This window comes from Granulicatella sp. HMSC31F03 (genome assembly GCF_001807725.1).
In the GTDB taxonomy this organism is placed as follows: Bacteria; Bacillota; Bacilli; order Lactobacillales; family Aerococcaceae; genus Granulicatella; species Granulicatella adiacens.
Genome location: NZ_KV790870.1, coordinates 121974 through 177473 on the forward strand (window position 1 = coordinate 121974; position 55500 = coordinate 177473).

The window sequence follows — 55500 nt, forward strand, 5'->3', positions numbered from 1 at the left end:
AAAAATATTCGCTTTAAGCTCAAATCGTCCTTTAGCAGAAAAAATCGCTGAAGAAGTAGGTTTAGAACTTGGTAAAGTGTCTGTGACACAATTCAGTGATGGAGAAATTAAAATCAACATCGATGAAAGTGTTCGTGGATGTCATGTTTACATCGTTCAATCAACTTCTTATCCAGTAAATGATAACTTAATGGAATTATTAATTATGGTAGATGCTTTGCGCCGTGCAAGTGCAAAAACAATTAATATTGTAATTCCTTACTACGGATATGCTCGTCAAGACCGTAAAGCACAATCTCGTGAACCAATTACCGCAAAATTAGTTGCGAACATGATTACTCAAGCGGGAGCAGATCGTGTGTTAACACTTGATTTACATGCTGCTCAAATTCAAGGCTTCTTCGATATTCCAGTGGATCACTTATTAGGAGCTCCACTACTTGCAAACCATTTCTTAGAAAATAACTTTAAAGACAAAGATATCGTTGTTGTTTCTCCTGACCATGGTGGAGTAACTCGTGCTCGTAAAATGGCTGAGTTCTTACACGCTCCTATCGCGATTGTGGATAAACGTCGTCCAAAAGCAAACGTGGCAGAAGTGATGAATATCATCGGGGAAGTCAAAGGGAAAGTTGCCGTATTAATCGACGATATGATTGATACAGCTGGAACCATTACTCTTGCAGCACAAGCGATTAAAGATGCAGGTGCGGAAGAAGTATATGCTTGCTGTACGCACGCTGTATTATCTGGGCCAGCGCTAGAGCGTATTAACGACTCAGTGATTAAAGAAGTAGTTGTAACAGACTCCATCGAAGTGCCTGCAGAAAAAACAGGTGGAAAAATTGTTCAAATCAGCGTGGACCAATTAATGGCGGAAGCAATTCGTCGTATTCACGAAAACCGTTCAGTGAGTCCGTTGTTTATTGAGAAATTTACTATTTTAGATTAATAAAGAATTGTTAAAATAAATGAGCCGAGGCTAGGGTCTCGGCTCGTTTTTCTATATACTGAACCAAAGGAGGCTATAATGGAGAAAGAAAAAAGAAACCGTTCAGGATGGATATTTTTGATTTCTTTTATAGGGTTGATTCTGACGATGGTATTTTTACATGAAAAGAATCCAGATATTCCTTATTTTGAAGGGAAGAGTCTTATTGAAAATGGTATTTTGTTCTTTTTTTCATTGGGGACTCTTGGAGGATTTTTTCTAATGAGTGTAGATTATTGGAAATCAACTATAAAGAATGTAGCCATCCTCAAGGCCAAAGAAAAAACGCCCGAAGCGCTCGAAGAATATTATCAAATAAAAGCAAAGGCCATTTTTAAAGTAGGGATTTCGATAGGAATCGCATCTCTAATAGTAGGAATCTTATCACACTTTATCCCTGAGTTATTCGTTATTGCGGAAGCGACTTTATTATTTGGGTTAGTCATCTGTTTGTTGTCGCTAGTCCCTAGATCGCTAGCAAAACAAATTTTAAAACAGAGTCAAAAATAGTATCGAGGTGATAATGCATGGATAAGAAGAGAAGAAATGCTTGGAGATTGTTTTTGATAGGAATGGCACCTCAAGTGCTTACTTATATTATGGTTTTATTACCTCATTATGAGTATGGTGGAGGATATGGTGCTGCGTTCATCGTGTTCATCCTGTTCCCTATCGGATTGATGTTAGTAGGCATTAGTTTCTTACAGTTTTTAAGGATTTCAATTGCTGAAAAATCATTAAAACACACAGGTTGGATAATGTTATTTATTCTTCTCTGGACTACTTTTGTTATTTTAAATGTATCCGGCGTTATTCAATTACCGTCAAATACAATACCTATTAAGTAAGGGAAAGAAAATTATGGAAATTGAAAAATTAAAGAAGACCGCAAATAACTTGATGTGGTTTGGGTTATTAACGCAATGGATTTTGTTGTTTTCCCCTATTACGAGGAGAGTTGGCATGGGAATTGGAATGGGGCTCATTTTATTAGTCTTACCATTTTTAATTCTAAGCGTTATTCTCAGTCTTTTATTGTTCTTGTACATTTCGCATGAAGAAAAATCGTTTAAAAATACGTGGGGACAACTACTCATTATGAGCTTGTGGTTAGGGTATGAAGCATTACTTTACACACAAGCCATCGGGTAAAAACAGGAAAAATCTTTTATAATCCAACAATAGAATCATGAGAAGATGATAGGGATGTTACGTAAGTGGGCTAATGGATTTATGTGGACAGCGTGGGTGCTTGTCTTTACAACAATGTTGCTAATGGGTTCGTATATCCTACCCTCTAGTAATGAATTCAGAGTGATGACTCTGGGATTAATTATTGCGGGGATCCTCTTTTTGATTAGCTTTCTTTTGTTTTCGTGGATTACGATTCAGAAAAAAACATTTGCAAAAACAGGATGGCAATTAGCTTTGACCGGAGGATTTCTCCTCGCCTATGTACTCGTTCTAATAAAAATCATTCTCTAAGAGGAAACAAATAGCGATGACCATCGGCAGGACCTTCTGGATGGGGATGAATTATTGGAGAAAAACGCATCAGGAACTTGTGAAGTTGCAATATACATCGGTTACACCTGAAACGATTGAAGATTATTACAGAGCAACTACAAAGGCTGTTCGTAAGGTCGGTATTTCTGTCATTATTTTTGCATTCATGCTCGGTGTGTTTTCGCAGTTCAATAACGTTTTTGAAGTGATTGGGTTGGTGGTGTTCTTATTTGGAATTGCCATTTGTTTCTTGTCGCTAGCTCCAAAATCGCTTGCCAAACAAATTCAGAAACAAACTATTCGATAATGTTGGAGGTTTTGAATGAAACTAGAGAAAACAAAGAATATCGCAGAAGTCTTGATGTGGATCGGGTTAGTGCCACAATGGATTTTCATGACCAGTCGTGGCGTTCCAGGAGGGCTATTGATTGCCATCTTCATTATGCCGATTTTCATGATCATGACGTTTGTGAGTTTCTTGATGTATGTTTTAATTGCGGTAGAAGAAAAATCGGTTAAAGACACTTGGTGGCAGCTACTGCTCACAGGCGCTTGGAGTACCTTTTTGGTATTGTTATTCACGGGAGTAATTAGATTTTGATAAAAAAGGTTTAGGAGGAAGAGATTTAAGGAAGCACGACTTTTCGAAAAACAACCAGGGTTAGTAAAAATGCATAAAGTCGCTACTGTCTTGATGTGGATTTCATGGGTCCTAGTTTTCTTTGCGATGTTAGCGATGGGAAACTATTTTTTACCAGATGGTCGAATGCTCCTTTTTATACTGTATATTCTAGCAGTGGCGGCAGTGGGGTTCCTTCTCAGTTTCTCATTGTTTAGTTGGATTTCGTTTAAACTAAAAACACTGAACGAAACGGGATGGCAGTTACTCTTAACGGGTGAATTCCTCATTACGTACTTGCTGCTTTCGATGAGACTCTTTTTTTAAGAGGAAACAAATGCAAGATGGCGCGGGTTATGGTACAATAATCCGGCAAGAAATAAGTGAACATAGCGCACGAGTCGCACTCACTATGGGTGATGCAGCTCGTGTTTTTAGATGGATAGTGGTAATCGTAAGGGATGTTCTTGTTAATCAGTGGCTTTTTTACGATTATCACTATAAATACGTAACGAAGATTTGTTAAGATGCAAGTCTGATTGAAAAAGGAGAAAAAAATGAGTTTTAAAATTGGAGATATTCAAATTGACAATAGTGTAGTTGTGGCCCCGATGGCTGGGATTTCGAACTCTGCTTTCCGTGTCACTGTAAAAGAATTCGGTGCTGGTTTAGTGGTATGTGAAATGATCAGCGACAAAGGGATTCAATTTCGTAATGAGAAAACATTAAGCATGCTTCATATCGAACCAAACGAGTATCCACTCAGCGTTCAAATCATGGGCGGAAATAAAGATACTTTAGTTGAAGCGGCGAAATACGTGGCTGAAAACACAGAAGCGGCGATTATCGATATCAATATGGGATGTCCAGTAAACAAAGTCATTAAAGCCGAAGCCGGAGCGAAATGGCTGTTAGATCCAAATAAGGTATACGAAATGGTAGCAGCGGTTGTAGACGCAGTGGACAAACCTGTGACTGTGAAGATGCGTACAGGATGGGACCACGAGCATTTATATGCGGTGGAGAATGCGCTGGCTGCAGAACGTGCCGGTGCAAGTGCGGTTGCGATGCACGGTCGTACTCGTGTTCAAATGTATGATGGGAAAGCCGACTGGGAAATCCTAGGAGAAGTGAAGAAGAACTTAACGCGCATTCCTTTAATCGGGAATGGAGATGTTCGTAGCCCGGAAGATGCCAAACGCATGATTGATATCTCAGGCGTAGATGGCGTCATGATTGGACGTGCTGCCTTAGCGAACCCTTGGATGATTCGCCAAACCGTTCATTATTTAGAAACAGGCGAATTGCTTCCAGAAAATACCGTTCCAGAGAAAATTGAAATTGCGAAATTACACTTACAACGACTTGCGAACCTTAAAGGCGAGGCGGTCGCAACGAAAGAATTCCGCAAACTGGCAGGCTATTACTTAAAAGGAGTGCCACGTGCCTCAAAAACAAAAGTAGCCATCAACGAAGCTGAGAATTTACAAACAGTAGAAGCGTTATTAGACCAATTCGTGGTTGAACATTTAGAACGTGAAGAACGTCAAAAACAACGCTTGGCAGAAATTTAAGCAAAAAGCCTTGAAATACTTTCAATAAAGCCTCTTCTTTTGGTACAATAAGGAGAGTTATGAAGAACAAGGACAGTTCAAAGGAGGAACAAACGTGTCTTTCGAAGTAGAAACACAAGAAACATTAAATGACCAATTACAAGTTCGTCGTGAAAAAATGAATCAATTACGCGAAAAAGGAATCGATCCATTCGGTACTGGATTCAAACAAAAAAATACAACTGAAGAAATCCATAACCAATTTGAAGGAGCTACAAAGGAATCTCTTAGTGAACAGGAGCCTGTAACGGTTCAAATTGCTGGACGCATGATGACAAAACGTGGAAAAGGGAAAGCTGGTTTCGCCCACATTCAAGACGGCAAAGGCCAAATCCAAATTTATGTACGTAAAGATGCTGTTGGAGATGATGCGTACGAAGTCTTCACAAAAGCAGACTTAGGAGACATCGTTGGTGTTGTTGGGACTGTTATGGTCACAAACACTGGTGAGTTATCTGTTAAAGCAGAACAATTCGTTCATTTAACAAAAGCACTTCGCCCACTTCCTGATAAATATCATGGATTAACAAACGTAGAACAACAATACCGTCAACGTTACTTAGACTTAATTAGTAACCGCGACAGCTTCGACCGTTTTGTAACCCGTAGTAAAATCATCCGTGAAATCCGTCGTTATTTAGACGACCGCGATTACTTAGAAGTTGAAACTCCAGTACTACACACTTTAGCGGGTGGGGCAAATGCTCGTCCATTTATCACACACCACAATGCGTTAGACATGGAATTATACATGCGTATTGCTACAGAGTTACACTTAAAACGTTTAGTCGTTGGTGGTATGGAACGCGTATACGAAATCGGACGTGTGTTCCGTAACGAAGGAATCGACACCACTCACAACCCTGAATTTACTTCAATCGAAATCTATACAGCTTACACAGACTACAAAGATGTCATGGATTTAACAGAAGGAATCATTTCAGATGTTGCCAAGAAAGTACTAGGAACAACATTAGTTCCATATGGCGAACATGAAGTGGAATTAAAAGCTCCATGGAAGAGAATTCATATGATAGATGCGATTAAAGAAGTAACAGGTGTTGACTTCTGGCCACATATGACTGACGAAGAAGCACGCGCCATCGCGAAAGAAAAAGGCGTGAAAGTCGAAGATTCAATGACATTCGGACATGTCGTGAACGAATTCTTCGAAACATTCGTTGAAGAAACATTGATCCAACCAACCTTCATCTACGGACATCCAGTGGAAGTATCTCCACTAGCGCGTAAAAACGATGAAGACCCACGTTTCACAGATCGTTTCGAATGCTTCATCTGTACGAAAGAGTACGGAAATGGCTTCACAGAGTTAACAGACCCAATCGATCAACGTGAACGTTTCATGAAACAAGTAGAAGAAAAATCTGCTGGGAACGACGAAGCGCATCCGCACGATGAAGACTTCATCCAAGCGTTGGAATATGGTTTATCTCCAACGGGTGGGGTAGGAATCGGAATTGACCGCTTAGTCATGTTACTAACAAATAGCCAATCAATCCGTAACGTCTTATTATTCCCAACCATGAAAAACTTAGACTAATATCAAACTTAGTGCCCCGTTTAAGGTTTGCCTTAGACGGGGTATTTTTTTGTATAACTGCAATTACCATATATGATAATTTCGAAAAGTGGTTCAAGTAAACAGGTCAGATTTAGAACACTAAAAGTAACAAATGTTCACAGGGTTGTAGTTGACTTTCTAAACATTTGATTATACTATGAAAAAAAGTTGGAAGAGAGAGCTTTTCCATACTGAATGTTATAGACGAAAGAGACCTGCACGCGATTCGAGCACGGCTTGAATGGGGTGTTTTTTTACTAAAGGAGATCTAATGAAATATTTTAAACAGTTTGGATGGATCATGATTGTGACCTGTATTGGTGAAATCATGAAATATTACATCCCGCTTCCGATTCCGGCAAGCATCTATGGCCTCGTCTTAATGATGGCTGTATTAATGACCGGTGTTGTTAAAATTGAAAAAGTATATCAAGCAGGAACGTTTTTAATCGAGATTATGTCGTTAATGTTTATTCCAGCTGCTGTTGGAATTATCGAATCGTGGGATCAATTGCATCGTATTATCGTGCCAGTATCCATCATCACGATTATTACGACTTTTGCCGTGATGATTGTTTCGGGAAAAGTAACGCAATACGTCCTCGAGAAAGGAGTCCAAGATGGTGAATCAACTCGTTCTTAATACAGCAACAATTGGGCTCGTGATTAGTATTATCGGCTTTGAAGTAGGCGTGTTTTTACGTGATCGATACAAATGGCCAATCTTCAATCCGCTACTTGTAGCGATTATTTTTGTAATTATCGTATTAAATGTCTTTAACATCGACTATGATAGCTATTATGCGAGTGCGGATAACTTAAGCTATTTATTGACGCCCGCAACGGTTTGCTTAGCGATTCCGTTATATCAACAAATCGAGCAATTGAAAAAGCATAAAGGTGCCATCTTTGCAGGGATTACTGCAGGGGTGTTGACGAGCTTATGCACCGTTTGGCTATTATCTTCGCTTTTCCAATTAACGCACGAAGAGTACGTAACTTTATTGCCAAAATCAATTACCACAGCCATCGGTATGGGCTTATCTCAAGAGTCGGGTGGATATGTGACGATTACCGTAGCGGTGATTATTCTTACAGGGGTTCTAGGAAATATGTTCTGTGAAATCATCTGTAAAGTAACAGGTATCACGCATCCTGTCGCAAAAGGAATCGCAATTGGAACGTCTTCTCATGCGATTGGGACAGCACGTGCCATGCAATTAGGGGAAGTCGAAGGTGCGATGAGTGGGTTATCCATCGTGATCTCAGGGATTATTACCTTAGTAGGGGCTCAGATTTTTGCAGGATTTATTTAAATGAAAGGTTGACGGTGGTTGGCCTTTTTATTTTGGCCGGTATGACGGACAATAGATATAAATAGCATATAAATTTCACAAAAAAGAAGATATTTTGACCGAAATGGTCATTGACGAGTTATAAATGTGGGTGTACACTATGGATGTAAACGTTTAACTAAAATAAATATCAAGAAAGGAGGAAGTCTAATGGTAAGTACCATAAAAGATATTGCAAAAGCAACAGGTGTTTCTATTGCGACCGTTTCGCGTGTGATAAACGATTTGGGTGGTTACAGCCCTGAAGTTGAGAGAAAAGTTCAACAAGCAATTAAGGAACTTGGATATAGACGTAACGTGAATGCTCGGAGTCTCGTAAGTAACACATCTAAGATAATTGGAATCATTATGCCTGATGTTGCAACATCTTATTATGGCGATATTGTCAGTGGGATTGAAGACGAGGCAAGTGTTCACGGATATAATGTTATTTTGACCCATGCAGGTGTTGAAGGAAACAGGCTACACGAAAGCTTAGAAATGATGTCTGAGCGTCGTGTGGACGGAGTAATCATTTTTTCTTTGTCACTAGAAGAACATGATATTGATGTGATTGTCGATTTAAATATACCGGTATTACTGATTGCCACAGAAGTTGCAGGCAGCCAGATTCCATATATTAAGGTTGATGATTATGCAGCATCTTATGCGGCCGTTGAATATTTAATCCAGCATGGACATTCAAAAATTGCTCTAGCTGGGGTTAACAAAACTGACCCGATTGCTGGAGTTCCAAGGATTCAAGGATATAAAGATGCATTATTATCACATGGAATAACACTAGATAACCAAAGAATTCAGTATGGAGACTTTAGTTTTGATGCGGGTAAAAAAGCAATGGATGCATTCAGTCAGTTAGAAAATCCCATAACAGCAGTTTTCTGTGTTAGTGATGAAACGGCATTAGGAATTATTTCTAGATGTTACGAAATTGGGAAATCTGTACCTGATGACATCTCTGTAATTGGATATGATAATTCAAAGATTTCTTACATGTCATCACCACCAATCAGCACTATTGCTCAACCATTTTATAAGATGGGAAAATTGGGCTGTAGTCGTCTAATATTGTCGATTGGTACTAAAGAAAAAATCAGTTCAGAAATAATACCGTTCGAATTAGTTGAAAGAGCTTCTGTAAAAACGTTATAGGAGTTATTGTGAACATTACGTAAACGTTTAAGTAAAAATCCTAAACGACATGTATTGCCCATTAGAAAGCTATAGAGAACTTTTTTGTTAAGAAAATGATGAAAACAAGAGAGGATGATAATCATGAAAAATGATTGGAGCAAGAAAGTAAGAGCCGCACTCGCGTTAATAGCACCGATGGTTTTAGTGGCTTGTGGGAATAACACGACTAGCGATAAGAATAATGATGCAAAAGAAAATGAACCTATCACAATGAAGATTGGACAACAAACACAACCAAACTCGAAGTTACCAGAAGGAGATTCATATGCAAATAATGCCTATCGTCGCTTAATCAAAGATAAACTTAACATCACAATTGAAAGCGCTTTTGAAGCGAACGGGGATGATTATGATCGCCAAGTAGCGCTTGCGATTGCCTCCGGAGATTTACCAGATATTATGACGGTAGATAGAGACGAGTTAGAAGAATTAGCGAATAATGGCCTTATCGAAGATTTAACTGATGTTTTTAATAAATATGCTAGCGACAATATTAAAGCAGTTTACAAATCCTTTGATGATTTTCAATTAAAGGCAGCAACTATTGATGGACAATTAATGGCAGTTCCAGGGGTCGGAAATGATTTCGGACCAAATCTTGTATGGATTCGTCAAGATTGGTTAGATAAATTAGGAATTAAGCTCGATCCAGATGGCAACCATGCAATTACATTGGATGAACTTGAATCGACTGCCAAAGCTTTTATTGATAAAGATGCTGGTGGAAAAGGGAATACAAAAGGACTTGCTTTCACACCTTGGCTTTCTGCTGATAACCACGGTGGAACAGCGTATACAGCTAATCCAATTATGAATGCTTTTGGTGCTTATCCTAAAGTTTATTTACCAACGGATAGTGGAAAAATTGAATATGGTTCAAATACTAAAGAAATGAAAGAAGCTCTTGGATATTTGAACAAGCTTTATAAAGAAGGAATTCTAGATAATCAAGTTGGTACACGTACTTATGATGATATCAATGCGATGAATATCAATGGTGAAATTGGTATTGTTACTGGTCCATGGCATTTCCCAGATTGGACTCTTGTACAAACTCGAACAGCAAATCGTGATGCTCTATATACTCCATATGCTATTGAAGGTAAAGATGGAAAAGTTAGTGGTGTTCAAAAACCAGGTGCTGGTGGCTTTGTTGTAGTAAGAAAAGGATTTGAACATCCAGAAGCTTTAATTAAGATGTTGAATCTAATCTTTGACGAAGTGCCAAATGATAATAATATGGAACAAGATTTCCCTGAAATTTATCAATATGCTCAAAAAGCAGTTGATGGTTCAGTACGTCCTATGAATATTGAAATGTTCAAAAATCTAAGTGAAATTGATGATGCAGTGACTGCTTCTAATGCTGCTGAAGGAAAATCTAGTATTGATGATATTCATAACTTCACAGTGAAGAATAATGCTAAGCATATTAAAGCTTATTTAGATAATCCGAAAGCTTCTGACCCTACAGAATTTGCAGTATACTCTTCACGCTTATTAGCAGTTCGTGATGTAATGGGTGGGGTTCGTAATGAAGGAATTTATAAAGAAATCAAACCTGTTTCAATTGTTCAAAAAGTAAAAGCAACTGAACGTAATGGTGCTCAAATCGGCAAATTAGAAGAAGAAAACTTTATTAAATTTGTGACTGGCGAACAATCACTTGATGATTTTGATAAATACGTAAGTACATGGAATGAACAAGGTGGTTCAGCAATCATTAATGAAATGCAAGAAATTGTTAATAAACAATAAAAATAATGAGTGGAAAACACTATAACCAATATTTATTTGAAATAAGTAGGTATTGAACAAAAAGCCGAAGCAGACGGTCTCATACAGCAATAAGGATACGCAGACGAGCGCTTAGGGGAAGTCATTTTTCCTTAAGTGAATCTCCTTAAAATAGGGCTGATGCAGAGCGAATGTTTCAGGCTTTTTGTTTAGATTAAATTATGAGAAAGCGAGGGGTTGAATATGGAAATGACAACTACAAAACCTGACAATAAGAAAAAGAAACGTAAATCGTGGCTTTCTAAGGACCAATGGCTTTTCTTGGGGATGATTGTCCCTGGAATGATCTTCATTTTCATTTTCTCTTATATTCCAATGTTTGGGGTTGTAATGGCCTTCCAAGATTTTAAACCAGCAAAAGGTTTTCTTAATTCAACTTTTGTCGGATTAGATAACTTTAAATACATTTTCAATTTACCAGATATTTGGCAAGTAACTTTTAATACAATGTTTATAGCGATTGGGAAAATTATTTGGAATACTATCATCCCTATAGCATTTGCCATTTTATTAAATGAAATTCGATTAAAATGGATGAAACGTACGATGCAAACCATAGTATATCTTCCATATTTCTTATCATGGGTAATTTTGGCAAGCGTTATAGTGAACCTTTTTAGTTTAGATGGAACAGTAAATCAATTACTGCAGAGTATCGGATTGCAACCAATTAATTTTCTAGGGAAAAATAGTGTCTTTCCACATTTGCTTATTTGGACAGATGTTTGGAAAGGGTTCGGATATAATTCAATCATCTTTTTAGCTGCGATTACTTCTATCGATCCAGGATTATATGAAGCAGCTACGATGGATGGAGCTTCATGGTGGCAAAAGGTTCGACATGTAACGATTCCAGGGATGATGCCATTTATCATTTTGATTACTATTCTTGCGTTGCCAGGAATTCTTAGTGCAGGGTTTGATCAAGTATATAACTTGTATTCTCCACCAGTTTACGCCAGCGGGGATGTTCTCGATACGTATATATACCGTATTGGTTTACTTAGTCGAGATTATAGTTTGGGTGCGGCTGTCGGATTAGTGCGTTCGATTGTAGGATTAGTTTTAATCTTTGGTTCGAATAAGCTTTCCGAAAGAGTTACGAACCGCGTTATGTTTTAGGAGGGATAACCATGAAAGAAAAATTTGGAATAAGACAATTTATCATTTATGTTGTCGTTATCTTACTGACTTTATCATGCTTAATCCCATTAATGAATGTTATTTCGCTATCCTTTAGTAGTTCACAAGCGGTAGCGTCTAATAAAGTTGGGTTATGGCCAGAGGAATTTACGTTTGCTGCGTATGAAAAAATCATTAATGATGCGCAATTTTGGCGTTCGTTTGGAATTAGTGTGTTTAGGGTTGCAATGGCGCTAATCATTAATTTATTTATGATAGTGACATTGGCATATCCATTATCAAAATCTGTGAAGGTATTTCGTTCAAGGAAAGTCTTTATGAATATTATGGTGTTTGCGATGCTCTTTAGTGGTGGTATGATTCCAAGTTATTTAGTTGTTCGTTATTTAGGACTTATCAATAGTGTATGGGCACTTATTTTACCAGGCGCTGTTCCAATTGGTAGTGTTATTCTTGTAATGAACTTCTTCAGAAGTGTACCAAAATCATTAGAAGAGTCTGCACTACTGGATGGGGCTAATCCTTGGCAAATTTTAACACGAATTTATATTCCGATTTCATTGCCATCTTTAGCGACCGTATCATTATTCAGTATTGTCGGTAGTTGGAATGACTTCTTTGGAGGTTTAATTTATATCACAAAAGTCGAAAATTATCCTTTAATGACATATATTCAATCATTATCCGTAAATATTGCTGAAACGTTGCAAAAAGCGGGTGGTATGTCAACACAACAGTTACAAGCTTTACTATCCGTTTCAAACAGAAACTTGAATGCTGCCAAGATTGTGGTTGCTATCGTACCGTTATTAGTTATTTATCCATTCTTACAAAAATACTTTGTTCAAGGTATTGTTGTAGGCGCTGTGAAGGAGTAAGAGAGAAATGAATGAATTTTTTAAACTAGATAATGTTTTCTTTCGAGTGATGAATAAATGCTGGAATTATTTGGTGCTTAATTTTATGATTTTGCTAACTAGTTTACCTGTTGTAACAATTGGTGCTTCACAAATAGCTGCACATACAGTATCTATTCAATTAATTGAGTATACTGATACGAACGTGACGAGAGTGTTTTTCCGTGCTTTTAAAAGCAATTTTAAGAAAGGGACTATAGTTTGGATAATTCAATTAATGGTAGCTGTGCTTTTGTGCATCAATGGATATTATTTGATGCACATAGATGGGAATTTATTTGTTTTGATGGGGACAATCTTTTTAACCCTCATTTGGATTCAAATTTTTCAGTGGGGGTACTATTGGATTGCTCGTTATGAAGGGGATTTGAAACAACAGTTAATAGCATCTTTTAAGACAGGAATTGCTTTTCCTTTGGAGAACACGGTTGCTTTATTCTGGTTACTAATCCCAGTTTTAATAGCTGGATTATCAACTACCTTTTTCATTTTTATATTATATATGAGCCTATTTCTTGTTCTCAGCATTTGCCAAATTCAACGGACAAAGCAATTGTTAAAAGTTAGTCGAACATTAGAACAGAATACATAGCGCTAGAGTAATTAAAATTACTTAATGAATAGTATTCTGTCAAAAGAGAAAGTTTAGTATAATTAAAATGAGAATGTATTCAATCGATTGCACTGAAACTAATAATTTTAAAGTTATTAGTTAAAAAATAAGAAAAGAGAGATTATTATGGAAAAACATTGGTGGCAAGAAGTCGTCGTTTATCAAATTTATCCACGTAGTTTTAAGGATTCAAACGGAGATGGGATTGGTGATTTAAGAGGGGTTATTGAGAAGCTCGATTATTTACACTCACTTGGAATTGGAGCGATTTGGCTCTCTCCAGTTTACAAGTCTCCAAATGACGATAATGGTTATGATATTTCTGACTATGAAGACATCATGGACGAGTTTGGAACGATGGCGGATATGGAAGAATTAATCGTCGAAGCCGATAAACGTGGCATTAAAATTGTGATGGACCTTGTTGTGAATCATACGTCTGATGAACATCACTGGTTTATTGAATCAAGAAAAGGAAAAGACAATCCGTATCGTGATTACTATGTGTGGGCGGACCCTGCAGAAGATGGGGGAGCGCCAACCGATTTGCAGTCTACGTTCTTAGGAAGTGCATGGAAATACGATGAAGCAAGTGGTCAATATTTCTTGCATTTATTTAGTCAAAGACAACCAGATTTAAATTGGGAAAATGAAAAAGTTCGCTGTGAAGTCTATGACATGATGAATTTCTGGATTGATAAAGGCGTTGGTGGATTCCGTATGGACGTGATTGATTTAATCGGGAAAATTCCTTTAGAAGGGATTACTTCAAATGGTCCAAAACTTCATGAATACCTACAAGAAATGAATAAAGCGACCTTTGGAGATAAAGATTTATTGACCGTTGGGGAAACATGGGGAGCGACACCAGAAATCGCGAAACTCTATTCAAACCCAGAACGTCATGAATTATCGATGGTCTTTCAGTTTGAACATTCGCTCTTAGATAATGAACCTGGTAAAGAAAAATGGGACCTTAAACCGCTCGATGTAAGTGAATTAAAGGCGGTTCTTTCAAAATGGCAAACAGAACTTGGAGATGAAGGGTGGAACTCTCTGTTCTGGGATAACCATGATTTACCAAGAATCGTGTCCCGCTGGGGGAACGATAAGGAATATCGTGTTCGCAGTGCCAAAGCTTTTGCCATTTTATTACATATGATGAAAGGGACGCCTTATATTTACCAAGGGGAAGAATTGGGATTGACGAATACGCCAGTTTCTAGCATTGAAGAGTTGGATGATATCGAGTCGATTAATATGTACCATGATCGTATCGAAAGAGGGTTTAGCGTTGAATCCATTATGGAGTCTCTAAATGCAAAAGGCAGAGACAATGCGCGTAGACCAATTCCGTGGACTGCCGAAGCAAATGGTGGATTTACGACGGGGACACCTTGGCTAGCGCTCAATCCAAATTACAAAGAGATTAACGTAGAGGCGGAACTCCAAAATCCAGACTCTGTATTCCATACGTATCAAAAATTGATTCAGCTTAGAAAAGACCATCCAATCGTTGTTGGGGGCGATTATGAGCTACTTGAGACTCATTCTAATGTGTTTGCATATTATCGCACGCTCGGGGAAGAAAGATGGTTGACGGTCGTGAATTTATCGGATTCTGAGGAAGAAATCACTGTGAATGCCCGATTTGATAAGGTTTTAGTCGCAAATACAGAGGATGAGATTACAGATTTACACGCTTATAAGCTTTCTCCGTGGCAAGCCTTTGTGGTGGAATTGTCTGGCAATTGAAACAACTTTCATATATAATGTAAGTGCATAAAAGTATATGGAAAAATGTGAATTTTTTCAAAAGTTAAATTTTGAAAATTTAGCCCTAAGAGTATTGGAATTATCGTGATTTTTGTGATATCATACTTTTTTCATTCTACAAATATGATAAAATATGGTATAATAGTTTGAATAAAAATAAAAGGAGAAAGGGGATGGACGATGAAAGCATTTTTAGCAAAATTACAAGAAGGTTTTAAATCATTAGGCTTTGCGAGTCAATTGGGAATAGCGCTAGGCCTATCTTTAGCGATGCTTGCTGGAGTATATGCGCTATCTCAAGATTTGAGTCCCTTGCCAAAAGTAACTCAAGTTGTAGAAATGCAAACGACAGATGCCACATCGTCACATTCTCCAAATCATTCCGAGAAAGCAGAAAAAAAAGAAGTAGCTCAAAAGAGGTCTGAAGAGTCTTCGACCACATTAACGGTAGAAGCTCCAACGACAGAAGCTGTAACCACTGAGGAAAAGAAAGTCGCGCCTGAAATACCAAATCAAGAAACAAAGGCGGTTGTCGCAGCAAGTCAGGAGATGCCAACCACTGAAAAATCCTTTCCTCAAACAAAGGAATCCGCCGCGGTCACTTCAACTGAGCCAACGACTGTTCAAAGAGATGTTGTAACGTCTACGTCTACAGTTGCTACTACGGAAACGACTGAAGTGACGACTGCAGCTTATCGCTTAATTCCGTTAGGTAATAGTAATAAAGATTTTGAAACTTACCAAGAGGCTATCCAGTATATGAGAGATAAACTAGATGAGTCTTCAAAAGCCTTTGAAGAAGGTAAGCAAGATTGGGTTTACTCAGGTAGAGTTTATGGTGTTCCTTGGAGCGATAGCCGTACTACATTTACGGTAGATTTGATTCCAAAGGTGATGACACCTCAAACACCAGATACAAGTGGTATTTCTACAGAACCCACTCAGTAAACAATTCATGATGACACTTTGCAAGTTGTATTTTGCAAAGTGTTTTTTTGTGGAATGAATATATTTACTTAAAAGAGTTAGGTATGTTATACTTATATTATATTTTACTAGGAGTGAAGAATACATGGAATCAAAAGGAAGAAAATGGTTAGGAATTATCATTTCGATTATCGTGATTGTAGGTGTTGCGTACAGTCGTTATAGAAGATATGAAGCCAAACAAGAAAGAAATAGAGCACAACAACAGCAAATTGAAAATGCAAAAGCTGTACAAGAAGCAACAAAAAAAATAGATGAAGATGCGAAAAATAAACTTAGTGAACAGTTAAAAGATGCTGCGAAAAAGGCTGGAAACATTGCTAAAGGCATTGAAAAATTAAAAAATGCTGAAATGAATAAAGAAATTGAAGATGGATATAACATTGTTAAATTAGATGGCAAATATTTAATTGTGAAAGATAGCGATGTGGATCAAGCGGTTGAATTAGCAGGTGTAACAGATGCTCATGTAATTCCAACGAATGACCAAGATCGTAATCAAAACTACAATGTTTTAGTCGTGAAAAAAGATGGCGAATGGCGTGTAGTTGATGAAATTAAAAAAGGGGAAGATGTTCTTGTATTAACGGGTGAAACAATCACTGCAGATACAAAATTCCGCTTAAAAGATAAAACACTTTATATTGAATAATATGAAAAAGAGGCTGGTTTTCTGATATGTACCCCCTTTACTGGACAAACCAGTAAAGGGGGTATTTATTATGCGTTACTCATTCGAATTCAAAATGAAATGTGTCGAATTATATCGACAAGGAATATGGGCCGAAACGCCTGAAAAAGTTATGAAGAGTAGTTTTCGGAAAAAAATAGTAGAATGGGATAAAATTGAAAAAATTCACGGCCCTAAGGGGTTAGAGCGCGTTAAAAAGCAGAGAAAATGGTCACAAGAAGAAAAATTGACATTTGTTCTAAAGGTTTTAAATGGGAAAACTCTTACAGAGGTTTCTTTTCCAGCAGGAATTAATCACGGATTATTAAGTTCTTGGGTTCACAAGTATCTAACTTATGGATTTAATGGTCTAAAGAATGAGAAAAGTGGACAAGCATTATCTAAGGAGCCTGTTATGAATAAAAAACTTGTATCAGATACCCTTTCAGAATCAGAACGAGAAGAATTAATTCGTTTGCGTGAACGAAATGCATATTTAGAGGCTGAAATTGCTGTTATAAAAAAACTGAGAGCCTTGAGAGAAGAACAGGAAGCTGCGCTTCTCAAGGCGAGAAAGCAGCGATCATCAAGGAATTGCGAGAAGTAGGATACCAACTAAAATATCTTCTTAAAGCGATGAAAATGGCTAAATCTACTTATTATTTTGAATTAAATAAAGTAGATGCTGTGGCTGAGAAAAATGGTGAGTTATTATCGGAAATCCAAACCATCTTTCATGTAAATAAAGGTAGATATGGTGTTAGAAGAATTTACCAAGAACTTCGTCGTAGAGGCTACGTTGTTAATCATAAAAGAGTTCAACGTCTGATGCATATAAATGATTTATATGGAAAACGCCCTAAACAAAAATACCATTCCTATCGCGGTAGTGTTGGAAAAGTTGCTGATAATATTATTAATAGAGATTTTGTGGCCAAAAGGCCTCTTCAGAAATGGAGTACAGATGTCTCTCAATTCACTTTTTCTTGGGGGAAATGTTTCTTTTCTCCAATTTTGGATATGTCTACTAATGAAATAATCTCCTATGATCTTTCTCTAAGCCCCAACTTAGAACAGATTCAAAGGATGTTAAATAGAGCTTTCAAAAGATTCCCTGATGTTAATGGATTGGTTCTACATTCAGATCAAGGTTGGCAATATCAACACGCATTTTATCAAAGATCATTAAAAGAACGAGGCATTATACAATCAATGTCTCGAAAAGGAAATTGTTATGATAATTGCATTATAGAAACGTTTTTCGCCAGAATGAAGAACGAGATGTTCTATGGTTTTGAAATGGAATATTCTACCTTTAAGAAATTTCAAACGGCTGTGGAAGAATATATAGATTATTACAATAACAAAAGAATTCAAGAAAAAACAAAATGGATGTCCCCTGTTCAATACAGGGAAACATCCATGCGTTCAGCTTAATTTAATAATGTGTCCAGGATTCTGGGTACATATCATTTCCAGCCTCTTTTGTTTGGATTAGAATATTATTTTGGTTTTTGAGCAAGCATCGTTACAAAGCGCATCCGAATCCGATTTCCATGTTCATCCAATTTGTGTAATTGTCCAAAGTCTTCATTATGTTTATGGAAAGTCCAATCTTTGTAATACTCTTTGAGTTCACCCGCCGCAAAGGTCTTTGGAAAATTCACGGGACAAGGGGCATCTTCGGTAGACATTGCTGCGACAATGAGATTATATCCGCCAGGGGCCGTATGAGATTGCATATTTTCAATGACATCTGGAATGCTATCGGGATTTAGAAACATTAAAACCACAGTGGAAATGATGGCGTTATAGAGACCACCAGGAATATCTGCACTTTCAATATTATAAGGTTCCACGTGAATAGCTAGCCCTTCCTCTTCGGCAATTTGTTGGAGATGAGCTAAACTCATGGTTTGGATATCTAATGCGGTAACCTCAAAGCCTTTTTTGGCTAAATAGAGACTATTTCTGCCTTGACCACTACCAAGATCTAGAATCGGTCCCTTTTCAAATTTCGGAGCAGCTTCAATGACTTCCGAATGGGTTCTTGTTAAGTCGTATTTCTTAGAAAAATAATCTTCTGGAGTACAATAGAAAGTTAAATAGCATCTTAAGTCGTCGCTAGCAGGGGAGACCCGGTGCCAAGCTTGAGGTTCAACAAAAGGAATGTCGGATTCTTTTGTAAACAGATGCTCAGTAAGCACTTGTCCTTCTTCATCGAGTTCATAAAAAGTGAGGGCTCCTTCTAGAATGGTTAAGCGCGCCCAAGTTCCCACTTTTGTATTATGCATTTTTTGAAATGGTGCTGGTAAAGTACTAGCCGTCCAAATAGGCATTGTTTTATATGGGATTAAATCGAGGCTCATAAATAGTCTCCTTTCACTAATGATATAGTTATTGTACTAAAAAAAGAGGCGTTGAAAAACTAAAGAGATTCTTGTTATAGCTAACAGTTATAACCAGCAATAGAAAAGCGATAATTGACTAGAATACGAATTGTTGCTATCCTAGTTTCATGCTTATAACGCACGGTGATAAGGAGAGTAGAAGTGAATCCTTTTTAGAGAGTCTCGGTTTGGTGAAAAGAGATATTGGTTGAAACTTTGAAGATGGCCTTTGAGTGTTAATTGTCGAATCATTAGACGATTACGGGAAAGCCCGATACAGCTTCTCGTTAAACAGGTGTCCTGTTTAACAGATGGAGATAGGATTTGTGAGAATGCTATGAACAAAGGTGGTAACACGGGAATTTGACTCGTCCTTTTGCTAACTCATGTTAGTAGGAGGACGATTTTTGTTTGCTTAAAAGAAAGGAGAACACATGATTAAATTAGAGAACATTGACGTTACTTTTAAACAAGGTGTAAAAGTAGTCAATGCAGTAAAAAATGTATCTTTGCATGTGGAGCCAGGAGATATTTATGGGATTATCGGATATAGTGGTGCTGGTAAAAGTACTCTAGTGCGAACGATTAATCTTCTCCAACGGCCTACCAAAGGGAATGTGGTGGTGAACGGTGTTAATTTACTAAAGTTGAAACCAAAAGGACTACGTGCAGCTCGTAAGAAAATTGGGATGATTTTCCAACATTTCAATTTGATGAATACTTTATCGGTATTTGACAATGTGGCTTTTCCATTAAAAAAATCAGGGAAAACCAAATCAGAAATTGAACAAAAAGTACTATCCTTATTAGAATTAGTAGGTTTAGAAGATAAGGTCAATAGTTATCCTCGTCAGCTTTCTGGGGGGCAAAAACAACGTGTCGCGATTGCCAGAGCGTTAGCCAATGACCCAGATGTATTGCTCTGTGATGAAGCAACGAGTGCGCTAGATCCTAAAACAACTTATTCGATTTTGGAATTATTGCAGAAAGTAAATGTTCAATTAGGCATTACAATTGTTATTATCACGCATGAGATGCAAGTTGTAAAAGAAATTTGTAATAAAGTAGCGGTCATGGAAGAGGGCGAAGTGATTGAAAAAGGAAGCGTTCTTGAAATCTTTACAAACCCGGAACGCGACTTAACAAAAGACTTCATCGATACAGCGACTCATATTAACCAAGGAATTGAAACGGTGCTTTCACATGAACAGTTATTGAATCTACAAGAAGGCGACTACTTAGTGAAAATTTCATTTGTAGGAGCTTCAACTGGAGAGCCATTAATTACAAAACTATCGACTCAATTCCAAGTGGCAGCTAATATCTTGTTTGCCAATGTTGAGATTATTCAAGATACACCAGTAGGAACGCTATTAGTGGGACTATCTGGAGAAAAATCTGGGATTGAAAATGCACTTTCTTACATCAAAGAACAAGGTGTTTCAGTTGATGTCTTAGAAGAGTCAAAGGGAGGTGCTTAGGATGAATGTATTAGAATTGATAGATTTTAAATCTTGGTTTCCAAATATTGATGCCAGAGTTTGGGAAGAAATTATAAAAGCAACGATTGATACGTTAATAATGGTAGGAATTTCTGGTTTAATTGCTGGGGTTTTAGGGATTGCCTTAGGTGTGACATTAGTAGTGACACGTGAGGGGAATATCCTTGGAAACAAATTTGTCTATTTAATACTAGATAAAATCGTGAATATTTTCCGTTCGATACCATTTATTATTTTAGCGATGTTATTAATTCCATTTACTCGCTTTATTATCGGAACAACCATTGGTATTCCAGGGGCAATCGTCCCTCTAGTCGTCGCGACTGTACCATTCTTCTCTCGTCAGGTGCAACTAGCATTAACAGAAGTAGATAAAGGAGTTATTGAAGCGAGCGTTGCGATGGGATGTACACCACTTGAAATTATTTTCAGAGTGTACTTAAAAGAAGGACTACCAAGTCTAATTCGAGCAGGATCATTAACAATCATTAGTTTAATCGGACTAACGACTATGGCCGGAGCGTTTGGTGCCGGTGGGATTGGTAACGTAGCTATTTCCAGAGGATACAGTCGATTCCAAGGAGACGTTATCGTCGTATCGACACTTATCATGCTTATCGTAGTATTTATCACCCAAGCAATCGGTGACTATTTAGAGAAAAAAGCCACGAAATAACAGGATACGAGACATCGCGTTCAGAAATGGAACGTTGGACCGGAACAACGTAAACGGTCTATCAGACCGTGCGGATGTTTCGGGAAACGCACGCCATTTCTGCGATGGCGAGTTCAACTACACAGGATACGAGGGCGAACGATCAGGGACGAACCATTGGACTGATATGACGCAAGGGACTCGTAACGAGTCGTGCGGACATATCAGGAAATGGACGTCGGACCTGTGAGCCCGGGTTCAACTCCAGGATGCGACCAATCGCACCAAAAACAAAATAAACTAACTCAAAAGGGGAAAATAAAATGAACATTAAAAAATTATTTGTCGCTGCAGCGGCAGCATTAACTTTAGCAGCATGTGGAGCTGCTCAATCATCTAACTCAGGAAGCAATGCTTCAACAGAAGCAAAAAAAGAAGTGAAACAAGTAAAATTAGGAGTTAATGCTGGTAACCACGATGTTTGGGATGACGTTATTGCTCGCTTGAAAGAAAAAGAAGGTATTGAAGTTGAATTAGTAGAATTTACTGACTACGTACAACCAAACCAAGCACTAGAAAATGGAAATGTTGACTTGAACTCTTTCCAAACAATCATTTACTTAGAAAACTTCAACAAAGAACAAGGAACACATATCAAACCAATTGGATATACAGTAATTGCTCCAATGGGAATTTACTCTAAAAAAATTAAAGATGTAAGTGAATTAAAAGATGGGGATACAATCGCTATTCCTGAAGACACTTCAAACAACTCACGTGCATTACGTTTACTACACGCTGCTGGCGTTATTAAATTAAAAGATTCTAACAACACTTTAGCAACAAAAGATGACATCGTTGAAAATCCTAAAAACATTCAAATCAAAGAATTACCTGCTGGCCAAACAGCTCGTGCTTTAGATGATGTTGCTGCTTCATTAATCAATAATGGTTTCGCTGTAGAAGCTGGATTCCAACCAACAAAAGATTCTATCTTCATCGAACAAATTACTGATTCTTCACAACCTTACTACAACGTAATCGCTGTTAAAGAAGGTAACGAAAACAATGAAGTCTACAAAAAAATCGTAGAATACTACCAATCACCAGAAACTGCTAAGAAAATTGAAGAAGTTTCAAAAGGTGCGAACGTACCAGTTTGGGAAAAAGCTAAATTAAACAACTAGGATGTGAGACATCGCGCTCAGAAATGGAACGTTGGACTGGAACGCCGTAAGGGACTCGGAACGAGTCGTGCGGACGTTTCAGGAAACGCACGCCATTTCTGCGATGGCGAGCTCCACTACATAGGATGTGAGAAAAAGCGTTAAGAAACGAATCGCTGGAGACAAATAACGCAAAGGACTGCTTGCAGTCGTGCGGATATTTGTCGAGGTGGACGTCGTTTCTGCCTTTTCGAGCTCAACTATTAAGTTGTGAGAAAAGCAAAATGTAACTTATATGTTACATTTCGAAAAATAAAATGAGGGAGAGGCGTGCTTAGCATGCCTCTTTATTCAATATTCAATGAAAGAAGGAAAATAAAATGAGTGCTATTCAAGAAAAAGCGTCTAAATTACAAGAGTATCTCGTAAAAACGAGAAGACATCTACATGAAAATCCTGAATCAAGCTTAAAAGAATTTGAGACCGCAGCTTTCATACAAAAGGAACTTACTTCATTTGGGGTACCGTTTGAAAAAGTTGGGGAGACAGGGACTTTAGCTATTATTAAAGGTGGTAAAGGAGAAGGAAGAACAGTGTTGCTTCGTGCCGATATCGATGCTTTAGAACTTCCTGATTGCACCGGAAAACCGTATGCTTCAAAACGACCAGGATTGAACCATGCTTGTGGACATGATGCACATACGGCAATAGGACTAGGAACAGCTAAATTATTGAACGACATCAAAGACACCTTTTCTGGAACGGTGAAAATCGCCTTTCAACCTGCTGAAGAAATTGGAGCAGGAGCAAAACAATTCGTGGCGTCAGGCCAAATCGATGATATTGATGAGTCTTTTGCGATTCATGTGAATTCGAGTTTACCAGTTGGTACGTTTGCCGTTCAAGGAGGCCCTGTAAATGCTTCATGTGATATTTTTAAAATTAAAATTACTGGTAAAAGTGCTCATGTAGGACGTCCGCATTTAGGTCATGATGCTTTGGTGACGGCTAGCGAGACAGTGGTAGCACTTCAAACAATCGTTGCAAGAGAAATAAATCCAGGAGATCGTGCTGTTGTTGGAATTGGAAAACTAAACGCAGGAACTCGTTATAATATCGTCGCGAATGATGCTGAACTGGAAGGGACGATTCGTGCATTTAGTCATGAAACAAGAGCTCATTTAAAAGAGGCCGTTACACGTATTGCTCGTGGTGTGGCCGAAATGAATCGTTGCGCATTTGAAATTGATTGGTATGATGCTGCTGCACCCGTGATTAATACTCCAGAATTAGCATTGGAATTTCAAAAAGCGGTCTCAGAACTAGAAGGAATTCATCAAGTTCTGAAAGAATACGATATGTCAATGGGAGCGGATGATTTTGCAGATTATCTAGTTGATAAACCAGGTGTCTATGGTCTTTTAGGGTCTAGTTCAAGTGAAGACACCTCATTTGGACATCATCATGAAAAATTTGATATCGATGAGAGTATCCTGTCTGTAGGTGTTTCTTGTGAGGTAAATTATATTTTACAACGGTTATCCTAAGAACGATTTACAAAAGGATTGGAATATCTTGCATAAAGTAGAAGTAGTTTTCATAGAAAAAACTAACTTTCTTAAGTTCTAAGCATTGTTTTTGAAAAGTTAGTGATGTATAATGCAAAAAGACTGAAAAATAAAAGGAGTGAAATATATATGGGTAAGAAAAAATTAATTTTGGCGGGAATTGTGTCAGCAGGAGTATTGGGAACAGCTGCGGTAACGAATTTGCCTAGCATTTTTGCTGAAGCAAGTGAAGAAACTACTCAAGCTGCAGAAACGACACAAAGTGATGCCGGTGCCCAAAAAGAAAATCCGACTGCTGAAGAAAAATTAGCCCAAAAACTTGAAGAGTTGAAAAAACAAAAAGAAGAAGTTGAAGAATTAGTGGCTGAAGTGAATGCTGCCGTTGATAAAGCAACTCAAACACTAGAACAAGCAAAAGAAGAGTTAGAACAAGCAAAAGCAGAAGGAAAACCTCAAAGTGAAATCACTGCATTAGAAGAAAAAGTGAAAGAAGCTCAAACAGACTACGATGACACAGTCGCTCAAGCAGAGTCAGATTTAGCTGGTTTCCAAAAAGAAATGGAAGACATTGATAAAGAAGTTGCGAAGGTTGAAGAAGAGTTGAAGAAATTAGATCCTCAAGCTAATACAACAACACAAGCACCAACGACAGAAGCTACAACAGTTGCAACAACACAAGCGCCAACGACAGAGGCTACAACGGTTGCGACAACACAAGCGCCAACGACAGAGGCTACAACGGTTGCGGCAACACAAGCATCAACAACACAAGCTGTAACAACAGTAGCTACATCAGCTGTAACGACACAAACAAATGCAGGAAATGCACAAAGCTCTGATGCAAATGGTACGGCTAATGCACAAAATGGACAAGTAACTTCTGCCTCTGACGCTAAAGAAGCAAAAGTTCCAGGTGCTCAAGTAAAATCTGAACAAGCAGAAACACTACCAAATACAGGTACAACTTCAAATAATACTTTAGTGGCTGCAGTAGTTGCGATTGTAGCTGGATTTGGAACAATCTTTGGGTTCAAAAAAGCTAAAGAAGAAAAATAGATTTTTCATTTAACTGAATTTAATCATTCATACAAGCTCTTAGATGCCTTCGATTCAATGTGTCTAAGAGCTTGTTTTTTGAGAATAAAAGAAACGCTTTAAAATACTGTCAGGTAAGGTGTTAAGAAAAATTAAAAATCTAAAATTTTTACCCAAATTTCATATGAAAGTATATACCAGTATGCTATAATCCTTTTTGTAATGAAAACAAGGGCAATTGTTTTTCAGAAAGAGAATTTGAAAAGGTGTTCAAGGGAGAAAAAGATGGCACGTTTATTAGAACAATTAGAAAAAAATACACAACTCGATAAAGTGATTTATAAGCACGACTTAATGCCAGAAGAAGAACTGACCGCTAAACAAGTATGGGAGTACTCTGATAAGTTGGCGTTTTATTTAAATGAAACTTATAAAGAGGATAAATCTCCGATTGTGGTTTATGGTCATAAGCATCCATTTATGCTTGTGTACTTCTTAGCTTGTGTTAAAAGCGGAAGAGCGTTCTGCCCCGTGGATGTCAACACTCCAATCGATCGCGTAAGAGATATTGCTGCAACAGTAAAGAGCCCAATCGTTTTGGTGAGTGAGGCAATTGAACTAGATACGCCAATAATGACAGTAGATGAGGCTAAAAAAATCATTACCAAAACTAAAGAACGTGTTTCTAAGGAACATTATGTGAAGGATGAAGATATTTTTTATATTATTTTCACTTCCGGAAGTACAGGGAAGCCTAAAGGTGTCTCTATTACATATGCAAACTTAAACCACTTCTTAGATTGGTATACAGCTTATTATGATGGAAAAGGACCTCAAGTCTTCTTAGGGCATCCACCATTTTCTTTTGATTTGTCAGTGATGTCTTTATGGCCAGCATTGTATATGCACATTCCGCTGATTCAGATCGATAAAGAGCATTTACAAGATTTTAAAGTATTGTTCAAAACTTTAGAAGAATCAAAAGCGACTGTTTGGATTTCGACGCCATCTTTTGCAGAAATGTGTTTGGCGGATCCAAGTTTTAATGGAGACTTGCTCCCTGAACTGGAACAATTCGTTTTCTGTGGAGAAAAATTATTCAGTTCTACAGTAGAAAAATTAATGGAACGATTCCCGAAAGCAGAAGTCGTAAATACTTATGGACCGACAGAATCTACTGTAATGGTCACATGGATGCCACTTACAAAAGAATTAGTGGAACGTTATCCTGATAACTTGCCAGTAGGAGTTGTTAAACCAGGAACGACAGTTTTGATTGATGGGGAAAATAGCGGAGAGATTATTATCTACGGCAATACAGTTGCGAAAGGATACTACGAAAATCCTGAAATGAATCAGAAGCATTTCTTTGAGGTGGATGGTGAGCGTGCTTATCGAACAGGAGATGTGGGGCATTTCGAAGGAGAGTTATTATTCTGCGAAGGACGGATTGATTTCCAAATCAAATTGCATGGACATCGAATTGAATTAGAAGATATTGATAATAATCTATTGAAAAATCCAAAAATTCGTCAAGCGGCTACCGTGCCTTCTTTTGCAGATGGTAAAGTGAAGTCTATTACGTCGTTTGTAGTCTATAACGAACCGATTGAAAAACGTTTTGAAACGGTTAAATTAGTCAAAAAAGAATTAGCACAACATGTGCCGGAATATATGATTCCTAAGAAAGTCGTTTTCTTAGATGAAATGCCGTTAAACAATAACGGGAAGATTGATAAAAAACAATTAAAGGAGCTTGTGTAGTCGATGCATTATTTTGAAGGCCTATCCTTCTTTATGACACTGGGATTCATTCTTATAATAGCGTTCATAATGAATGTCTTTCAAAAATCTACTTACTATCTATCGTTAGTATTTTCTACGTTGATGGTTTATTTCGTTTTCGCAGAAAATCCTATGCATCTTGGCTCTATCATAGGTTATGTTTTAGCAGGTTATATACTGATGCATCTGAGTGTGAAGTTTAAAGAGCATAAGAAAACAATGATTCTTATGATTTTTCTTGCAGGACTACCACTTGTTTTAGTTAAAGTTCTCGCTGTATTTAAGATCTCGGGGCTTGGCTTTTTAGGTATTTCCTACATGACTTTTAAGTTAATCCAAATCATTATTGAAATTTATGATGGGTTAATCGAAAAGCCAATGGGACCACTAGATTATGTGCACTTTCTATTATTTTTCCCTGCGCTAAGTTCAGGGCCGATTGATCGCAGTCGCAGATTCTTAGAAGATTGGAAAAAGCAACGAACAAAGGATGAGTATTTAGAATTAGCGGGAACAGGTCTTTTTAGATTGGTTCTTGGACTATTTTATAAGCTTGTAATTTCTGGAATGGTGTTTCAACAAATGACATCCATTCGATATAAAGACTTTTCTTTCTTCGTTATTTATATGTATTTATACACCGCATATTTATTCTTTGATTTTGCAGGGTATAGTCTGATGGCAGTAGGAGCAAGTAATATTCTTGGAATTGAAACACCAATGAACTTTAACGTTCCATTTATTAGTGTGGATATTAAAGATTTCTGGAATCGTTGGCACATTACGCTATCTACATGGTTGAGGGATTTCGTATTCTCTCGTATTGTTATGAGATTTATGCGAAAAAAAATCTTTAAAAAACGCTTGACGACAGCTATGGTTGCCTATATGATTAACATGACTTTTATGGGATTCTGGCATGGAATTACATTGAACTATATTGCTTATGGATTCTATCATGGAATCTTAATGGCAGCATTCGAGTGGTATCAGAAAAAATCGAAGTTTTATAAGAAAAATAAGAATAAGACCTGGTATAAAGTGATTAGCTGGATAATAACGATGCACTTAGTGATGTTTGGGTTCTTGATTTTTTCAGGGAAAATGTCTGAGTGGGCCCGTAAATTGATATAAGAAAGTAGGAGAAAAATATGGAAGAAAGAATTTTAGAAATTCTAGAAGAAATTTGTGAGGATGAAGTAGTATACGAAGATAAAGACATCAACTTAAAAGAGGAAGGGTTAATGGACTCATTAGCTTTCGTTGAACTGCTTGTTCGCTTAGAAGAGTTCGGTATCGAAGTGGCTCCAACAGAAGTTACTTATGAAGAAATCGATACTCCAAATAAAATTATTAAATACGTTTCAGAACGTGTAGCTTAATATGAAATCGTGAAAGGCGCTTCCTAGAAGGTAGGAGGCGCCTTTTTGCGTATTTAGAATTTAATGTTTAAAAGTTCGTTTACTTCGGTATAAGCGGATTGAATTCTCTCAAGCGTTTCTTTGTCTACAGTATGCTCCAGAGGTCCTCCTGGCATATAGTTTTCAGCGAGAAAGACTTGATAGTCGTAAGCAGGTCCTTCCATAAAGCTGCGGCCGATTTCAGTTCGTGAAACCCATGTTGGATGAGCCTTAACGCTTGTGAGGGTTGTTTTTCCGTTTTCTTTTTCAATCGTGATATCCATAATCACACCACGCTCGGTCCAGATATTTTCCAAGGTTTCAACGCGTTGGTTGGAGAGGAGATTCCCCATCGAGTAGATGATGAATTTCTTTTCACCGTCTTTAGTGATGGTTTCGGTTGGTTCAATAACGTGTGGATGACCGCCAAAAATCACGTCCGCACCCCATTCGATCATTTGATGATACGTATCGATTTGTCCTTGTGTTGGATGAAGGTGATATTCTTCTCCCATTTGTGGCAACACAATCGTAAAGTCGGCAATTTCTTCAGCGCGTTGAATGAGTTGCTTCACTCTTTTCATATTTAAATCGTATAGGTGATTGTTGTATTCTTCATCGGTGAGGGTAGCTTCAATTCCGTTGAAACCATACGCGAATCCAAGGATGGCGACTTTAATGCCGTTGACTTCTTTTACAAGAATTCCTTCTGACGGGTCGACTTTTACCCCGAAGATATCAAGACCGTTTTTACGAAAGGCGTTGGCGGTGTATTTCAAACCTTCGATGCCTGTATCGAGAATATGATTATGCGCTAAGTCGAGGACATCGTATCCGGCGTCTTTGATGCTCTGAATGACTTCTTCAGGAGCGTTAAAAAGTGGATATCCAGCAAGAGGTTCGTTTGGATTAATGGTCCCTTCGAAATCCCCAATCGCAAGGTCTGCGTTAGATACGAGTGGCGTAATTTGTTTATAGTCATTTTTGAAATCGTATGAATTCCCGTCAAACGCGCTGCCATAAACAATATCATGATAGAGCATATCTCCACTTGCAGTGATGCGAGCGACTTGCTTATTCGTTGGTGGAGACTGAGGGTTATTTGGTGTAGCGTTAGCCTCTTGATTTTGTTCAGATGATGCCTTCGATGCTTGAACAGTCTCTAACCTTTCTTGTGAGGAAGGGCGCGTAAGAAATCCTGTCGTAATCGTAAATACAGATAAGATACAAATTCCGTAAAATTCCATTCGTTTGATTTTGTCATTCTGTGAATTGCCTCTCATAAATCCCTCTCCAATACCTGTTGTAACTGTATTATACCCCGAATTAATTCCTATTTAAATAGTAATTTTAGAATATACGGAAATAAATAATTTAATCACAATGCCCTCTAGAATTACTCGGCTGGTAGATATATAATTTAGTTGAAAGCAGTAGTTGATAGTTTTGTTGTAGGGAATCATTACAGGAAGGGTGTATGGTGATGGATAAGTCAAATAGGTGTCTGCTAAGAGCCTTCTGTTGTTTTCCAATTTTGATAAGTTTATTACTATTGCAGTTTAGATTCGCTAATGTGTATGGTGAAACGGTAACCTCGATTCAGTCTAAGGATGAAATCCTTCATCTAGAAGAAGAAATTCTCAATATGTCTCGCGATGGGGACGAACGTATAGAGGCGGTCGACTTTGATCATGCAGTCAAGATGTATTATGACGTGCCGCTGTTTAACGAGGAAAATAATCTAGATAGTGAAGAGATTGAACATATCATAATCAATAGTAACTATAAATGGGTGGTGCCGATAAAGAATCCTACGTTAGAGAAAGAGGCTCATCTTTATATTGGAGGTCCGACAAATTCATTAGAAATAAAAAACAAAGTAAAGCAGGGATATTTGACAAAAGAAGAAGGAGAAAAACTGATTCAGTCACAAGGAAAATGGACGGTTGCTTATGTGAGCACTTATGAGAAGAATGCGCATTCAATTATAAAAGTGGCTCAGGAAGTGATTGAAAAAGAATACTTAAATGTAGAAAGGATTATTTTTGCCGTTTCTAAAGAGTTACAAGTTCCGGTGGTGCTTATAAAAGTGGATGGAACTTATCAAGTGATGTTTCATGAATTTCCATTAGTAGAGGAAGGTGTCTCAAATGCAAAGGGTGAGCTTTCTCTAGATAAGTTCTATCCGTTTAATGAGGCTAAGGAAGTAGTGCGTGAGTTTGCTAGGGAACGTCATATAGGTTCAGAAAATGGTAATGCAAGGCCGAACGGAGTAGTTATTCCATGGAGAGAGTCTTCTATTACGATTGTTGGGATAGCAGTTGGTGGCTTTGTCTTGTATAAATTATTTCGAAAAAAGATAGCGCAACCAAAACGTACTAATCCTTAAGTAACTGTAACAAAACAACAAAAGGTGGAAAAATGAAAGGAAATACGCTATAATAAAACCGTTAAAAATAAATGCTGTAAGCATCAAGGAGGAACTAAAACATGAGTCGTTTAGTAAGCATGACTGAAATGTTACAAAAAGCTAAAGAAGGTAAATACGCTGTTGGTCAATTCAACATCAACAACTTAGAATGGACACAAGCCGTTTTAACTGCAGCGCAAGAAGCTAACTCACCAATTATCTTAGGTGTATCTGAAGGCGCTGGTAAATACATGGGTGGTCCTACAGTAGTTTCAGCTATGGTAAATGCATTATTAGATGCAATGAACATCACTGTTCCAGTAGCATTACACTTAGACCACGGTTCTTCAGTAGAAGTATGTAAACAATACATTGACGCTGGATTCAGCTCAGTAATGTTTGACCACTCTCACTTCCCAATCGATGAAAACATCGCATTAACTAAAGAAGTTGTAGAATATGCACATCCAAAAGGAGTTTCAGTTGAAGCTGAAGTAGGTACTGTAGGTGGTACTGAAGATGGCGTAACTGGAGGAATCAACTACGCTGACTTAAACGAATGTGTACGTATGGTTAAAGAAGCTCACATCGATGCTTTAGCAGCAGCGTTAGGTTCAGTTCACGGAACTTACTCAGGTGAACCAGTATTAGGTTTCGATGAAATGTTAGCTATCTCAGAAGCTACAGGTGCTCCATTAGTATTACACGGTGGATCAGGTATCCCAGAATACCAAATTAAAAAAGCAATCGAACGTGGACATGCTAAAATCAACGTTAACACTGAATTACAACAACAATGGACAGCAGCCGTTCGTGCTAAATTAAATGCAGACGCTGGTGTTTATGACCCACGTAAAATTATCAAACCTGGTTTCGATGCAATCGTTAAGATTACAAAAGAAACAATGGACATCTTCGGTTCAACAGGAAAAGCTTAATAATCACTATTTTGAGGCAGGCGATTTCGCCTGTCTCTTTTTAATTAGACCAATAAATATCCACTGGCTAAGCCGGTGGATATTTATTTGAGCAAAATAATACTATAAAAAAGCAAAATTATCATATGTGATAATTATCATATATGATAATTTTAAGGTGTGGAGGTGGGAGAGATGAAGCGCAAGTTTAAAATCGAAAAAGATATGGTAGATCAGCTAGATGAGTATTCATACGAAGAAAAAGTAAAGTATGCAGCCATATTAAAAATACTGCAAGAAGACGGATTAACAGAAGAAATGATTCAAAAATGGGGACGATGGTATAAAGGAAAACAGGGATTGTTAATAAATCTTTCGAAAAATGTTAAGGAGGAGATGGACGATGGAGACGTACCTAACTTCAAAACTTTGCAAGCTTTCATCAGAATATCCGACGTTTGAGTATGATTTAGAAAAGGAAATAATGAAGCAGCGAGTTGCATTACAAATGACTAAGCTACAAACAGTGACAGGACTTTCCTTAGAAGATTTTGCAAAAGAAGTCGACCTTAAAGCATCAAATCTTTCGAGATTGCAGAGCGGAGACCATAATCCAACTATTCTTACTCTGTTGGATTTAGCTTATCGATGTGGATATGATGTAGAAGTGAAAGTAAAAAAGAAAAAAATGCCTAAGTAGCATTACAAAATTACAATTGTTCACAGAAAAAATCTCTTAGAGCATAGCAATTTAACTCCTAAATTTGTTTTTATAAGTGTAAGACTTATTAGATTATGAATAGAAATGAGGAGGGAAAATTATGACACAACATACATTTGTTGAGAAGAAACTGCATTTACGATTCAAAGGGAGTGACAGAAAAACAAAGAACCTGATTATTTCACGTCCTAAGGATAAATTGAAGAAGGATTCAGCTAATATAGCAATGGAGAGTATTATAGGAGCTAAACTTTTTGAAAAAGACGGAGTACAATTGTATGAAGGCCGAAGAGATGCTTATTATAAGACGCGGAGAGTGGATGTTTTTCTTTAACAACAATAAATAATCGAATAAATATCCACCGGCTAAGCCGGTGGATATTTATTTGTGGAGTAAGTTTCTTCTATATAGATTGTACCGAATAAAAGGGAACATTTTCTCTTAAGAAAATTCTTGACGAGTTGAAGGAGAAATGATATTCTATTAGAGGTGCTTTTATACCTGATTCCTGATAAGTAATCAAATCAGTCGTGCTGACTGGTAAGAAGGCCATTTTATGAGACAGCGATGCCTTTTAATTTTTAACAAAAAATGGTCCGCCCGGAAGTGTGGACCAAGAAGAACCCGTTAGGGAAGGAGGAAGAGCTTAATGCCAACTATTAACCAATTAGTCCGTAAACCTCGTAAATCAGCAGTTGAGAAATCAGCTTCTCCAGCGTTAGGTAAAGGCTATAACAGTTTCAAAAAATCACAAACGAATACAAACTCTCCACAAAAACGTGGTGTATGTACTCGTGTAGGTACTATGACACCTAAAAAACCTAACTCAGCGTTACGTAAATATGCCCGTGTACGTTTATCTAACTTAATCGAAGTAACTGCGTACATTCCAGGTATCGGTCACAACTTACAAGAACACAGCGTTGTATTAATCCGCGGTGGACGTGTAAAAGACTTACCAGGGGTACGTTACCATATCATTCGTGGTGCTTTAGACACTGCAGGAGTTAACAACCGTATGCAAGGTCGTTCTAAATACGGTACTAAACGTCCTAAAAACAAATAATAAATAAACACTCATTAAATGAAAGGAGGATTATAAATGCCTCGTAAAGGTCCTGTCGCAAAACGTGATGTATTACCTGATCCAATTTATAATTCAAAACTAGTTACTCGTTTAATCAACCGTTTAATGGTAGATGGAAAACGTGGTAAAGCTGCAACAATCTTATATAACGCATTTGATATCGTTAAAGAAAAAACTGGAAACGATCCAATGGAAGTTTTCGAACAAGCTATGAAAAACATTATGCCTGTTCTTGAAGTTAAAGCTCGTCGTGTAGGGGGTTCTAACTACCAAGTTCCTGTGGAAGTTCGTCCAGACCGTCGTACTACATTAGGTTTACGTTGGTTAGTAAACTACTCACGTCTACGTGGTGAAGACACAATGGAAGTTCGTTTAGCTAAAGAAATTATGGATGCTGCGAACAACACTGGTGCTTCTGTTAAGAAACGTGAAGATACACATAAAATGGCTGAAGCGAACAAAGCGTTTGCTCACTATCGTTGGTAAGATTAAAAAGGTTTTTCAACCTTTTTGGTCTCACTTATTGTTAGAAATATAGAAAGAGGTGTAGAACGAAGATGGCAAAAAGAGAATTCTCTCTTGAAAATACTCGTAATATCGGTATCATGGCCCACATCGATGCAGGTAAAACTACAACGACTGAGCGTGTACTTTATTACACTGGTAAAATCCACAAAATTGGTGAAACTCACGAAGGAGCTTCACAAATGGACTGGATGGAACAAGAACAAGAACGTGGTATCACTATTACATCTGCTGCTACAACAGCACAATGGAAAGGCCACCGTATCAACATCATCGACACTCCAGGGCACGTGGACTTCACAGTTGAAGTAGAACGTTCTCTACGTGTATTAGATGGTGCGGTAGCTGTACTTGATGCTCAATCTGGGGTAGAACCTCAAACAGAAACTGTATGGCGTCAAGCTACAACATACGGAGTTCCACGTATCGTATTTGCAAACAAAATGGATAAAATCGGTGCTGACTTCTTATATTCAGTACGTACAATCCACGAACGTTTACAAGCAAATGCACACCCAATTCAATTACCAATCGGAGCTGAAGACAACTTCACTGGTATCATTGACTTAATTAAAATGAAAGCTGAAATCTATACAAATGACTTAGGTACAGATATCCAAGAAACAGATATTCCTGAAGATTTACAAGATTTAGCTGAAGAATGGCGTGAAAAATTAGTGGAAGCAGTTGCTGAAACTGATGAAGAATTAATGGAACGCTATTTAGAAGGTGATGAAATTACAGAAGCTGAATTAAAAGCAGCTATCCGTAAAGCTACATGTGCGGTAGAATTCTACCCAGTATTATGTGGTTCTGCCTTCAAAAACAAAGGGGTACAATTAATGTTAGATGCAGTAGTTGACTACTTACCATCTCCATTAGATGTTCCTTCAATTAAAGGTATCGACCCTAACACAGACCAAGAAACAGAACGTCATTCATCTGATGAAGAACCATTCTCAGCATTGGCCTTCAAAGTTATGACTGACCCATTCGTAGGTCGTTTAACATTCTTCCGTGTGTACTCTGGTACTTTACAATCAGGTTCATACGTTAAAAACTCAACGAAAGGTAAACGTGAACGTGTAGGACGTATCCTACAAATGCACGCGAACTCTCGTCAAGAAATTCCAGAAGTATTCTCAGGAGACATCGCTGCTGCAGTTGGTCTTAAAGATACAACTACAGGGGACACATTATGTGATGAAAAAGCTGAAGTTATCTTAGAATCAATGGAATTCCCTGATCCAGTTATCGAGGTTGCTATTGAACCTAAATCAAAAGCTGACCAAGATAAAATGGGTATTGCTTTACAAAAACTTGCAGAAGAAGATCCAACATTCCGTGCTTACACTAACCAAGAAACTGGTGAAACAGTTATCGCTGGTATGGGTGAGTTACACTTGGATATCATCGTTGACCGTATGCGTCGTGAGTTCAAAGTAGAAGCTAACGTAGGTGCTCCTCAAGTATCTTACCGTGAAACATTCCGTGCTTCTACACAAGCTGAAGGTAAATTCGTTCGTCAATCAGGTGGTAAAGGTCAATACGGTCACGTATGGATTGAATTTACTCCTAACGAAGAAGGCGCTGGATTCGAATTCGAAAACGCTATTGTCGGTGGGGTCGTTCCTCGTGAATACATCCCTGCAGTTGAAGCTGGATTGAAAGACGCTATGGAAAACGGGGTATTAGCTGGTTATCCATTAGTGGACATCAAAGCTAAACTTTATGATGGAAGCTACCATGATGTCGATTCATCTGAAACAGCCTTCAAAGTTGCTGCTTCTATGGCATTGAAAGCTGCTGCTAAGAAAGCTCAACCTGCTATCTTAGAACCTATGATGGCTGTTGAAATCACAGTTCCTGAAGAATACTTCGGAGATGTAATGGGACACGTTAACGCTCGTCGTGGACGTGTTGAAGGTTCTGAAGTTCGTGGTAACGCACAAATCGTTAAAGGTATGATTCCTTTATCAGAAATGTTCGGTTACGCAACTACATTACGTTCTGCAACACAAGGTCGTGGTACTTTCAGTATGACATTTGACCACTATGAAGATGTTCCTAAGAGCATTGCAGAAGAAATCATCAAGAAAAATGGTGGTAACGGAGAATAATCTCCACCCCATTTGATAACTACCAAATGAACGCTATCGACTGGTTATGTCAGTCATAACCAGTTGATTTTTAAGAGAGTTCTTTGGTATAATTACAATCGGTAGATACTGTTATAGAATCTAACAAAACTCAATTAATAGGAGGAATCATTTAAATGGCAAAAGAAAAATTTGACCGTTCAAAACCACACGTTAACATTGGTACAATCGGCCACGTTGACCACGGTAAAACAACATTAACTGCTGCTATCACAACTGTTTTAGCTAAGAAAGGTTTCGCGCAAGCTCAAGATTACGGTTCAATCGATAAAGCTCCAGAAGAACGCGAACGTGGTATCACAATCAACACTTCTCACGTTGAGTACGAAACTGACACTCGTCACTACGCTCACGTTGACTGCCCAGGACACGCGGACTACGTTAAAAACATGATCACTGGTGCTGCTCAAATGGATGGTGCTATCTTAGTAGTATCTGCAGCTGATGGTCCAATGCCACAAACACGTGAACACATCTTATTATCACGTCAAGTAGGTGTTCCTTACATCGTTGTATTCTTAAACAAAGTTGACATGGTTGACGATGAAGAATTATTAGAATTAGTAGAAATGGAAGTTCGTGACTTATTATCAGAATACGATTTCCCAGGCGATGACACTCCAGTTGTTGCAGGTTCTGCTTTACGCGCTTTAGAAGGCGACGCTTCATACGAAGAAAAAATCTTAGAATTAATGGCTGCTGTTGACGAATACATTCCAACTCCAGAACGTGACGTTGACAAACCATTCATGATGCCAGTTGAAGACGTGTTCTCAATCACAGGTCGTGGTACAGTTGCTACAGGTCGTGTTGAACGTGGACAAGTTCGTGTTGGTGACGAAGTTGAAATCGTTGGTATTTCAGAAGAAACTTCAAAAACAACTGTAACTGGTGTTGAAATGTTCCGTAAATTGTTAGACTACGCTGAAGCAGGGGATAACATTGGTACATTATTACGTGGTGTTACACGTGACAACATCGAACGTGGACAAGTTCTTGCTAAACCAGGAACAATCACTCCACATACTAAATTCAAAGCTGAAGTTTACGTATTAACTAAAGAAGAAGGTGGACGTCATACTCCATTCTTCTCAAACTACCGTCCTCAATTCTACTTCCGTACAACAGACATCACTGGTGTTTGTGTGTTACCAGAAGGCGTTGAAATGGTAATGCCTGGTGATAACGTAACTATGGAAGTTGAATTAATTCACCCAGTAGCGATCGAAGCTGGTACTAAGTTCTCTATCCGTGAAGGTGGACGTACTGTAGGTGCTGGTTCAGTAGCTGCTATCGAAAAATAATTTTTTAAATTAAATTTTCAAGACTATCCTTTTTGGATAGTCTTTTTTTATTAAAATTTTTTAAAATAAAATGTCAGACAATTGGAAGCGGAAATCAAAAATAAGGCTAAACACTTAAAAACGTTGATTTAACAACATTTGTAAAGATTTTAAACCAAAATGAAACACACGGGCGCGTGTGCATAAATAAATGTTGTTAAATCAACGGTTTTCACTTGCAATCAAAAAGAGAATCTTGTATACTATTAAAAGTGCCGTAGAGGAATGTAAATTTTGAAGCAGCATACCCCCTCTTAAATTAGGAAGGGGAGCTATGAAACGAGAGGTTGCGACACGCCCGGACGCTTTGCCACGAAAGGGTTAAGTCGGAAATTCGCGTGGAGCTAGTCTTATGACAACATTAGACGAAGGAGGAAAGACAATGGCAAAACAAAAAATCCGTATCCGTTTGAAAGCTTACGAACATCGTGCGCTTGATCAATCAGCGGAAAAAATCGTAGAAACAGCAAAAAGAACTGGTGCTAGCGTAGCTGGTCCAATTCCATTGCCAACAGAAAGATCGCTTTACACAGTTATTCGTGCGACTCACAAATATAAAGATTCTCGCGAACAATTTGAAATGCGTACACACAAGCGTTTGATCGACATCGTTAATCCAACGCCAAAAACTGTTGATGCCTTAATGAAGCTTGATTTACCAAGCGGTGTTGACATCGAAATCAAATTATAATAAATAGAAAAATGGAGGTGTAACCATGACCAAAGGAATCTTAGGCAAAAAAGTAGGGATGACTCAATACTTTACAGAAGCAGGTGAACTTATTCCTGTAACAGTAGTTGAAGTAACTCCAAACGTTGTTCTTCAATTAAAAACAATCGAAAACGACGGTTACGAAGCTGTTCAATTAGGTTTCGACGACTTACGTGAAGTTTTATCAAATCGCCCTGCTAAAGGTCATGTAGCAAAAGCAAATGCTACTCCTAAGCGCTTCATTCGTGAATTCAACAATGTCGAGCTTAGCGAGTACGAAGTAGGACAAGAAATTACAGTTGATGTATTCAAAGCAGGAGACATCGTTGACGTAACAGGTACATCTAAAGGGAAAGGTTTCCAAGGTGCTATCAAACGTCATGGACAATCTCGCGGACCAATGGCTCACGGTTCTCGTTACCACCGTCGTCCTGGTTCAATGGGTGGAGCATCATTCCCATCACGCGTTTTCAAAGGTAAAGCATTACCTGGACAAATGGGTGGCGACCGTATCACTATTCAAAACTTAGAAGTAGTGAAAGTTGATGCAGAACGCAATGTAATCTTAATCAAAGGTAACGTACCTGGATCTAAGAAATCATTAGTAGAAATTAAAACAGCAATTAAATCTAAATAATAAATAGGGAAGGAGGAACGAGAGAATGACAAAAGTTACATTATTTAAACAAGATGGAACAACAAACGGAGAAATCGAATTAAACTCAGATATCTTCGGAATTGAACCAAATGAAAATGTAGTATTCGACGCAGTAATCATGCAACGCGCTTCATTACGTCAAGGAACACACGCTGTTAAAAACCGTAGTGCAGTAAGCGGAGGCGGCCGTAAACCATGGCGCCAAAAAGGAACTGGTCGTGCTCGTCAAGGATCAATCCGTTCACCACAATGGCGTGGCGGAGGTATTGTATTCGGACCAACACCTCGTTCATATAGTTACAAATTACCTAAAAAAGTACGTCGCTTAGCGATTAAATCAGTATTATCACAAAAAGTATTGGATAACAAGCTTGTTGTAGTGGAAGCATTACAATTTGACGCACCAAAAACTAAAGAGTTTGCACAAGTATTGTCTAACTTAAACGTAGATACAAAAGTGTTAGTAGTTGTAGAATCTTCAAACGATTTCGCATTATTATCAGCTCGTAACATTCCAAACGTAACAATCGTTGACGAAACAGATGTTACTGTATTAGACGTTGTAAACAACGACAAACTATTATTCACAAAAGCAGCTCTTTCTAAAGTAGAGGAGGGACTTCAATAATGGATGCACGTGACGTAATCAAACGCCCTATCATTACTGAAGCTTCAATGCTTGCTACTGACGAAAAGAAATACACTTTTGAAGTTGATGTACGTGCTAACAAAATTCAAGTACGTCAAGCCGTAGAAGAAATTTTTGGTGTTAAAGTTGAAAAAGTTAACATCTTAAATGTACGTGCTAAATTCAAACGTGTTGGCCGCTACGGTGGTTACACTAACAAACGTCGTAAAGCAATTGTGAAGCTTACAAAAGATTCAAAAGATATTCAATTATTCGCTGAAGAAGCTTAATCTTCAGAATGAAAAACTACTATTATAATAGGAGGAAATAGACGTGGCGATTAAAAAATATAATCCAACCTCAAACGGCCGTCGTAATATGACAGGTTATGACTTCAGCGAAATCACAAAGTCAACACCAGAAAAAACTTTGTTGGAATCATCAAAAAACAACGCTGGTCGTAACAGCCAAGGTAAAATCACTGTACGTCACCAAGGTGGCGGACACAAACGTGCTTACCGTGTGATCGACTTCAAACGTAACAAAGATAACGTTGAAGGTGTCGTTCACTCAATCGAGTACGATCCAAACCGTACAGCAAACATTGCATTAATTCACTATGTAGATGGTGTTAAAGCATATATCATTGCTCCAAAAGGTTTACAAGTAGGACAACGTATCGAATCAGGAGAACATGCTGATATTAAAGTAGGTAATGCTTTACCATTAGCAAACATTCCAGTTGGTACTGTGATCCACAACATTGAAACAAAACCAGGTAAAGGCGGACAATTAGTTCGTTCAGCTGGTACAAGTGCTCAAGTACTTGGTCAAGAAGGTAAATACACTTTAGTTCGTTTGAACTCAGGTGAAGTTCGTATGATTCTTTCAACTTGCCGTGCTACAGTTGGTACAGTTGGTAACGAACAACACGAATTAATTAACTTCGGTAAAGCAGGACGTTCTCGTTGGAAACGTAAACGCCCAACAGTTCGTGGTTCTGTAATGAACCCTAACGATCACCCACACGGTGGTGGTGAAGGTCGCGCTCCTATCGGACGTCCAACACCTGTATCTCCATGGGGTAAACCAGCTCTTGGATACAAAACTCGTAGCAAGAAAGCTCGTTCTAACAAGCTTATTGTTCGTGGTCGTAAAAAATAATTAATAACTAGATAACAAATCTGATTCTATTAAATTCTTGGAAGGAGGATTTCCGTAATGGGTCGTAGTTTGAAAAAAGGACCTTTCGTCGATGAACATTTGATGAAAAAGGTTGAAGCTGCTCAAGGTAGCGACAAAAAAGTTGTGATCAAAACTTGGTCTCGCCGTTCAACAATTTTCCCAAACTTTGTTGGACAAACAATTGCTGTATATGACGGCAGAAAACATGTTCCAGTTTATATTCAAGAAGACATGGTAGGACATAAATTAGGTGAATTTGCACCTACAAGAACATACCGTGGTCACGTGAATGACGATAAGAAATCTAAACGCAAATAACGAGGGGAGGACTTGAAAAATGTCAGAACAAATCACATCTGCTAAAGCAGTTGCTAAAACAGTTCGTATTGCACCTCGTAAAGCTCGCCTTGTTGTCGATCTAATTAGAGGTAAAAAAATCGGTGACGCAATTTCAATCTTGAAATTCACACCACGTTCTGCATCACCAATCGTAGAAAAAGTTTTAATGTCTGCAATTGCTAACGCTGAACACAATTTCGACTTAGATGTTGAAAACTTATATGTAAGTGAAGCTTACGTGAACGAAGGACCAACAATGAAACGTTTCCGTCCACGTGCTAAAGGTTCAGCTTCACAAATCTTAAAACGCACAAGCCACATCACTGTAGTGGTATCAGAGAAGAAGGAGGGATAATCAGTGGGTCAAAAAATTCATCCATTAGGAATGCGTGTCGGAATCATCCGTGACTGGGATTCAAAATGGTACGCAGAAAAAGATTTCGCAGAATTCTTGCATGAAGATTTAAAAATCCGTGATTATATCCGTAAACAATTAAACGAAGCTAGCGTTTCAACTATTGAAATTGAACGTGCTGCTAATCGTGTTAATGTTTCAATCCACACAGCTAAACCAGGTATGGTAATTGGTAAAGGTGGATCTGAAGTAGATAAATTACGTACAAACTTAAACAAACTAACAGGTAAACGAGTTCACATCAACATTGTTGAAATCAAAAAACCTGATTTAGATGCTAAATTAGTTGCAGAAGGAATCGCTCGTGACTTAGAACGTCGTATTGCTTTCCGTCGTGCACAAAAACAAGCAATCCAACGTACAATGCGCGCTGGTGCTAAAGGAATCAAAACTATGGTTTCAGGTCGTTTAAACGGTGCTGATATCGCTCGTTCTGAAAGCTATTCAGAAGGAACAGTTCCATTGCATACATTACGTGCGGACATTGACTACGCATGGGAAGAAGCAGATACAACATACGGAAAATTAGGTGTTAAAACTTGGATTTACCGTGATGAAGTATTACCAACAAGAAAGAACAAAAACTCTGAGAAAGGAGGGAAATAAACATGTTAGTACCAAAACGTGTAAAACACCGTCGTGAGTTCCGTGGAAAAATGCGCGGGGAAGCTAAAGGTGGTAAAGAAGTAGTATTCGGTACATACGGTTTACAAGCAACAGAATCTCACTGGATTACAAACCGTCAAATCGAAGCAGCACGTATCGCTATGACACGTTACATGAAACGTGGTGGGAAAGTATGGATCAAAATTTTCCCTCACAAATCATACACAGCTAAAGCTATCGGGGTTCGTATGGGTTCTGGTAAAGGGGCACCTGAAGGTTGGGTAGCACCAGTTAAACGCGGTAAAGTGATGTTCGAAATCGCTGGCGTATCAGAAGAAGTAGCACGCGAAGCTTTACGTTTGGCATCACACAAATTGCCAGTTAAAACAAAATTTGTGAAACGCGAAGAAAATGGTGGTGAATCGAATGAAGGTTAATGAACTTAAGAAAGAACTTAAAGGGTTATCCACTGCTGAACTTGTTGAAAAAGAAAATGAATTAAAACAAGAACTATTCAACTTACGATTCCAACTTGCTACTGGGCAATTAGAAGGTACAGCACGCATTCGTGAAGTACGTAAACAAATTGCGCGTATCAAGACTGCATTGCGTCAAGAAGAATTGCAAAAATAATCATCAGCAAAGGAGGCAATGAACATGACTGTAGAACGTAACCAACGTAAAGTATATCAAGGACGCGTTGTTTCAGATAAGATGGACAAAACGTTAGTAGTTGCAATCGAAACTTACAAACGTCACTCAACTTACGGTAAACGTGTTAAATATACGAAAAAATTTGTAGCTCATGATGAAAATAACTCAGCAAAAGTTGGGGACATTGTTAAGATTATGGAAACTCGTCCATTGTCAAAAACAAAACGTTTCCGCTTAGTTGAAATTGTTGAAGAAGCAGTAATTATTTAATTTCAATTGTGTATACATTTGAAAGGAGGAACCAATAGTGATTCAAACAGAAACTCGACTAAAAGTGGCTGACAACTCAGGCGCTCGTGAAGTGTTAACAATTAGAGTTCTAGGCGGATCTGGCCGCAAAACAGCTAATATCGGTGACGTAATCGTTGCATCCGTTAAACAAGCAACACCAGGTGGAGTTGTTAAAAAAGGGGATGTCGTTAAAGCTGTAATCGTTCGTACTAAATCAGGTGCACGTCGTAAAGACGGTTCATACATTAAGTTCGACGAAAATGCATGTGTAATCATTCGTGATGACAAGAGCCCTCGTGGAACACGTATCTTTGGACCAGTTGCACGTGAATTACGTGATAACAACTACATGAAGATCGTTTCATTAGCTCCAGAAGTATTATAATTCTCATCAAAATCGAAGGAGGTGTAACACATGCACGTTAAAACTGGTGATATCGTAAAAGTAATCTCAGGTAAAGACAAAGGTAAAGAAGGAAAAATCTTAAAAAGTTTTCCTAAGAAAGGCCGTGTAATCGTTGAAGGTGTTAACATTGTTAAGAAACATCAAAAACCATCTCAAGCGAACCAAACAGGGGGAATCGTTGAAGTGGAAGCTCCAATTCATGTTTCAAACGTAATGTTCGTAGACCCAACTACAGGTAAAGCAACTCGTACAGGCTTTAAAGTAGAAAACGGTGAAAAGGTACGTGTACCTAAAGGTCGTAATAAAGCATAATTCAGTAATTTGAGGAAGGAGGACCATCCTGCATGAATCGCTTAAATGCAAAATACAAAAACGAAGTAGTACCTTCATTAATTGAAAAATTTAACTACAAATCAGTTATGGAAGTACCTAAAGTAGAAAAAATCGTTATTAATATGGGTGTTGGTGATGCAACATCTAACGCTAAAAACTTAGAAAAAGCAGTTGAAGAGTTAACATTAATCTCTGGTCAAAAACCAGTTGTAACAACTGCGAAGAAATCAATCGCTGGTTTCCGTTTACGTGAAGGTATGCCAATCGGAACTAAAGTTACTCTACGTGGTGAACGTATGTATGACTTCTTAGACAAGTTAGTAACAGTTTCATTACCTCGTGTACGTGACTTCCATGGGATTTCTAAAAAATCTTTTGATGGACGCGGTAACTACACATTAGGTGTTAAAGAACAATTAATCTTCCCAGAAATTGACTACGATCGCGTAGACAAAGTTCGTGGTATGGATATTGTTATCGTAACAACAGCTAATACAGACGAAGAAGCAAAAGAATTATTAACTCAACTTGGAATGCCTTTCCAAAAATAAAAATTAAACTCACAGGAGGCGAGTAGTTTGGCTAAAAAATCAATGATCGCAAAGAACAAACGTCCAAAAAAATATTCAACTCAAGAATATACTCGTTGTGAACGTTGTGGTCGACCACATTCAGTTTATCGTAAATTCAAACTTTGCCGTATTTGTTTACGTGAGCTTGCCTATAAAGGGCAAATCCCAGGAATGAAGAAAGCAAGTTGGTAATCATTACTACTTGATAAAGGAGGTACTCATTAATGGTTATGACAGATCCAATCGCGGATTTCTTAACTCGTATTCGTAACGCGAACATGGTTCGTCACGAATCACTAGAAGTTCCGTCATCAAACATGAAAGTTGCTATTGCAAACATCTTAAAATCTGAAGGATTCATCAAAGATTTCTCAGTTGAAGAAGATGGAAAACAAGGCATCATGAAAGTGTTCTTGAAATATGGAAAAAATAACGAACGTGTAATCACAGGATTGAAACGTATTTCTAAACCTGGTTTACGTGTTTATGCTAAAACAGGTGAAGTTCCTAAAGTATTAAATGGTTTAGGAATTGCAATTGTGTCAACATCTGAAGGTGTTATCACAGATAAAGAAGCAAGAGCTAAAAACGTAGGTGGAGAAGTTCTAGCATACGTTTGGTAATCTAGAAAATAAGGAGGTGCAGCCAAGTGAGCCGTATCGGAAATAAACCAGTCGTTATTCCTGCAGGAGTAACAGTAGACTTAAAGGACAACACAGTTACTGTAAAAGGTCCTAAAGGTGAATTAACTTATACATTCAACCAAAACATTTCTTTAGAACAACGCGAAGGTGAAGTAGTATTCACTCGTCCAGATGATTCAAAAGAAAACAAAACAATCCACGGAACAACTCGCGCAGTATTCAACAACATGGTAGTTGGGGTTACTGATGGATTCCAAAAAGAATTGGAATTAATCGGGGTTGGGTATCGTGCTCAATTACAAGGTAAAAAACTTGTATTAAACGTTGGATATTCTCATCCATTGGAGTTTACTCCAGAAGAAGGTATCGAAATCGAAGTTCCTTCAAATACAAAAGTAATCGTTAAAGGTTATGACAAACAAAAAGTTGGCGAATTAGCTGCTAACATTCGTGGCGTACGTCCTCCAGAACCTTATAAAGGTAAAGGAATTCGTTACGTTGATGAATTTGTACGTCGTAAAGAAGGTAAAACAGGTAAATAATTTTAGTGATTATTTACCTTTTGTTGCGCTTGATGCAGCATGATTAATTAATAAGAGGTGAAAATTGTGATTACAAAACCAGACAAAAATAAAGTGCGTCAAACTCGTCACGCACGTGTTCGTCGCAAAATTTCTGGTACTGCTGAGTGCCCACGCTTGAACGTTTTTCGTTCTAACAAAAACATCTACGCTCAATTAATTGATGACGTAGCGGGTGTGACGCTAGCAAGTGCCTCTACTTTAGATACTAATGTAGAAAACGGAACAAAAACTGAGGAAGCTTCTGCTGTAGGTAAATTAATCGCAGAACGCGGACTTGAAAAAAATATTAAGAAAGTAGTCTTTGACCGTGGTGGATACTTATACCATGGACGTGTAAAAGCTTTAGCTGAAGCAGCACGTGAAAATGGACTAGTATTCTAGGAAAAGGAGGATCCACAATTCATGGTTAATGTTGATGCAAGAAACTTAGAATTAGAAGATCGTGTTGTTGCGATTAACCGCGTTACAAAAGTTGTAAAAGGTGGACGTCGTTTACGTTTTGCTGCTTTAGTAGTTGTCGGTGACCATAATGGACATGTTGGTTTCGGTACTGGTAAAGCTCAAGAAGTACCAGAAGCTATTCGTAAAGCTATTGAAGATGCTAAGAAAAACCTTATTGAAGTTCCAACTAGTGGTTCTACAATTCCTCACGAAGTTATCGGTCGTTTCTGCGGTGGTAACGTATTGTTAAAACCAGCTCAAGCCGGTTCAGGAATTGCTGCAGGTGGACCAGTTCGTGCCGTTGTTGAATTAGCAGGTATTTCAGACGTAACTTCAAAATCTTTAGGTTCTAACACACCAGTTAACATGGTTCGTGCTACAATCGAAGGATTAAAACAATTAAAACGTGTTGAAGATGTTGCTGCTTTACGTGGCAAATCAGTTGAAGAACTTTTAGGATAAGGAGGACATTATAATGGCAGAATTAAAGATTACTTTAAAGAAAAGCTTGATTGGACGTCCTCAAAACCAAATCGATACTTGTAAAGCATTAGGCTTAACAAAAATTCGTTCAACAGTTGTTAAACCAGCTAACGTAGCAATTAAAGGTATGGTTAACACAGTTTCACATTTAGTGGATGTTGAGGAAGTTTAATTTAAAACTTATAAGAGGAGGTGCCCAGAACATGAAACTTCATGAATTACAACCAGCTGAAGGTTCTCGTAAAGAACGTAACCGTGTTGGTAGAGGTCAAGGTTCAGGAAATGGTAAAACTGCTGGACGCGGAAGCAAAGGTCAAAAAGCTCGTTCAGGCGGTGGCGTTAGATTAGGATTCGAAGGTGGACAAACTCCATTATTCCGTCGTATTCCAAAACGTGGTTTCCAAAATATTAATCGTAAAGAATATGCAGTTGTAAATCTTGAAACATTAAATCGTTTTGAAGATGGTCAAGAAGTAACTGCGGCTGTACTAGTTGAGGCTGGTATCGTTAAAAACGAAAAAGACGGTATCAAAGTGTTAGCTAATGGTAAACTTGAACGTAAGTTAACTGTAAAAGCAAATAAATTCTCGCAAGCAGCAAAAGAAGCTATTGAAGCTGCAGGTGGAACTGTAGAGGTGATCTAATGTTCACTCTACTAAAAAATGCTGTTCAAATGAAGGAAATTAGAAATCGTCTATTATTCACATTGATGATTCTAATTATCTTTCGTATTGGATCACAAGTAACGGTTCCTGGTGTAAATGCTGGAGCAATTCAAACATTTGCAACTACAGGAATCTTCGGGTTGTTAAATACATTTAGCGGTGGTGCGTTATCAAACTTCTCATTATTCTCAATGGGAGTTTCACCATATATCACTGCTTCGATTGTTGTTCAATTGTTACAAATGGATCTCTTACCGACATTCGTTGAATGGTCTAAACAAGGGGAAGTAGGTCGTCGTAAATTAAATACAGCAACGAGATATTTAACAATTGTGATTGGATTTTTCCAAGCTTATGCAATTTCATTTGGATTTAACGTTTGGTCAAATTATGGCTTAATTAATAATCCAGGAATTAAAACATTTTTAATGATTGCGCTTGTGTTAACAGCTGGTTCAATGTTCCTTACATGGTTAGGGGACATGATAACCGTTAAGGGGATTGGAAATGGTGTTTCTGTTCTAATCTTCGCAGGTATCGTAGCAAGAATGCCGCATGATATTTATGAATTCTATGTAAAACAAATTCAAGGTCGTGCAGACACTGAATTATATCGTGCAATAGGATTCACGGTTGCATTGATTGTAGCGATTGTTTTAGTCGTTATGTTAGTAGTTTATATTGAGCAAGCACAACGTCGCTTACCAATTTCCTACTCAAAACGTGCAACAGGATCAAGTGAAACATCTTGGTTACCATTAAAAATCAACTCTGCAGGGGTAATTCCTGTTATCTTTGCTAGTTCATTTATGACATTACCATCAACGATTTTAAGTCTTTATGCTAATGATCATAGTGAGTCTGGCTGGTACCAAATTGCAACTAACATTTTTGATTTTACTAAGCCTGCTGGTGCAACATTATACACAGTGTTAATTGTTGTATTTACATTCTTCTATGCTTTCGTTCAGGTAAACCCTGAGAAAGTAGCAGAAAACTTACAAAAATCTGGTGGTTACATCCTAAGTGTTCGTCCAGGTAAAGATACTGAATCATTTGTTTCAAGTACATTACTACGATTGAGTACAGTAGGTGCTCTTTACTTAGGAGGTATTTCAATTCTTCCTATGGTGGCTGCAGCATTGTGGAACTTACCAAGAGGATTGATGCTAGGTGGTACAAACCTTCTAATCGTTGTCGGGGTTGCTTTAGAAATCAGCCGTCAAATTGAAGGTCGTACGATTAAGCGTAAGTATAAAGGATTTATTGAGGAATAACGGATTGATTGACAAGATGCAGAAATGCGTTTTGTCAGTTCCTCAGTTATGATTCTAGGAGGCAACTATGAACATTATTTTAATGGGCTTACCTGGTGCAGGTAAAGGCACTCAAGCTGAAAAGATTGTTGCTACATACGGAATCCCGCATATTTCAACAGGAGATATGTTCCGTGCTGCTATGCAACAACAAACTGAATTAGGTCTTAAAGCTAAATCATTCATGGATAAAGGCGAACTAGTACCTGATGAAGTAACAAACGGCATTGTAAAGGAACGTTTACAACAAGCCGATACAGAAAAAGGATTCTTATTGGACGGTTTCCCACGTACTCAAGCTCAAGCGGAAGCACTTGATAAAATCATGCAAGATTTAAATCGCTCAATTGATGCAGTGATTAATATTGAAGTGAACCCTGAGATCTTAATGCAACGTCTAACAGGAAGAATTATTTGTCGTAACTGTGGATCAACATATCACAAAACAAATAATCCACCTAAAGTAGAAGGAACATGTGATCGTTGTGGGTCTCACGATTTTTACCAACGTGAAGACGATAAGCCTGAAACAGTGGAAAATCGAATTCAAATTAATATCGAACAATCAAAACCAATCTTAAACTACTATAAAGCAAAAGGCATATTACGTAATGTAGATGGCGAAAGTGGAATTGACAATCTATTCCAAACGATTCAATCAATTATGGGAGAACCTCGCTAGACTCTGCCTGTTATCTTGCATTTATTGTAGCTGAAATGGTATACTTAGAAAGTTAGATAACGGTAGAAGTCCGTCAAATAATCCGTAAAAACTTATTACAAGTAAGGAGGATAAGACATGGCAAAGGAAGACGTAATTGAAATTGAAGGTATTGTTAATGAAACATTACCAAATGCGATGTTCAAGGTCGAACTTGAAAATGGTCATGAGGTTTTAGCGCATGTATCTGGAAAAATCCGGATGCACTACATTAAAATTTTACCAGGCGATAAAGTTACGGTTGAATTATCACCGTATGATTTAACGCGTGGAAGAATCACGTATCGCTTTAAATAATGGACTCCGTTAATGAAATAGAGGAGGGAACTTAAATGAAAGTTAGAGCATCAGTAAAACCAATTTGCGAAAAATGTAAAGTTATTAAACGCAATGGTAAAGTTATGGTGATTTGTCAAAATCCCAAACATAAACAACGTCAAGGATAATATATAAGGAGGTACTCATTAGTATGGCTCGTATTGCAGGTGTGGATATTCCACGTGAAAAACGTGTTGTTATTTCTTTAACCTATATTTACGGAATCGGTATTACTACTTCAAAACAAATTTTAGCTGCTGCTAATGTTAATGAAGATACTCGTGTTCGCGAATTAACGAATGATGAGTTAGACCGTATCCGTGCTGAAGTGGATAAACTAAAAATTGAAGGTGACTTACGTCGTGAAGTGAACTTGAACATCAAACGTTTGATGGAAATCGGTTCATACCGTGGAGTTCGCCATCGTCGTGGTTTACCAGTTCGTGGACAAAATACAAAAAATAATGCTCGTACTCGTAAAGGCCCAGCTAAGGCTATTGCAGGTAAGAAAAAATAATTTAGAGAAGAAGGAGGTTAATTCTTCATGGCAAAGAAAGTTGTACGCAAACGCCGCGTGAAAAAGAATATTGAATCTGGTGTAGCACACATCCGTTCAACATTTAATAATACAATTGTTATGATTACAGACGTTCATGGTAATGCTGTTTCATGGTCTTCTGCAGGTGCTTTAGGATTTAAAGGTTCTAAAAAATCAACACCATTTGCTGCTCAAATGGCTGCTGAATCTGCTGCAAAAGGTTCAATGGAGCACGGAATGAAAACTGTAGAAGTTTCTGTTAAAGGTCCTGGTTCAGGTCGTGAAGCTGCTATTCGTTCATTACAAGCTACAGGTTTAGAAGTGACAGCAATTCGTGACGTAACACCAATCCCTCATAATGGATGTCGTCCTCCAAAACGCCGTCGTGTGTAATGGATTGTTATTGTTGAATTTTGTCGGACAATCGCACATTGAACGAACGTTTTGAAAGGGGTAAAAAACATGATCGAAATTGAAAAACCAAAAATTGAGACGATTGAAGTCAGCGAAGATGCAAAATTTGGTAAATTCGTTGTTGAGCCACTTGAACGCGGTTATGGTACTACCTTAGGGAATTCATTACGCCGAATCTTATTATCGTCACTCCCTGGTACTGCAGTAACAGATATCCAAATGGATGGCGTTTTACATGAATTTTCAACAATAGATGGCGTAGTTGAAGATGTAGCTGCAATCATTTTAAATATTAAAAAAATTGCACTTAAATCTTTCAGTGAAGATGAAAATAAAGTATTAGAAATTGATGTTAAGGGACCAGCAGTTGTAACTGCAGGCGATATCAAACACGATAGCGACATTCAAGTTCTAAACCCTGATTTATACATTTGTACAGTAGCAGAAGGTCATCACTTCCATGTTCGTATGAACGCTAAAAATGGTCGTGGGTATGTTCGCTCTGATTACAATAAATCTGAAAATATGCCAATTGGTGTTATTCCAATTGATTCTATTTATACTCCGATTAGTAAAGTGAACTACCAAGTAGAGAACACTCGTATTGGTCAAAAAAATGTTTATGATAAACTAACTCTTGATGTATGGACAGATGGTTCTATCGCACCTCAAGATGCTATTAGTTTAGCAGCTCGTATTTTAACAGAACACTTGAATATTTTTGTTAACTTAACAAATGAAGCACTTCCTATGGAAATCATGGTTGAAAAAGAAGAAACTCAAAAAGAACGTCTTCTTGAAATGACTATTGAAGAATTAGATTTATCAGTTCGTTCTTATAACTGCTTGAAACGTGCTGGAATTAATACAGTTCATGAATTAACAAGCAAATCAGAAGCTGAAATGATCAAAGTTCGTAACTTAGGTCGTAAATCTCTTGAAGAAGTAAAACAAAAACTAATCGATTTAAATTTAGACTTACGTCGTGAAGACTAATAGAAACTCTTAAGAAGGAGGAATATTATAAAATGGCTTATCGTAAATTAGGACGTACAAGTTCACAACGTAAAGCGTTACTACGTGACTTGACAACAGACTTAATTATTAACGAACGTATCGTTACTACTGAAGCTCGTGCTAAAGAAATTCGTTCTACTGTAGAAAAAATGATTACTTTAGGTAAACGTGGTGACTTACATGCTCGTCGTCAAGCAGCTGCATTTGTTCGTAACGAAGTTGCAGATGTTCGTGAAGAAGGCGAAAAAATCGTTGTTGAAACAGCGTTGCAAAAATTATTTAATGATTTAGCTTCTCGTTACAACGAACGTCAAGGTGGATACACTCGTATTCTTAAAACAGAACCTCGTCGTGGCGATGCTGCACCAATGGTTATCATTGAATTAGTTTAATATAACATTCAATCGAACACTTTTCGATGGTTGAAAAGAGCGTCATGATGGTAATAATCATCTTGCTTTGTAAGATGGGAAGTCTGAGGCTACTGAAAGGTAGCCTTATTCTTTCCTTGATTATTTAGTCTAGCTCGTTGCCTTCCCGTCATTCACTTGGCGGGGAAGCACTTCATCGTAATAAAGTGTGTTTTTTTATTTATACATATTTTTTTATCATACATAAAATAAGGAAAGGGGTGTCGTTATTGGATCATACTATTATTGAGTTGGATAATATTCATTATCGTTATCATGAAGACGATGCCAGAGAAGCCCTTGCCGGAGTTTCACTAGAAATTCGACGAGGTGAATGGTTAGCAATTATTGGTCATAATGGGTCCGGGAAATCTACTTTGGCCAAAGTTATGAATGGTTTGATTGAAGCAAATACAGGATCTGTTGTTGTGAATGGGAAAGTGTTAACTGAAGAAACTGTGTTTGAAGCAAGAAGAACAGTTGGAATGGTGTTCCAAAATCCTGATAATCAATTCGTGGGAACTACTGTGGAAGATGATATTGCTTTTGGGTTGGAGAATATTGGACTTCCTCGAGAAGAAATGCTCGAACGTGTAACCAGAGTTCTTGATATGGTGAAAATGTCTGAATTTCGGACGAAAGAACCAGCTCGCTTATCAGGTGGGCAAAAACAAAGAGTAGCCATTGCGGGAGTAACGGCATTAGAACCTGAAGTAATTATTTTGGATGAAGCAACATCGATGTTAGATCCAAAAGGGCGTTTAGAAGTGATTTCGACGATTCAAAAGCTTCATAAAGAAAAGAAGATTACCGTTATTTCTATTACACATGATTTGGATGAAGCGGCTCAAGCAGACAGAGTTGTCCTAATGGAGCAAGGTCAAATTCAACAAATTGGGACTCCAAAGGAAATTTTTAAATTAGGATCCAAACTAGTTGAAAAAGGATTAGATGTTCCTTTTGCTGAGAAACTGATAGAAGCTCTTCGTGAAAGAGGAATAAATGTCCCTGAGGAGTATTTAGATGAGGAAGGATTGGTGGAGTGGTTATGGACATCCGTTTTAACGAAGTAAATTTCGCATACCAAGCAAACACTCCTTTTGAAACACGAGCATTATATGACGTGAATTTTGCAATTCCTTCTGGAAAATATACTGCAATTATCGGTCATACTGGTTCAGGGAAGTCAACTATTCTTCAACATTTGAATGCTTTATTAAAGCCTACTACAGGAACAGTGGCCTTAGGGGAACGTATCGTAGATGCTCAAACGAGTAATAAGGATTTGAAACCTTTACGAAAGAAAGTAGGAATTGTATTCCAATTTCCGGAAGCACAACTTTTTGAAGAAACTGTTGAGAAAGATATTGCTTTTGGCCCAAAGAATTTTGGAGTGAGCGAGGAAGAAGCCAATCAAATTGCCAAAGACACACTGAAGATTGTGGGGCTTCCTGAAGATGTCTTGCAAAAGTCACCGTTTGATTTATCCGGAGGACAAATGCGACGTGTTGCTATTGCTGGGGTTTTAGCGATGCAGCCTGAGGTGTTAGTACTAGATGAACCAACTGCGGGACTAGATCCTAAAGGTCGTAAAGAAATGATGGAGATGTTTTCCTCCTTACAAAAAGAGCAAGGGATTACCATCGTTTTAGTAACTCACCAAATGAATGATGTAAGCGACTATGCAGATTACGTGATTGTTTGTGAAAAAGGGACGGTTGTAAAAACTGGTACGCCTGAAGAAGTGTTTGCAGATGCACGTTGGCTACAAGAAAAACAATTAGGCCTTCCTTCAACGATTCAATTTGTGGAAAAGCTAAAAGCAAAAGGTTTTTCAACCGAAGAGCGTCCAATGACGTTAGATCAATTAGCGGATTTACTGGTTTCACACTCTAATTTAGGAGGTGAAGCAAGTGCTCGATAAATTGATATTAGGACGTTATTTACAAGGAGACTCATGGATCCATAAACTAGATCCAAGAACGAAATTAATTGGAACATTTGCGTTTGTATTAGTCATCTTCTTGGCCAATAACTGGATAACCTATGGCTTGTTGATTGCCTATACACTTATTGCGTTACTGTTGTCAAAGATTCCTCTAGGATTCTTCTGGAAAGGAATTCGCCCATTAATTTGGGTCATTCTATTTACCGTAGCACTTCAAATCCTATTCACCAGCGGAGGGGAAGTTTACTTTAAATGGGGATTCCTTCAAGTGACTTCCGATGGGATTATTAACGCGATATTCATTTTTTTACGATTCGTATTAATTATCTCATTCTCAACGCTCTTAACGCTAACAACTGCACCTTTGCAGTTGACAGATGCCATTGAAGCGGTGATGAAGCCTCTTTCTATTGTGAAGTTTCCGGTACATGAGGTTGCGTTAATGCTATCGATTGCGCTTCGTTTCGTTCCAACCTTAATGGATGAAGCACAAAAAATTATGAACGCGCAACGAGCTCGTGGGGTTGATTTTGGAGAAGGAAATCTCTTTGAACAAATGAAGGCGATTATTCCAATTCTTATTCCGCTTTTTGTGAGCTCATTGAATCGTGCAGAAGACTTGGCTACAGCCATGGAAGCACGTGGATATCAAGGAGGAGACGGACGTAGTAAATACCGTGTCCTACATTATGAAATGCGTGATGCCATTGCGGGATTATCCCTAGTGGCCGTAACCATTTTATTATTTGTATTTAAAGCATAAAAAATAAGGAGCTTGACTTGTCAAGCTCTTTTTTGAAAGAAGGGAAAAAGATGCAGCGATATAAACTCGTTATTCAATACGATGGAACTCCCTATGTTGGATTTCAAGTGCAAGAGAATGGGAATAGTATTCAAGCAGAACTGAATAAGGCACTGAAAAAGATGACAAAGGGTCAATACATTCCAGTTAGTGGATCTGGACGTACAGACTCTGGGGTACATGCCAACGGTCAAGTAGTTCATATCGACTATCCGAAAGCCATTGAGGCAGCTTCACTCGTTCGTGCGATGAATAGTTTGTTACCAACTGCAATCCGTATTTTAAGAGCAGAAGCGGTGTCTGAAGACTTTCACGCACGCTATAGTGTGACAGGAAAACGATATATTTATAAAGTAACGAATGCACCTGTGCAGAGTCCGTTTCTTCGTCAGTATGAGCTGCATCACCCATTCAAAACGGATGTAGACCGCATCAACAAGGCTTTTGAAGCAGTGATTGGAGAACATGATTTTACAAGTTTTTGTTCGACAAAAAGCGATAAAGACTCCAAAGTTCGCGTTGTGACGAAAGCAGAAGTGAAGAGAAACGGTGATGAATTAATTTTTACTTTTGAAGGGAAAGGTTTCCTCTACAATATGGTTCGCATTTTAGTTGGAACGGCGCTTCAAATTGGAGATGGCTTACGAGAAGTGGAAGAAATGAAGCAAATTCTTGAAGCGATGGACCGAAATGTGGCTGGACCAACCGCGCCTGCTCACGGACTGTACTTAGATGAAGTGTTTTATAAGAATTTCGACTAGAAATATGATAGGATGAAGATAGTTATATTAAAAGGAGTGTCAATATGGTATTGAAAGATTTCGACAAAAATTTAGAAAAATACGCTAAATTATTAATCTCAACAGGGATTAACGTGCAACCAGGTCACACAGTGAATATTGTGATTGACGTAGACCAAGCACCATTAGCTCGTTTATTAGTAAAAGAAGCTTACGCACACGGAGCAAGCGAA

At 38.0% G+C, this 55500-nt stretch carries 75 protein-coding genes and 1 other annotated feature (2 of these 76 running past the window's edge); of the genes, 73 read left to right on the top strand and 2 right to left on the bottom strand.

The window, feature by feature from the left end:
- From HMPREF3106_RS08025 to HMPREF3106_RS08135, 22 genes are all read left to right on the top strand, one after another.
- A protein-coding gene (locus tag HMPREF3106_RS08025) for a ribose-phosphate diphosphokinase (RefSeq protein WP_168160709.1) crosses the window boundary here: on the top strand, positions 1 to 952 show its 3' portion. 29 nt of this gene lie to the left of the window's left edge; 952 of the gene's 981 nt are visible here — the last part of the coding sequence; its start codon lies beyond the left edge, outside the window; its stop codon occupies positions 950 to 952.
- A 78-nt stretch (positions 953 to 1030) separates the two neighbouring features.
- On the top strand, positions 1031 to 1501 hold the full coding sequence (locus HMPREF3106_RS08030; RefSeq protein ID WP_005607536.1) for a hypothetical protein: 471 nt from the start codon (positions 1031 to 1033) through the stop codon (positions 1499 to 1501).
- 17 nt (positions 1502 to 1518) lie between these two features.
- Positions 1519 to 1839, top strand: coding sequence for a hypothetical protein (locus HMPREF3106_RS08035; RefSeq protein ID WP_005607534.1), 321 nt, complete (start codon positions 1519 to 1521; stop codon positions 1837 to 1839).
- Positions 1840 to 1852: 13 nt separating this feature from the next.
- Complete coding sequence (locus tag HMPREF3106_RS09475; RefSeq protein ID WP_148129430.1) at positions 1853 to 2143, top strand: hypothetical protein; 291 nt, start codon at positions 1853 to 1855, stop codon at positions 2141 to 2143.
- 54 nt (positions 2144 to 2197) lie between these two features.
- Positions 2198 to 2476, top strand: coding sequence for a hypothetical protein (locus tag HMPREF3106_RS08045; RefSeq protein WP_070445806.1), 279 nt, complete (start codon positions 2198 to 2200; stop codon positions 2474 to 2476).
- 16 nt (positions 2477 to 2492) lie between these two features.
- Complete coding sequence (locus HMPREF3106_RS08050) at positions 2493 to 2804, top strand: hypothetical protein (protein WP_070445809.1); 312 nt, start codon at positions 2493 to 2495, stop codon at positions 2802 to 2804.
- A gap of 15 nt (positions 2805 to 2819) precedes the next feature.
- A complete protein-coding gene (locus tag HMPREF3106_RS08055) occupies positions 2820 to 3098 on the top strand; it encodes a hypothetical protein (RefSeq protein ID WP_070439244.1) in 279 nt (92 codons plus the stop codon).
- 69 nt (positions 3099 to 3167) lie between these two features.
- The gene (locus tag HMPREF3106_RS08060; RefSeq protein ID WP_070439241.1) at positions 3168 to 3443 is read left to right on the top strand and encodes a hypothetical protein; all 276 of its coding nucleotides are present in this window, start codon (positions 3168 to 3170) and stop codon (positions 3441 to 3443) included.
- Positions 3444 to 3673: 230 nt separating this feature from the next.
- Positions 3674 to 4690 carry a tRNA dihydrouridine synthase DusB gene (dusB, locus tag HMPREF3106_RS08070; protein WP_070439235.1) on the top strand — a complete coding sequence of 339 codons (1017 nt, stop codon included), beginning with the start codon at positions 3674 to 3676 and terminating at the stop codon, positions 4688 to 4690.
- Between the two features lie 94 nt (positions 4691 to 4784).
- A complete protein-coding gene (gene lysS, locus HMPREF3106_RS08075; RefSeq protein WP_070445812.1) occupies positions 4785 to 6290 on the top strand; it encodes a lysine--tRNA ligase in 1506 nt (501 codons plus the stop codon).
- 292 nt (positions 6291 to 6582) lie between these two features.
- Positions 6583 to 6954 carry a CidA/LrgA family protein gene (locus HMPREF3106_RS08080; RefSeq protein WP_049554924.1) on the top strand — a complete coding sequence of 124 codons (372 nt, stop codon included), beginning with the start codon at positions 6583 to 6585 and terminating at the stop codon, positions 6952 to 6954.
- Positions 6932 to 7627, top strand: a complete 696-nt coding sequence (locus HMPREF3106_RS08085; RefSeq protein WP_239652339.1) for an LrgB family protein — start codon at positions 6932 to 6934, stop codon at positions 7625 to 7627. The genes HMPREF3106_RS08080 and HMPREF3106_RS08085 overlap by 23 nt, the downstream gene beginning before the upstream one ends.
- A 189-nt stretch (positions 7628 to 7816) precedes the next feature.
- A complete protein-coding gene (locus HMPREF3106_RS08090) occupies positions 7817 to 8818 on the top strand; it encodes a LacI family DNA-binding transcriptional regulator (protein WP_049554923.1) in 1002 nt (333 codons plus the stop codon).
- Positions 8819 to 8941: 123 nt separating this feature from the next.
- Positions 8942 to 10618, top strand: a complete 1677-nt coding sequence (locus HMPREF3106_RS08095; protein WP_049554922.1) for an extracellular solute-binding protein — start codon at positions 8942 to 8944, stop codon at positions 10616 to 10618.
- A 228-nt stretch (positions 10619 to 10846) separates the two neighbouring features.
- Complete coding sequence (locus tag HMPREF3106_RS08100; protein ID WP_371327443.1) at positions 10847 to 11779, top strand: ABC transporter permease; 933 nt, start codon at positions 10847 to 10849, stop codon at positions 11777 to 11779.
- An 11-nt stretch (positions 11780 to 11790) separates the two neighbouring features.
- The gene (locus HMPREF3106_RS08105; RefSeq protein WP_049554920.1) at positions 11791 to 12678 is read left to right on the top strand and encodes a carbohydrate ABC transporter permease; all 888 of its coding nucleotides are present in this window, start codon (positions 11791 to 11793) and stop codon (positions 12676 to 12678) included.
- Between the two features lie 7 nt (positions 12679 to 12685).
- Positions 12686 to 13309 (top strand): DUF624 domain-containing protein, encoded by a 624-nt coding sequence (locus HMPREF3106_RS08110; protein WP_049554919.1) that lies wholly within the window; start codon positions 12686 to 12688, stop codon positions 13307 to 13309.
- Between the two features lie 147 nt (positions 13310 to 13456).
- On the top strand, positions 13457 to 15085 hold the full coding sequence (locus tag HMPREF3106_RS08115; RefSeq protein WP_070439226.1) for a glycoside hydrolase family 13 protein: 1629 nt from the start codon (positions 13457 to 13459) through the stop codon (positions 15083 to 15085).
- Between the two features lie 201 nt (positions 15086 to 15286).
- Positions 15287 to 16054, top strand: a complete 768-nt coding sequence (locus HMPREF3106_RS08120) for a hypothetical protein (protein ID WP_049554917.1) — start codon at positions 15287 to 15289, stop codon at positions 16052 to 16054.
- Positions 16055 to 16178: 124 nt separating this feature from the next.
- Entirely contained in the window at positions 16179 to 16745 is a 567-nt protein-coding gene (locus HMPREF3106_RS08125) for a hypothetical protein (protein ID WP_070445815.1), read from the top strand.
- A gap of 70 nt (positions 16746 to 16815) precedes the next feature.
- Entirely contained in the window at positions 16816 to 17370 is a 555-nt protein-coding gene (locus HMPREF3106_RS09575; RefSeq protein WP_070445819.1) for a transposase, read from the top strand.
- Positions 17358 to 18200: an IS3 family transposase gene (locus tag HMPREF3106_RS08135; protein WP_246827577.1), complete on the top strand. Its 843-nt coding sequence runs from the start codon at positions 17358 to 17360 to the stop codon at positions 18198 to 18200. Before HMPREF3106_RS09575 ends, HMPREF3106_RS08135 begins: the two co-directional genes overlap by 13 nt.
- Before the next feature lie 65 nt (positions 18201 to 18265).
- Here the strand turns inward: HMPREF3106_RS08135 and tehB are convergent, their stop codons facing one another.
- Positions 18266 to 19132: an SAM-dependent methyltransferase TehB gene (gene tehB, locus HMPREF3106_RS08140; RefSeq protein WP_049554581.1), complete on the bottom strand. Its 867-nt coding sequence runs from the start codon at positions 19130 to 19132 to the stop codon at positions 18266 to 18268.
- A 156-nt stretch (positions 19133 to 19288) separates the two neighbouring features.
- Positions 19289 to 19532, top strand: a binding site (T-box leader).
- A gap of 55 nt (positions 19533 to 19587) precedes the next feature.
- On the opposite strand from tehB, the gene HMPREF3106_RS08145 reads away from it, so the two are divergent.
- From HMPREF3106_RS08145 to dltC, 8 genes are all read left to right on the top strand, one after another.
- The gene (locus tag HMPREF3106_RS08145; RefSeq protein WP_049554582.1) at positions 19588 to 20634 is read left to right on the top strand and encodes a methionine ABC transporter ATP-binding protein; all 1047 of its coding nucleotides are present in this window, start codon (positions 19588 to 19590) and stop codon (positions 20632 to 20634) included.
- A gap of 1 nt (position 20635) precedes the next feature.
- Positions 20636 to 21331 (top strand): methionine ABC transporter permease, encoded by a 696-nt coding sequence (locus HMPREF3106_RS08150; RefSeq protein WP_049554583.1) that lies wholly within the window; start codon positions 20636 to 20638, stop codon positions 21329 to 21331.
- 302 nt (positions 21332 to 21633) lie between these two features.
- Positions 21634 to 22497 carry a MetQ/NlpA family ABC transporter substrate-binding protein gene (locus HMPREF3106_RS08155; protein WP_070445824.1) on the top strand — a complete coding sequence of 288 codons (864 nt, stop codon included), beginning with the start codon at positions 21634 to 21636 and terminating at the stop codon, positions 22495 to 22497.
- A gap of 359 nt (positions 22498 to 22856) precedes the next feature.
- The gene (locus tag HMPREF3106_RS08160) at positions 22857 to 24023 is read left to right on the top strand and encodes a M20 metallopeptidase family protein (protein WP_070439208.1); all 1167 of its coding nucleotides are present in this window, start codon (positions 22857 to 22859) and stop codon (positions 24021 to 24023) included.
- A gap of 150 nt (positions 24024 to 24173) precedes the next feature.
- Complete coding sequence (locus HMPREF3106_RS08165; protein ID WP_070445827.1) at positions 24174 to 25100, top strand: LPXTG cell wall anchor domain-containing protein; 927 nt, start codon at positions 24174 to 24176, stop codon at positions 25098 to 25100.
- 264 nt (positions 25101 to 25364) lie between these two features.
- The gene (gene dltA, locus HMPREF3106_RS08170) at positions 25365 to 26843 is read left to right on the top strand and encodes a D-alanine--poly(phosphoribitol) ligase subunit DltA (RefSeq protein ID WP_049555355.1); all 1479 of its coding nucleotides are present in this window, start codon (positions 25365 to 25367) and stop codon (positions 26841 to 26843) included.
- Between the two features lie 3 nt (positions 26844 to 26846).
- Entirely contained in the window at positions 26847 to 27998 is a 1152-nt protein-coding gene (gene dltB / locus HMPREF3106_RS08175) for a D-alanyl-lipoteichoic acid biosynthesis protein DltB (RefSeq protein ID WP_049555354.1), read from the top strand.
- A gap of 17 nt (positions 27999 to 28015) precedes the next feature.
- A complete protein-coding gene (gene dltC / locus HMPREF3106_RS08180) occupies positions 28016 to 28246 on the top strand; it encodes a D-alanine--poly(phosphoribitol) ligase subunit DltC (protein ID WP_005607505.1) in 231 nt (76 codons plus the stop codon).
- Positions 28247 to 28299: 53 nt separating this feature from the next.
- Here the strand turns inward: dltC and HMPREF3106_RS08185 are convergent, their stop codons facing one another.
- Positions 28300 to 29547 (bottom strand): CapA family protein, encoded by a 1248-nt coding sequence (locus tag HMPREF3106_RS08185; protein WP_049555353.1) that lies wholly within the window; start codon positions 29545 to 29547, stop codon positions 28300 to 28302.
- A 194-nt stretch (positions 29548 to 29741) separates the two neighbouring features.
- Between HMPREF3106_RS08185 and HMPREF3106_RS08190 the strand changes: the two genes are divergently transcribed.
- The 43 genes from HMPREF3106_RS08190 to HMPREF3106_RS08400 all read left to right on the top strand — a co-directional run.
- On the top strand, positions 29742 to 30653 hold the full coding sequence (locus HMPREF3106_RS08190; RefSeq protein WP_070445830.1) for a hypothetical protein: 912 nt from the start codon (positions 29742 to 29744) through the stop codon (positions 30651 to 30653).
- 101 nt (positions 30654 to 30754) lie between these two features.
- Positions 30755 to 31612, top strand: coding sequence for a class II fructose-1,6-bisphosphate aldolase (gene fba, locus HMPREF3106_RS08195; protein WP_048782841.1), 858 nt, complete (start codon positions 30755 to 30757; stop codon positions 31610 to 31612).
- Between the two features lie 174 nt (positions 31613 to 31786).
- Positions 31787 to 32053 (top strand): hypothetical protein, encoded by a 267-nt coding sequence (locus HMPREF3106_RS08200; protein ID WP_039849228.1) that lies wholly within the window; start codon positions 31787 to 31789, stop codon positions 32051 to 32053.
- 22 nt (positions 32054 to 32075) lie between these two features.
- Positions 32076 to 32291, top strand: coding sequence for a helix-turn-helix domain-containing protein (locus HMPREF3106_RS08205; protein WP_049555351.1), 216 nt, complete (start codon positions 32076 to 32078; stop codon positions 32289 to 32291).
- 121 nt (positions 32292 to 32412) lie between these two features.
- Entirely contained in the window at positions 32413 to 32646 is a 234-nt protein-coding gene (locus HMPREF3106_RS08210; RefSeq protein ID WP_049555350.1) for a DUF2922 domain-containing protein, read from the top strand.
- Positions 32647 to 32962: 316 nt separating this feature from the next.
- Positions 32963 to 33379, top strand: a complete 417-nt coding sequence (gene rpsL / locus HMPREF3106_RS08215; protein WP_049555349.1) for a 30S ribosomal protein S12 — start codon at positions 32963 to 32965, stop codon at positions 33377 to 33379.
- 36 nt (positions 33380 to 33415) lie between these two features.
- A complete protein-coding gene (gene rpsG, locus HMPREF3106_RS08220; protein ID WP_005607491.1) occupies positions 33416 to 33886 on the top strand; it encodes a 30S ribosomal protein S7 in 471 nt (156 codons plus the stop codon).
- A 71-nt stretch (positions 33887 to 33957) separates the two neighbouring features.
- Positions 33958 to 36045, top strand: coding sequence for an elongation factor G (gene fusA, locus HMPREF3106_RS08225; protein WP_049555348.1), 2088 nt, complete (start codon positions 33958 to 33960; stop codon positions 36043 to 36045).
- Positions 36046 to 36200: 155 nt separating this feature from the next.
- Complete coding sequence (gene tuf, locus HMPREF3106_RS08230) at positions 36201 to 37388, top strand: elongation factor Tu (protein ID WP_005607487.1); 1188 nt, start codon at positions 36201 to 36203, stop codon at positions 37386 to 37388.
- A gap of 421 nt (positions 37389 to 37809) precedes the next feature.
- Positions 37810 to 38118: a 30S ribosomal protein S10 gene (gene rpsJ / locus HMPREF3106_RS08235; protein ID WP_039849279.1), complete on the top strand. Its 309-nt coding sequence runs from the start codon at positions 37810 to 37812 to the stop codon at positions 38116 to 38118.
- Positions 38119 to 38143: 25 nt separating this feature from the next.
- The gene (rplC, locus tag HMPREF3106_RS08240) at positions 38144 to 38776 is read left to right on the top strand and encodes a 50S ribosomal protein L3 (RefSeq protein ID WP_005607483.1); all 633 of its coding nucleotides are present in this window, start codon (positions 38144 to 38146) and stop codon (positions 38774 to 38776) included.
- A gap of 25 nt (positions 38777 to 38801) precedes the next feature.
- Positions 38802 to 39425, top strand: a complete 624-nt coding sequence (gene rplD / locus HMPREF3106_RS08245; RefSeq protein ID WP_005607481.1) for a 50S ribosomal protein L4 — start codon at positions 38802 to 38804, stop codon at positions 39423 to 39425.
- Complete coding sequence (rplW, locus tag HMPREF3106_RS08250) at positions 39425 to 39715, top strand: 50S ribosomal protein L23 (RefSeq protein WP_005607479.1); 291 nt, start codon at positions 39425 to 39427, stop codon at positions 39713 to 39715. Before rplD ends, rplW begins: the two co-directional genes overlap by 1 nt.
- Before the next feature lie 43 nt (positions 39716 to 39758).
- Complete coding sequence (rplB, locus tag HMPREF3106_RS08255; RefSeq protein ID WP_039849227.1) at positions 39759 to 40589, top strand: 50S ribosomal protein L2; 831 nt, start codon at positions 39759 to 39761, stop codon at positions 40587 to 40589.
- Between the two features lie 57 nt (positions 40590 to 40646).
- Positions 40647 to 40928 carry a 30S ribosomal protein S19 gene (gene rpsS, locus HMPREF3106_RS08260; RefSeq protein ID WP_005607475.1) on the top strand — a complete coding sequence of 94 codons (282 nt, stop codon included), beginning with the start codon at positions 40647 to 40649 and terminating at the stop codon, positions 40926 to 40928.
- 19 nt (positions 40929 to 40947) lie between these two features.
- Positions 40948 to 41304, top strand: a complete 357-nt coding sequence (rplV, locus tag HMPREF3106_RS08265; protein WP_005607473.1) for a 50S ribosomal protein L22 — start codon at positions 40948 to 40950, stop codon at positions 41302 to 41304.
- A gap of 3 nt (positions 41305 to 41307) precedes the next feature.
- Complete coding sequence (rpsC, locus tag HMPREF3106_RS08270; RefSeq protein ID WP_005607471.1) at positions 41308 to 41970, top strand: 30S ribosomal protein S3; 663 nt, start codon at positions 41308 to 41310, stop codon at positions 41968 to 41970.
- Positions 41971 to 41972: 2 nt separating this feature from the next.
- Positions 41973 to 42407 (top strand): 50S ribosomal protein L16, encoded by a 435-nt coding sequence (gene rplP, locus HMPREF3106_RS08275; RefSeq protein ID WP_005607470.1) that lies wholly within the window; start codon positions 41973 to 41975, stop codon positions 42405 to 42407.
- Positions 42397 to 42603: a 50S ribosomal protein L29 gene (gene rpmC / locus HMPREF3106_RS08280; RefSeq protein ID WP_005607469.1), complete on the top strand. Its 207-nt coding sequence runs from the start codon at positions 42397 to 42399 to the stop codon at positions 42601 to 42603. Before rplP ends, rpmC begins: the two co-directional genes overlap by 11 nt.
- A 24-nt stretch (positions 42604 to 42627) precedes the next feature.
- Positions 42628 to 42894: a 30S ribosomal protein S17 gene (gene rpsQ / locus HMPREF3106_RS08285; RefSeq protein WP_039849226.1), complete on the top strand. Its 267-nt coding sequence runs from the start codon at positions 42628 to 42630 to the stop codon at positions 42892 to 42894.
- A gap of 37 nt (positions 42895 to 42931) precedes the next feature.
- Positions 42932 to 43300, top strand: a complete 369-nt coding sequence (rplN, locus tag HMPREF3106_RS08290; RefSeq protein ID WP_005607465.1) for a 50S ribosomal protein L14 — start codon at positions 42932 to 42934, stop codon at positions 43298 to 43300.
- Between the two features lie 30 nt (positions 43301 to 43330).
- Positions 43331 to 43633: a 50S ribosomal protein L24 gene (gene rplX / locus HMPREF3106_RS08295; RefSeq protein WP_070445833.1), complete on the top strand. Its 303-nt coding sequence runs from the start codon at positions 43331 to 43333 to the stop codon at positions 43631 to 43633.
- 32 nt (positions 43634 to 43665) lie between these two features.
- Positions 43666 to 44205, top strand: coding sequence for a 50S ribosomal protein L5 (gene rplE, locus HMPREF3106_RS08300; RefSeq protein ID WP_070445835.1), 540 nt, complete (start codon positions 43666 to 43668; stop codon positions 44203 to 44205).
- A gap of 27 nt (positions 44206 to 44232) precedes the next feature.
- Positions 44233 to 44418, top strand: a complete 186-nt coding sequence (locus HMPREF3106_RS08305) for a type Z 30S ribosomal protein S14 (RefSeq protein WP_005607459.1) — start codon at positions 44233 to 44235, stop codon at positions 44416 to 44418.
- Between the two features lie 32 nt (positions 44419 to 44450).
- Positions 44451 to 44849 (top strand): 30S ribosomal protein S8, encoded by a 399-nt coding sequence (gene rpsH / locus HMPREF3106_RS08310; RefSeq protein WP_005607457.1) that lies wholly within the window; start codon positions 44451 to 44453, stop codon positions 44847 to 44849.
- Positions 44850 to 44875: 26 nt separating this feature from the next.
- Positions 44876 to 45412 (top strand): 50S ribosomal protein L6, encoded by a 537-nt coding sequence (rplF, locus tag HMPREF3106_RS08315; RefSeq protein ID WP_070445837.1) that lies wholly within the window; start codon positions 44876 to 44878, stop codon positions 45410 to 45412.
- A gap of 66 nt (positions 45413 to 45478) precedes the next feature.
- A complete protein-coding gene (gene rplR / locus HMPREF3106_RS08320) occupies positions 45479 to 45835 on the top strand; it encodes a 50S ribosomal protein L18 (protein WP_039849225.1) in 357 nt (118 codons plus the stop codon).
- A gap of 21 nt (positions 45836 to 45856) precedes the next feature.
- Positions 45857 to 46357, top strand: a complete 501-nt coding sequence (rpsE, locus tag HMPREF3106_RS08325; protein WP_005607452.1) for a 30S ribosomal protein S5 — start codon at positions 45857 to 45859, stop codon at positions 46355 to 46357.
- Between the two features lie 13 nt (positions 46358 to 46370).
- Positions 46371 to 46550, top strand: coding sequence for a 50S ribosomal protein L30 (gene rpmD, locus HMPREF3106_RS08330; protein WP_005607451.1), 180 nt, complete (start codon positions 46371 to 46373; stop codon positions 46548 to 46550).
- A gap of 31 nt (positions 46551 to 46581) precedes the next feature.
- The gene (rplO, locus tag HMPREF3106_RS08335) at positions 46582 to 47022 is read left to right on the top strand and encodes a 50S ribosomal protein L15 (RefSeq protein ID WP_039849224.1); all 441 of its coding nucleotides are present in this window, start codon (positions 46582 to 46584) and stop codon (positions 47020 to 47022) included.
- Positions 47022 to 48320, top strand: coding sequence for a preprotein translocase subunit SecY (gene secY, locus HMPREF3106_RS08340; protein ID WP_005607449.1), 1299 nt, complete (start codon positions 47022 to 47024; stop codon positions 48318 to 48320). The genes rplO and secY overlap by 1 nt, the downstream gene beginning before the upstream one ends.
- Before the next feature lie 67 nt (positions 48321 to 48387).
- The gene (locus HMPREF3106_RS08345; RefSeq protein ID WP_049555344.1) at positions 48388 to 49041 is read left to right on the top strand and encodes an adenylate kinase; all 654 of its coding nucleotides are present in this window, start codon (positions 48388 to 48390) and stop codon (positions 49039 to 49041) included.
- Positions 49042 to 49158: 117 nt separating this feature from the next.
- Positions 49159 to 49377 (top strand): translation initiation factor IF-1, encoded by a 219-nt coding sequence (infA, locus tag HMPREF3106_RS08350; RefSeq protein ID WP_005607446.1) that lies wholly within the window; start codon positions 49159 to 49161, stop codon positions 49375 to 49377.
- Positions 49378 to 49412: 35 nt separating this feature from the next.
- Positions 49413 to 49526, top strand: a complete 114-nt coding sequence (rpmJ, locus tag HMPREF3106_RS08355; RefSeq protein WP_005607444.1) for a 50S ribosomal protein L36 — start codon at positions 49413 to 49415, stop codon at positions 49524 to 49526.
- 23 nt (positions 49527 to 49549) lie between these two features.
- Positions 49550 to 49915 carry a 30S ribosomal protein S13 gene (gene rpsM / locus HMPREF3106_RS08360; protein WP_005607442.1) on the top strand — a complete coding sequence of 122 codons (366 nt, stop codon included), beginning with the start codon at positions 49550 to 49552 and terminating at the stop codon, positions 49913 to 49915.
- Positions 49916 to 49942: 27 nt separating this feature from the next.
- The gene (gene rpsK / locus HMPREF3106_RS08365; RefSeq protein ID WP_005607440.1) at positions 49943 to 50329 is read left to right on the top strand and encodes a 30S ribosomal protein S11; all 387 of its coding nucleotides are present in this window, start codon (positions 49943 to 49945) and stop codon (positions 50327 to 50329) included.
- A 69-nt stretch (positions 50330 to 50398) separates the two neighbouring features.
- The gene (locus tag HMPREF3106_RS08370; RefSeq protein WP_005607438.1) at positions 50399 to 51346 is read left to right on the top strand and encodes a DNA-directed RNA polymerase subunit alpha; all 948 of its coding nucleotides are present in this window, start codon (positions 50399 to 50401) and stop codon (positions 51344 to 51346) included.
- Positions 51347 to 51378: 32 nt separating this feature from the next.
- A complete protein-coding gene (rplQ, locus tag HMPREF3106_RS08375) occupies positions 51379 to 51759 on the top strand; it encodes a 50S ribosomal protein L17 (protein WP_005607436.1) in 381 nt (126 codons plus the stop codon).
- A 239-nt stretch (positions 51760 to 51998) separates the two neighbouring features.
- Positions 51999 to 52850 (top strand): energy-coupling factor ABC transporter ATP-binding protein, encoded by an 852-nt coding sequence (locus HMPREF3106_RS08380; protein WP_083281641.1) that lies wholly within the window; start codon positions 51999 to 52001, stop codon positions 52848 to 52850.
- Positions 52826 to 53701: an energy-coupling factor ABC transporter ATP-binding protein gene (locus tag HMPREF3106_RS08385; protein WP_049555341.1), complete on the top strand. Its 876-nt coding sequence runs from the start codon at positions 52826 to 52828 to the stop codon at positions 53699 to 53701. Before HMPREF3106_RS08380 ends, HMPREF3106_RS08385 begins: the two co-directional genes overlap by 25 nt.
- On the top strand, positions 53691 to 54488 hold the full coding sequence (locus HMPREF3106_RS08390) for an energy-coupling factor transporter transmembrane component T family protein (protein ID WP_049555340.1): 798 nt from the start codon (positions 53691 to 53693) through the stop codon (positions 54486 to 54488). Before HMPREF3106_RS08385 ends, HMPREF3106_RS08390 begins: the two co-directional genes overlap by 11 nt.
- 50 nt (positions 54489 to 54538) lie before the next feature.
- On the top strand, positions 54539 to 55288 hold the full coding sequence (truA, locus tag HMPREF3106_RS08395) for a tRNA pseudouridine(38-40) synthase TruA (RefSeq protein WP_049555339.1): 750 nt from the start codon (positions 54539 to 54541) through the stop codon (positions 55286 to 55288).
- A 44-nt stretch (positions 55289 to 55332) separates the two neighbouring features.
- Positions 55333 to 55500: the 5' portion of an aminopeptidase gene (locus HMPREF3106_RS08400; protein WP_049555338.1), read on the top strand. The gene runs 1077 nt beyond the window's last position; 168 of the gene's 1245 nt are visible here — the first part of the coding sequence; its start codon is at positions 55333 to 55335; its stop codon lies off the right edge, out of view.

Coding starts and splice junctions, on each gene's coding strand:
- HMPREF3106_RS08030 (WP_005607536.1), top strand. CDS start 1,031: ATGGAGAAAGAAAAAAGAAACCGTTCAGGATGGATATTTTTGATTTCT.
- HMPREF3106_RS08035 (WP_005607534.1), top strand. CDS start 1,519: ATGGATAAGAAGAGAAGAAATGCTTGGAGATTGTTTTTGATAGGAATG.
- HMPREF3106_RS09475 (WP_148129430.1), top strand. CDS start 1,853: ATGGAAATTGAAAAATTAAAGAAGACCGCAAATAACTTGATGTGGTTT.
- HMPREF3106_RS08045 (WP_070445806.1), top strand. CDS start 2,198: ATGTTACGTAAGTGGGCTAATGGATTTATGTGGACAGCGTGGGTGCTT.
- HMPREF3106_RS08050 (WP_070445809.1), top strand. CDS start 2,493: ATGACCATCGGCAGGACCTTCTGGATGGGGATGAATTATTGGAGAAAA.
- HMPREF3106_RS08055 (WP_070439244.1), top strand. CDS start 2,820: ATGAAACTAGAGAAAACAAAGAATATCGCAGAAGTCTTGATGTGGATC.
- HMPREF3106_RS08060 (WP_070439241.1), top strand. CDS start 3,168: ATGCATAAAGTCGCTACTGTCTTGATGTGGATTTCATGGGTCCTAGTT.
- dusB (WP_070439235.1), top strand. CDS start 3,674: ATGAGTTTTAAAATTGGAGATATTCAAATTGACAATAGTGTAGTTGTG.
- HMPREF3106_RS08080 (WP_049554924.1), top strand. CDS start 6,583: ATGAAATATTTTAAACAGTTTGGATGGATCATGATTGTGACCTGTATT.
- HMPREF3106_RS08085 (WP_239652339.1), top strand. CDS start 6,932: ATGGTGAATCAACTCGTTCTTAATACAGCAACAATTGGGCTCGTGATT.
- HMPREF3106_RS08090 (WP_049554923.1), top strand. CDS start 7,817: ATGGTAAGTACCATAAAAGATATTGCAAAAGCAACAGGTGTTTCTATT.
- HMPREF3106_RS08095 (WP_049554922.1), top strand. CDS start 8,942: ATGAAAAATGATTGGAGCAAGAAAGTAAGAGCCGCACTCGCGTTAATA.
- HMPREF3106_RS08100 (WP_371327443.1), top strand. CDS start 10,847: ATGACAACTACAAAACCTGACAATAAGAAAAAGAAACGTAAATCGTGG.
- HMPREF3106_RS08105 (WP_049554920.1), top strand. CDS start 11,791: ATGAAAGAAAAATTTGGAATAAGACAATTTATCATTTATGTTGTCGTT.
- HMPREF3106_RS08110 (WP_049554919.1), top strand. CDS start 12,686: ATGAATGAATTTTTTAAACTAGATAATGTTTTCTTTCGAGTGATGAAT.
- HMPREF3106_RS08115 (WP_070439226.1), top strand. CDS start 13,457: ATGGAAAAACATTGGTGGCAAGAAGTCGTCGTTTATCAAATTTATCCA.
- HMPREF3106_RS08120 (WP_049554917.1), top strand. CDS start 15,287: ATGAAAGCATTTTTAGCAAAATTACAAGAAGGTTTTAAATCATTAGGC.
- HMPREF3106_RS08125 (WP_070445815.1), top strand. CDS start 16,179: ATGGAATCAAAAGGAAGAAAATGGTTAGGAATTATCATTTCGATTATC.
- HMPREF3106_RS09575 (WP_070445819.1), top strand. CDS start 16,816: ATGCGTTACTCATTCGAATTCAAAATGAAATGTGTCGAATTATATCGA.
- tehB (WP_049554581.1), bottom strand. CDS start 19,132: ATGAGCCTCGATTTAATCCCATATAAAACAATGCCTATTTGGACGGCT.
- HMPREF3106_RS08145 (WP_049554582.1), top strand. CDS start 19,588: ATGATTAAATTAGAGAACATTGACGTTACTTTTAAACAAGGTGTAAAA.
- HMPREF3106_RS08150 (WP_049554583.1), top strand. CDS start 20,636: ATGAATGTATTAGAATTGATAGATTTTAAATCTTGGTTTCCAAATATT.
- HMPREF3106_RS08155 (WP_070445824.1), top strand. CDS start 21,634: ATGAACATTAAAAAATTATTTGTCGCTGCAGCGGCAGCATTAACTTTA.
- HMPREF3106_RS08160 (WP_070439208.1), top strand. CDS start 22,857: ATGAGTGCTATTCAAGAAAAAGCGTCTAAATTACAAGAGTATCTCGTA.
- HMPREF3106_RS08165 (WP_070445827.1), top strand. CDS start 24,174: ATGGGTAAGAAAAAATTAATTTTGGCGGGAATTGTGTCAGCAGGAGTA.
- dltA (WP_049555355.1), top strand. CDS start 25,365: ATGGCACGTTTATTAGAACAATTAGAAAAAAATACACAACTCGATAAA.
- dltB (WP_049555354.1), top strand. CDS start 26,847: ATGCATTATTTTGAAGGCCTATCCTTCTTTATGACACTGGGATTCATT.
- dltC (WP_005607505.1), top strand. CDS start 28,016: ATGGAAGAAAGAATTTTAGAAATTCTAGAAGAAATTTGTGAGGATGAA.
- HMPREF3106_RS08185 (WP_049555353.1), bottom strand. CDS start 29,547: ATGAGAGGCAATTCACAGAATGACAAAATCAAACGAATGGAATTTTAC.
- HMPREF3106_RS08190 (WP_070445830.1), top strand. CDS start 29,742: ATGGTGATGGATAAGTCAAATAGGTGTCTGCTAAGAGCCTTCTGTTGT.
- fba (WP_048782841.1), top strand. CDS start 30,755: ATGAGTCGTTTAGTAAGCATGACTGAAATGTTACAAAAAGCTAAAGAA.
- HMPREF3106_RS08200 (WP_039849228.1), top strand. CDS start 31,787: ATGAAGCGCAAGTTTAAAATCGAAAAAGATATGGTAGATCAGCTAGAT.
- HMPREF3106_RS08205 (WP_049555351.1), top strand. CDS start 32,076: ATGAAGCAGCGAGTTGCATTACAAATGACTAAGCTACAAACAGTGACA.
- HMPREF3106_RS08210 (WP_049555350.1), top strand. CDS start 32,413: ATGACACAACATACATTTGTTGAGAAGAAACTGCATTTACGATTCAAA.
- rpsL (WP_049555349.1), top strand. CDS start 32,963: ATGCCAACTATTAACCAATTAGTCCGTAAACCTCGTAAATCAGCAGTT.
- rpsG (WP_005607491.1), top strand. CDS start 33,416: ATGCCTCGTAAAGGTCCTGTCGCAAAACGTGATGTATTACCTGATCCA.
- fusA (WP_049555348.1), top strand. CDS start 33,958: ATGGCAAAAAGAGAATTCTCTCTTGAAAATACTCGTAATATCGGTATC.
- tuf (WP_005607487.1), top strand. CDS start 36,201: ATGGCAAAAGAAAAATTTGACCGTTCAAAACCACACGTTAACATTGGT.
- rpsJ (WP_039849279.1), top strand. CDS start 37,810: ATGGCAAAACAAAAAATCCGTATCCGTTTGAAAGCTTACGAACATCGT.
- rplC (WP_005607483.1), top strand. CDS start 38,144: ATGACCAAAGGAATCTTAGGCAAAAAAGTAGGGATGACTCAATACTTT.
- rplD (WP_005607481.1), top strand. CDS start 38,802: ATGACAAAAGTTACATTATTTAAACAAGATGGAACAACAAACGGAGAA.
- rplW (WP_005607479.1), top strand. CDS start 39,425: ATGGATGCACGTGACGTAATCAAACGCCCTATCATTACTGAAGCTTCA.
- rpsS (WP_005607475.1), top strand. CDS start 40,647: ATGGGTCGTAGTTTGAAAAAAGGACCTTTCGTCGATGAACATTTGATG.
- rplV (WP_005607473.1), top strand. CDS start 40,948: ATGTCAGAACAAATCACATCTGCTAAAGCAGTTGCTAAAACAGTTCGT.
- rplP (WP_005607470.1), top strand. CDS start 41,973: ATGTTAGTACCAAAACGTGTAAAACACCGTCGTGAGTTCCGTGGAAAA.
- rpmC (WP_005607469.1), top strand. CDS start 42,397: ATGAAGGTTAATGAACTTAAGAAAGAACTTAAAGGGTTATCCACTGCT.
- rpsQ (WP_039849226.1), top strand. CDS start 42,628: ATGACTGTAGAACGTAACCAACGTAAAGTATATCAAGGACGCGTTGTT.
- rplX (WP_070445833.1), top strand. CDS start 43,331: ATGCACGTTAAAACTGGTGATATCGTAAAAGTAATCTCAGGTAAAGAC.
- rplE (WP_070445835.1), top strand. CDS start 43,666: ATGAATCGCTTAAATGCAAAATACAAAAACGAAGTAGTACCTTCATTA.
- rpsH (WP_005607457.1), top strand. CDS start 44,451: ATGGTTATGACAGATCCAATCGCGGATTTCTTAACTCGTATTCGTAAC.
- rpsE (WP_005607452.1), top strand. CDS start 45,857: ATGGTTAATGTTGATGCAAGAAACTTAGAATTAGAAGATCGTGTTGTT.
- rpmD (WP_005607451.1), top strand. CDS start 46,371: ATGGCAGAATTAAAGATTACTTTAAAGAAAAGCTTGATTGGACGTCCT.
- rplO (WP_039849224.1), top strand. CDS start 46,582: ATGAAACTTCATGAATTACAACCAGCTGAAGGTTCTCGTAAAGAACGT.
- secY (WP_005607449.1), top strand. CDS start 47,022: ATGTTCACTCTACTAAAAAATGCTGTTCAAATGAAGGAAATTAGAAAT.
- HMPREF3106_RS08345 (WP_049555344.1), top strand. CDS start 48,388: ATGAACATTATTTTAATGGGCTTACCTGGTGCAGGTAAAGGCACTCAA.
- infA (WP_005607446.1), top strand. CDS start 49,159: ATGGCAAAGGAAGACGTAATTGAAATTGAAGGTATTGTTAATGAAACA.
- rpmJ (WP_005607444.1), top strand. CDS start 49,413: ATGAAAGTTAGAGCATCAGTAAAACCAATTTGCGAAAAATGTAAAGTT.
- rpsM (WP_005607442.1), top strand. CDS start 49,550: ATGGCTCGTATTGCAGGTGTGGATATTCCACGTGAAAAACGTGTTGTT.
- rpsK (WP_005607440.1), top strand. CDS start 49,943: ATGGCAAAGAAAGTTGTACGCAAACGCCGCGTGAAAAAGAATATTGAA.
- HMPREF3106_RS08370 (WP_005607438.1), top strand. CDS start 50,399: ATGATCGAAATTGAAAAACCAAAAATTGAGACGATTGAAGTCAGCGAA.
- rplQ (WP_005607436.1), top strand. CDS start 51,379: ATGGCTTATCGTAAATTAGGACGTACAAGTTCACAACGTAAAGCGTTA.
- HMPREF3106_RS08385 (WP_049555341.1), top strand. CDS start 52,826: ATGGACATCCGTTTTAACGAAGTAAATTTCGCATACCAAGCAAACACT.
- truA (WP_049555339.1), top strand. CDS start 54,539: ATGCAGCGATATAAACTCGTTATTCAATACGATGGAACTCCCTATGTT.